Origin of the sequence: Mycobacterium sp., from assembly GCF_049608025.1 — a bacterium.
Classification (GTDB): Bacteria; Actinomycetota; Actinomycetes; order Mycobacteriales; family Mycobacteriaceae; genus Mycobacterium.
Genome location: NZ_JBMYXC010000011.1, coordinates 1 through 57,671 on the forward strand (window position 1 = coordinate 1; position 57,671 = coordinate 57,671).

General features: G+C 64.7%; 49 protein-coding genes and 1 tRNA gene (1 of these 50 running past the window's edge). 27 read left to right on the forward strand and 23 right to left on the reverse strand.

The features are described from left to right. The first annotated feature begins 18 nt into the window (after nt 1-18). From nuoH to nuoN, 7 genes are all read left to right on the forward strand, one after another. Nucleotides 19-1,251: an NADH-quinone oxidoreductase subunit NuoH gene (gene nuoH, locus ACPGXI_RS05855; RefSeq protein ID WP_526650916.1), complete on the forward strand. Its 1,233-nt coding sequence runs from the start codon at nt 19-21 to the stop codon at nt 1,249-1,251. Then, nucleotides 1,244-1,765: an NADH-quinone oxidoreductase subunit NuoI gene (nuoI, locus tag ACPGXI_RS05860; RefSeq protein ID WP_526650774.1), complete on the forward strand. Its 522-nt coding sequence runs from the start codon at nt 1,244-1,246 to the stop codon at nt 1,763-1,765. Before nuoH ends, nuoI begins: the two co-directional genes overlap by 8 nt. Continuing rightward, nucleotides 1,762-2,547 carry an NADH-quinone oxidoreductase subunit J gene (locus tag ACPGXI_RS05865; RefSeq protein ID WP_526650776.1) on the forward strand — a complete coding sequence of 262 codons (786 nt, stop codon included), beginning with the start codon at nt 1,762-1,764 and terminating at the stop codon, nt 2,545-2,547. Before nuoI ends, ACPGXI_RS05865 begins: the two co-directional genes overlap by 4 nt. Then, nucleotides 2,544-2,843 carry an NADH-quinone oxidoreductase subunit NuoK gene (nuoK, locus tag ACPGXI_RS05870; protein WP_526650778.1) on the forward strand — a complete coding sequence of 100 codons (300 nt, stop codon included), beginning with the start codon at nt 2,544-2,546 and terminating at the stop codon, nt 2,841-2,843. Before ACPGXI_RS05865 ends, nuoK begins: the two co-directional genes overlap by 4 nt. A gap of 97 nt (nt 2,844-2,940) precedes the next feature. Then, complete coding sequence (gene nuoL, locus ACPGXI_RS05875) at nt 2,941-4,851, forward strand: NADH-quinone oxidoreductase subunit L (RefSeq protein ID WP_526650780.1); 1,911 nt, start codon at nt 2,941-2,943, stop codon at nt 4,849-4,851. After that, nucleotides 4,848-6,425 (forward strand): NADH-quinone oxidoreductase subunit M, encoded by a 1,578-nt coding sequence (locus ACPGXI_RS05880; protein WP_526650782.1) that lies wholly within the window; start codon nt 4,848-4,850, stop codon nt 6,423-6,425. The genes nuoL and ACPGXI_RS05880 overlap by 4 nt, the downstream gene beginning before the upstream one ends. 38 nt (nt 6,426-6,463) lie before the next feature. Further along, on the forward strand, nt 6,464-8,056 hold the full coding sequence (gene nuoN / locus ACPGXI_RS05885; protein ID WP_526650918.1) for an NADH-quinone oxidoreductase subunit NuoN: 1,593 nt from the start codon (nt 6,464-6,466) through the stop codon (nt 8,054-8,056). Between the two features lie 125 nt (nt 8,057-8,181). Here the strand turns inward: nuoN and ACPGXI_RS05890 are convergent, their stop codons facing one another. Then, nucleotides 8,182-8,784 (reverse strand): TetR/AcrR family transcriptional regulator C-terminal ligand-binding domain-containing protein, encoded by a 603-nt coding sequence (locus tag ACPGXI_RS05890; protein WP_526650920.1) that lies wholly within the window; start codon nt 8,782-8,784, stop codon nt 8,182-8,184. 46 nt (nt 8,785-8,830) lie between these two features. On the opposite strand from ACPGXI_RS05890, the gene ACPGXI_RS05895 reads away from it, so the two are divergent. Both ACPGXI_RS05895 and ACPGXI_RS05900 read left to right on the forward strand, forming a co-directional pair. Then, complete coding sequence (locus ACPGXI_RS05895) at nt 8,831-9,970, forward strand: phosphotransferase family protein (protein WP_526650784.1); 1,140 nt, start codon at nt 8,831-8,833, stop codon at nt 9,968-9,970. Beyond that, nucleotides 9,970-11,112, forward strand: a complete 1,143-nt coding sequence (locus tag ACPGXI_RS05900; protein ID WP_526650786.1) for an Rv3169 family protein — start codon at nt 9,970-9,972, stop codon at nt 11,110-11,112. The genes ACPGXI_RS05895 and ACPGXI_RS05900 overlap by 1 nt, the downstream gene beginning before the upstream one ends. A gap of 148 nt (nt 11,113-11,260) precedes the next feature. Here ACPGXI_RS05900 and ACPGXI_RS05905 read toward each other — a convergent pair whose 3' ends face one another. Together ACPGXI_RS05905 and ACPGXI_RS05910 are read right to left on the reverse strand one after the other, a co-directional pair. Beyond that, entirely contained in the window at nt 11,261-12,742 is a 1,482-nt protein-coding gene (locus ACPGXI_RS05905) for a flavin-containing monooxygenase (RefSeq protein WP_526650788.1), read from the reverse strand. Between the two features lie 40 nt (nt 12,743-12,782). Further along, a complete protein-coding gene (locus ACPGXI_RS05910) occupies nt 12,783-13,760 on the reverse strand; it encodes a TIGR03617 family F420-dependent LLM class oxidoreductase (RefSeq protein WP_526650790.1) in 978 nt (325 codons plus the stop codon). A gap of 123 nt (nt 13,761-13,883) precedes the next feature. Between ACPGXI_RS05910 and ACPGXI_RS05915 the strand changes: the two genes are divergently transcribed. After that, on the forward strand, nt 13,884-15,227 hold the full coding sequence (locus ACPGXI_RS05915; protein ID WP_526650792.1) for a flavin monoamine oxidase family protein: 1,344 nt from the start codon (nt 13,884-13,886) through the stop codon (nt 15,225-15,227). On the opposite strand, the gene ACPGXI_RS05920 is transcribed toward ACPGXI_RS05915, so the two are convergent. Beyond that, a complete protein-coding gene (locus ACPGXI_RS05920; RefSeq protein ID WP_526650794.1) occupies nt 15,203-16,219 on the reverse strand; it encodes an alpha/beta fold hydrolase in 1,017 nt (338 codons plus the stop codon). The two genes, ACPGXI_RS05915 and ACPGXI_RS05920, sit on opposite strands and share 25 nt — an antisense overlap. A gap of 130 nt (nt 16,220-16,349) precedes the next feature. Here ACPGXI_RS05920 and ACPGXI_RS05925 point away from each other — a divergent pair, with 130 nt between their 5' ends. Further along, on the forward strand, nt 16,350-17,333 hold the full coding sequence (locus ACPGXI_RS05925; RefSeq protein ID WP_526650796.1) for an NADPH:quinone oxidoreductase family protein: 984 nt from the start codon (nt 16,350-16,352) through the stop codon (nt 17,331-17,333). Nucleotides 17,334-17,369: 36 nt separating this feature from the next. Here the strand turns inward: ACPGXI_RS05925 and ACPGXI_RS05930 are convergent, their stop codons facing one another. Beyond that, nucleotides 17,370-18,152, reverse strand: coding sequence for a glucose 1-dehydrogenase (locus ACPGXI_RS05930; protein ID WP_526650922.1), 783 nt, complete (start codon nt 18,150-18,152; stop codon nt 17,370-17,372). 14 nt (nt 18,153-18,166) lie between these two features. Then, nucleotides 18,167-20,152: a flavin-containing monooxygenase gene (locus ACPGXI_RS05935; RefSeq protein ID WP_526650798.1), complete on the reverse strand. Its 1,986-nt coding sequence runs from the start codon at nt 20,150-20,152 to the stop codon at nt 18,167-18,169. Nucleotides 20,153-20,310: 158 nt separating this feature from the next. Between ACPGXI_RS05935 and ACPGXI_RS05940 the strand changes: the two genes are divergently transcribed. Then, the gene (locus tag ACPGXI_RS05940) at nt 20,311-21,108 is read left to right on the forward strand and encodes an SDR family NAD(P)-dependent oxidoreductase (RefSeq protein WP_526650800.1); all 798 of its coding nucleotides are present in this window, start codon (nt 20,311-20,313) and stop codon (nt 21,106-21,108) included. 10 nt (nt 21,109-21,118) lie between these two features. On the opposite strand, the gene ACPGXI_RS05945 is transcribed toward ACPGXI_RS05940, so the two are convergent. The 3 genes from ACPGXI_RS05945 to ACPGXI_RS05955 all read right to left on the reverse strand — a co-directional run bounded on the left by ACPGXI_RS05945 (nt 21,119) and on the right by ACPGXI_RS05955 (nt 23,405). Further along, entirely contained in the window at nt 21,119-21,472 is a 354-nt protein-coding gene (locus ACPGXI_RS05945; RefSeq protein WP_526650802.1) for a Fe-S protein, read from the reverse strand. Between the two features lie 145 nt (nt 21,473-21,617). Then, complete coding sequence (gene hpnE, locus ACPGXI_RS05950) at nt 21,618-22,991, reverse strand: hydroxysqualene dehydroxylase HpnE (RefSeq protein ID WP_526650804.1); 1,374 nt, start codon at nt 22,989-22,991, stop codon at nt 21,618-21,620. Between the two features lie 33 nt (nt 22,992-23,024). Continuing rightward, nucleotides 23,025-23,405, reverse strand: a complete 381-nt coding sequence (locus ACPGXI_RS05955; RefSeq protein ID WP_526650924.1) for a DUF4345 family protein — start codon at nt 23,403-23,405, stop codon at nt 23,025-23,027. Between the two features lie 152 nt (nt 23,406-23,557). Between ACPGXI_RS05955 and ACPGXI_RS05960 the strand changes: the two genes are divergently transcribed. Beyond that, on the forward strand, nt 23,558-25,129 hold the full coding sequence (locus tag ACPGXI_RS05960) for a wax ester/triacylglycerol synthase family O-acyltransferase (RefSeq protein ID WP_526650805.1): 1,572 nt from the start codon (nt 23,558-23,560) through the stop codon (nt 25,127-25,129). A gap of 36 nt (nt 25,130-25,165) precedes the next feature. On the opposite strand, the gene ACPGXI_RS05965 is transcribed toward ACPGXI_RS05960, so the two are convergent. The 5 genes from ACPGXI_RS05965 to ACPGXI_RS05985 all read right to left on the reverse strand — a co-directional run bounded on the left by ACPGXI_RS05965 (nt 25,166) and on the right by ACPGXI_RS05985 (nt 32,123). Further along, nucleotides 25,166-26,329: a Wadjet anti-phage system protein JetD domain-containing protein gene (locus tag ACPGXI_RS05965; RefSeq protein ID WP_526650807.1), complete on the reverse strand. Its 1,164-nt coding sequence runs from the start codon at nt 26,327-26,329 to the stop codon at nt 25,166-25,168. Next, the gene (locus ACPGXI_RS05970; protein ID WP_526650809.1) at nt 26,326-29,691 is read right to left on the reverse strand and encodes an ATP-binding protein; all 3,366 of its coding nucleotides are present in this window, start codon (nt 29,689-29,691) and stop codon (nt 26,326-26,328) included. Before ACPGXI_RS05970 ends, ACPGXI_RS05965 begins: the two co-directional genes overlap by 4 nt. Then, nucleotides 29,684-30,262, reverse strand: a complete 579-nt coding sequence (locus tag ACPGXI_RS05975; protein WP_526650811.1) for a DUF4194 domain-containing protein — start codon at nt 30,260-30,262, stop codon at nt 29,684-29,686. The genes ACPGXI_RS05970 and ACPGXI_RS05975 overlap by 8 nt, the downstream gene beginning before the upstream one ends. Further along, a complete protein-coding gene (locus ACPGXI_RS05980; protein WP_526650813.1) occupies nt 30,259-31,701 on the reverse strand; it encodes a DUF3375 family protein in 1,443 nt (480 codons plus the stop codon). The genes ACPGXI_RS05975 and ACPGXI_RS05980 overlap by 4 nt, the downstream gene beginning before the upstream one ends. Before the next feature lie 92 nt (nt 31,702-31,793). Beyond that, nucleotides 31,794-32,123, reverse strand: a complete 330-nt coding sequence (locus ACPGXI_RS05985) for a hypothetical protein (RefSeq protein WP_526650815.1) — start codon at nt 32,121-32,123, stop codon at nt 31,794-31,796. 423 nt (nt 32,124-32,546) lie between these two features. On the opposite strand from ACPGXI_RS05985, the gene ACPGXI_RS05990 reads away from it, so the two are divergent. The 9 genes from ACPGXI_RS05990 (at nt 32,547) to ACPGXI_RS06030 (ending at nt 42,983) form a co-directional block, all read left to right on the forward strand. Next, entirely contained in the window at nt 32,547-34,004 is a 1,458-nt protein-coding gene (locus ACPGXI_RS05990) for an HsdM family class I SAM-dependent methyltransferase (protein WP_526650817.1), read from the forward strand. Beyond that, nucleotides 34,001-35,182: a restriction endonuclease subunit S gene (locus ACPGXI_RS05995; RefSeq protein WP_526650819.1), complete on the forward strand. Its 1,182-nt coding sequence runs from the start codon at nt 34,001-34,003 to the stop codon at nt 35,180-35,182. Before ACPGXI_RS05990 ends, ACPGXI_RS05995 begins: the two co-directional genes overlap by 4 nt. After that, nucleotides 35,183-35,359: a hypothetical protein gene (locus tag ACPGXI_RS06000; RefSeq protein WP_526650821.1), complete on the forward strand. Its 177-nt coding sequence runs from the start codon at nt 35,183-35,185 to the stop codon at nt 35,357-35,359. It abuts the gene before it with no gap. After that, entirely contained in the window at nt 35,344-35,673 is a 330-nt protein-coding gene (locus tag ACPGXI_RS06005; protein ID WP_526650823.1) for a 3'-5' exonuclease, read from the forward strand. The genes ACPGXI_RS06000 and ACPGXI_RS06005 overlap by 16 nt, the downstream gene beginning before the upstream one ends. Nucleotides 35,674-35,953: 280 nt before the next feature. After that, nucleotides 35,954-36,412, forward strand: coding sequence for a hypothetical protein (locus tag ACPGXI_RS06010; RefSeq protein ID WP_526650825.1), 459 nt, complete (start codon nt 35,954-35,956; stop codon nt 36,410-36,412). Nucleotides 36,413-36,554: 142 nt separating this feature from the next. Continuing rightward, nucleotides 36,555-37,760, forward strand: a complete 1,206-nt coding sequence (locus tag ACPGXI_RS06015; RefSeq protein ID WP_526650827.1) for a Fic family protein — start codon at nt 36,555-36,557, stop codon at nt 37,758-37,760. Between the two features lie 57 nt (nt 37,761-37,817). Beyond that, nucleotides 37,818-38,981 (forward strand): AAA family ATPase, encoded by a 1,164-nt coding sequence (locus ACPGXI_RS06020; protein ID WP_526650829.1) that lies wholly within the window; start codon nt 37,818-37,820, stop codon nt 38,979-38,981. Beyond that, on the forward strand, nt 38,978-39,568 hold the full coding sequence (locus ACPGXI_RS06025; protein ID WP_526650831.1) for a hypothetical protein: 591 nt from the start codon (nt 38,978-38,980) through the stop codon (nt 39,566-39,568). The genes ACPGXI_RS06020 and ACPGXI_RS06025 overlap by 4 nt, the downstream gene beginning before the upstream one ends. Beyond that, entirely contained in the window at nt 39,561-42,983 is a 3,423-nt protein-coding gene (locus ACPGXI_RS06030; RefSeq protein ID WP_526650833.1) for a type I restriction endonuclease subunit R, read from the forward strand. The genes ACPGXI_RS06025 and ACPGXI_RS06030 overlap by 8 nt, the downstream gene beginning before the upstream one ends. A gap of 75 nt (nt 42,984-43,058) precedes the next feature. On the opposite strand, the gene ACPGXI_RS06035 is transcribed toward ACPGXI_RS06030, so the two are convergent. The 3 genes from ACPGXI_RS06035 to ACPGXI_RS06045 form a co-directional block, all read right to left on the reverse strand. Continuing rightward, nucleotides 43,059-43,132, reverse strand: a tRNA-Met gene (locus ACPGXI_RS06035). 165 nt (nt 43,133-43,297) lie between these two features. After that, nucleotides 43,298-46,315, reverse strand: coding sequence for a UPF0182 family membrane protein (locus ACPGXI_RS06040; protein WP_526650835.1), 3,018 nt, complete (start codon nt 46,313-46,315; stop codon nt 43,298-43,300). A 107-nt stretch (nt 46,316-46,422) separates the two neighbouring features. Then, nucleotides 46,423-47,445, reverse strand: coding sequence for a YlbL family protein (locus ACPGXI_RS06045; protein WP_526650837.1), 1,023 nt, complete (start codon nt 47,443-47,445; stop codon nt 46,423-46,425). Between the two features lie 92 nt (nt 47,446-47,537). Here ACPGXI_RS06045 and ACPGXI_RS06050 point away from each other — a divergent pair, with 92 nt between their 5' ends. From ACPGXI_RS06050 to ACPGXI_RS06060, 3 genes are all read left to right on the forward strand, one after another. Continuing rightward, nucleotides 47,538-48,911 carry a zinc-dependent metalloprotease gene (locus ACPGXI_RS06050; protein ID WP_526650839.1) on the forward strand — a complete coding sequence of 458 codons (1,374 nt, stop codon included), beginning with the start codon at nt 47,538-47,540 and terminating at the stop codon, nt 48,909-48,911. 68 nt (nt 48,912-48,979) lie between these two features. Continuing rightward, entirely contained in the window at nt 48,980-49,894 is a 915-nt protein-coding gene (locus ACPGXI_RS06055; protein ID WP_526650841.1) for a cyclodehydratase, read from the forward strand. Nucleotides 49,895-49,936: 42 nt separating this feature from the next. Beyond that, nucleotides 49,937-51,274 (forward strand): macrolide-binding ATPase MABP-1, encoded by a 1,338-nt coding sequence (locus ACPGXI_RS06060; RefSeq protein WP_526650926.1) that lies wholly within the window; start codon nt 49,937-49,939, stop codon nt 51,272-51,274. Nucleotides 51,275-51,295: 21 nt separating this feature from the next. On the opposite strand, the gene ACPGXI_RS06065 is transcribed toward ACPGXI_RS06060, so the two are convergent. The 3 genes from ACPGXI_RS06065 to ACPGXI_RS06075 form a co-directional block, all read right to left on the reverse strand. Further along, nucleotides 51,296-51,592 carry a WhiB family transcriptional regulator gene (locus ACPGXI_RS06065; RefSeq protein WP_526650843.1) on the reverse strand — a complete coding sequence of 99 codons (297 nt, stop codon included), beginning with the start codon at nt 51,590-51,592 and terminating at the stop codon, nt 51,296-51,298. A 180-nt stretch (nt 51,593-51,772) separates the two neighbouring features. After that, nucleotides 51,773-51,952 carry a hypothetical protein gene (locus ACPGXI_RS06070; protein ID WP_526650845.1) on the reverse strand — a complete coding sequence of 60 codons (180 nt, stop codon included), beginning with the start codon at nt 51,950-51,952 and terminating at the stop codon, nt 51,773-51,775. Between the two features lie 155 nt (nt 51,953-52,107). Continuing rightward, nucleotides 52,108-54,231, reverse strand: a complete 2,124-nt coding sequence (locus tag ACPGXI_RS06075) for a UvrD-helicase domain-containing protein (RefSeq protein ID WP_526650847.1) — start codon at nt 54,229-54,231, stop codon at nt 52,108-52,110. Between the two features lie 108 nt (nt 54,232-54,339). On the opposite strand from ACPGXI_RS06075, the gene ACPGXI_RS06080 reads away from it, so the two are divergent. Next, on the forward strand, nt 54,340-54,594 hold the full coding sequence (locus ACPGXI_RS06080; RefSeq protein ID WP_526650849.1) for a mycoredoxin: 255 nt from the start codon (nt 54,340-54,342) through the stop codon (nt 54,592-54,594). A gap of 38 nt (nt 54,595-54,632) precedes the next feature. On the opposite strand, the gene nudC is transcribed toward ACPGXI_RS06080, so the two are convergent. Both nudC and ACPGXI_RS06090 read right to left on the reverse strand, forming a co-directional pair. Continuing rightward, a complete protein-coding gene (gene nudC / locus ACPGXI_RS06085; RefSeq protein ID WP_526650851.1) occupies nt 54,633-55,565 on the reverse strand; it encodes an NAD(+) diphosphatase in 933 nt (310 codons plus the stop codon). Nucleotides 55,566-55,675: 110 nt separating this feature from the next. Next, the gene (locus ACPGXI_RS06090) at nt 55,676-56,755 is read right to left on the reverse strand and encodes a potassium channel family protein (protein WP_526650853.1); all 1,080 of its coding nucleotides are present in this window, start codon (nt 56,753-56,755) and stop codon (nt 55,676-55,678) included. Between the two features lie 46 nt (nt 56,756-56,801). On the opposite strand from ACPGXI_RS06090, the gene ACPGXI_RS06095 reads away from it, so the two are divergent. After that, nucleotides 56,802-57,206, forward strand: coding sequence for a DoxX-related protein (locus tag ACPGXI_RS06095; protein WP_526650855.1), 405 nt, complete (start codon nt 56,802-56,804; stop codon nt 57,204-57,206). A 49-nt stretch (nt 57,207-57,255) separates the two neighbouring features. Here ACPGXI_RS06095 and ACPGXI_RS06100 read toward each other — a convergent pair whose 3' ends face one another. Next, nucleotides 57,256-57,671 carry the 3' end of an ATP-dependent helicase gene (locus tag ACPGXI_RS06100; protein WP_526650857.1) on the reverse strand. 2,842 nt of this gene lie beyond the right edge of the window, so 416 of the gene's 3,258 nt are visible here — the last part of the coding sequence; the start codon falls outside the window, past its right edge; the stop codon is at nt 57,256-57,258.

A 57,671-nucleotide genomic window follows, 5' to 3' on the forward strand; every position in this document is an offset into this window, starting at 1 on the left:
GATCGGACGGGGCAACCCGTGAGCCACCCCGATCCGACATTGTTCGGCCATGATCCGTGGTGGCTGATGCTCGCCAAGGCTCTCGGCGTCTTCGTGTTCCTGCTGCTGACGGTGCTCACGGCGATCCTGTTCGAGCGAAAAATATTGGGCCGCATGCAGTTGCGGCTCGGGCCCAACCGGGTCGGTCCGCGCGGGCTGCTGCAATCGCTGGCCGACGGCATCAAGCTCGCACTCAAGGAGGGGCTGATCCCGGCCGGGGTGGACAAGTGGATCTATCTTGCCGCACCGGTGATCGCGGTGATACCGGCGTTCATGGCGTTCGCTGTCATTCCGATGGGCGGCGAAGTCTCGGTGTTCGGCCACCGAACTCCGCTGCAGCTGACCGACCTGCCCGTGGCGGTGCTCTACATTCTCGCGGTCACCTCGATCGGTGTGTACGGGATCGTGCTGGCCGGCTGGGCATCAGGGTCGGTCTACCCTCTGCTCGGCGGGTTGCGGTCCTCGGCACAGGTGGTCTCTTACGAGATCGCGATGGCGCTGTCGTTCGTCGCGGTGTTCATCTACTCGGGGACGATGTCGACGTCGGGAATCGTCGCCGCCCAGAACCACACCTGGTTTGTCTTCCTGCTATTGCCGTCCTTTCTGGTGTACGTGACCTCGATGGTCGGCGAAACCAATCGTGCGCCTTTTGATCTGCCCGAGGCCGAGGGCGAACTGGTCGGCGGTTTCCACACCGAGTACTCGTCGCTGAAGTTTGCGATGTTCATGCTCGCCGAGTACGTCAACATGACCACGGTGTCGGCGCTGGCGGCGACGCTGTTCCTGGGAGGTTGGCAGGCGCCGTGGCCGATCAGCATCATCGACGGCGCCAACGCCGGTTGGTGGCCGCTGCTGTGGTTCACCGCCAAGGTGTGGTTGTTCCTGTTTCTGTTCATGTGGCTGCGGGCCACGCTGCCCAGACTGCGCTACGACCAGTTCATGAGGCTGGGATGGAAGGTCCTCATCCCGGTGTCGTTGGGCTGGACGATGATCGTCGCGGCCACCCGCATCCTGCGCGACTACGGCTACCAGGGGTGGGCCACCGCGCTGATCGCCGCGGGCATTGCCGTAGCACTGGCGACGGTGGCGCTCCTGTGGCGAACGCTGCGCACCCGGAACCCGAGCAGGACCCCCGAACAACCCGTCGATCCGGTAGGAGCCGGCGCCTTCCCAGTGCCTCCGATGCCGGACAAGGAGCCAGCAGATGCCTAAATTCCTCGATGCCATCGCCGGTTTCGGTGTCACCTTCGGATCCATGTTCAAGAAGCCCGTCACCGAGGAGTATCCCGAGAAGCCCGGACCCGTCGCCCCGCGCTACCACGGCCGTCACCAACTCAACCGTTATCCAGACGGCCTGGAAAAGTGCATCGGCTGCGAATTGTGCGCGTGGGCCTGCCCCGCCGACGCGATCTTCGTCGAAGGTGCCGACAACACCGAGGCTGAACGGTATTCGCCCGGCGAACGCTACGGCCGCGTCTACCAGATCAATTACCTGCGCTGCATCGGATGCGGGCTGTGCATCGAGGCGTGCCCGACTCGGGCACTGACGATGACCACCGATTACGAGATGGCCGACGACAATCGTGCCGATCTCATCCTGGGCAAGGACAACCTGCTGGCACCAATGCAGCCGGGTATGGAGCAACCTCCGCACCCGATGGCGCCGGGCAGCACCGATGAGGACTACTACCGCGGCAACATCACTGCGCCCGGGGAGGCCCAGTGAGCACCGCGTTCGTCGCCGCGCTCGCGGCGTCTACCGGTTCGGCCGGATACACCAGCACCAACGAAGCCGTCCTGTTCTGGATACTGGCGGTGGCGTCGGTGGCCGGTGCCATCGGCGTGGTCGCCGCGCCGAAGGCGGTCTATTCGGCGATTTCGCTCGCCCTCACGATGATCGCACTGGCGGTGCTCTACATAGCCCAGGATGCGCCATTTCTCGGGGTCGCCCAAGTCGTGGTGTACACCGGCGCGGTGATGATGCTCTTCCTCTTCGTGCTGATGCTGATCGGTGTCGACTCCTCGGAGTCCCTCAAGGAATCTCTTCGCGGACAACGTTTTGCGGCGATCGGTGCGGGATTGGCATTCGGCATCCTGTTGATCGCCGGTATCGGCAACGTCGCGGCGACCGGGTTCGTCGGATTGACCGAGGCGAATGCGAACGGCAACGTCGAAGGGCTGGCCGCGCTGATCTTCACCAAGTACCTGTGGGCCTTCGAGCTGACCGGAGCGCTGTTGATCACCGCCACACTGGGTGCGATGCTGCTGGCCCACCGGGAGCGCCTCGAGCGCCGCAAGAGTCAGCGCGAACTGGCCGCCGAGCGTTTCGCCCCGGGGGGGCACCCGACCACCCTGCCCAATCCTGGCGTCTACGCACGACACAACGCCGTCGACGTGCCGGCCCGGCTACCCGACGGCTCGGCCTCCGAACTGTCGGTCAGCGCGATCCTGCAGCTGCGTGCGATGCCCGAAGACCAAGACGGGGAAGCAGACGGTGAGGGCCGGTGAACCCCGACAATTACCTGTATCTCTCCGCTCTGCTGTTCACCATCGGCGCTGCCGGAGTGTTGCTGCGCCGCAACGCACTCGTCATGTTCATGTGCGTCGAGCTGATGCTGAACGCCGCGAACCTGGCCTTCGTCGCGTTCTCCCGCATGCACGGGCATCTCGACGGCCAGGTGGTGGCGTTCTTCACCATGGTCGTCGCCGCGTGCGAGGTGGTGATCGGTCTGGCCATCATCATGACCATCTTCCGGAGTCGCCGCTCTGCCAGCGTCGACGATGCCAGTCTGTTGAAGCACTGATGAGCGCCTGCGCGAAGAACCTGCGCGAAGAACCTGCGCGAAGAAGAGGAAACACCAGTGAGCGCTTGGCCGATGACGAGACGGACCTGAGGCGCCGATGACACTACCTGTGTGGCTGGTGATTGCGCTCCCGCTGGCGAGCGCGGTGGTCCTGCTGTTGGCGGGCCGGCGCTCCGACCCGTGGGGGCACCTACTGGGTACGCTGGCCGCGATCGCGTCGTTCGCCTGCGGCGCGGTGCTGTTCGTCGACATGCTCGGCCGGGACGCCGGCAGCAGGTCAACCCACGAGACGCTGTTCTCCTGGGTTCCGGTCGGCGAACTACGCGTGGACTTCGGCCTGCAACTCGACCAACTTTCGATGTGCTTTGTGCTGCTCATCACCGGTGTCGGATCGTTGATCCACGTCTACTCGATCGGCTACATGAAAGAGGACGAAGGCCGAAGACGTTTTTTTGGCTACCTCAACCTTTTTCTCGCTGCGATGCTGCTGCTCGTCCTCGCCGACAACTACCTCGGCCTGTACATGGGTTGGGAAGGCGTCGGCCTGGCTTCGTATCTGCTCATCGGATTCTGGTCACACAAGCCGTCAGCCGCGACGGCGGCCAAGAAGGCGTTCGTTGTCAACCGGGTCGGTGACGTCGGTCTGGCGATTGCGCTGATGATCATGTTCGCCGCCGTCGGATCGGTCTCATTCGCCACGGTTTTCGGCGCCGCACCGGCGCTCACCGAGGCAACCTTGACCGCGATCGGGTTGATGCTGCTGCTGGCTGCCTGCGGCAAGTCCGCTCAGGTTCCGCTGCAATCTTGGCTGGGCGACGCGATGGAAGGCCCGACACCGGTCTCGGCACTGATCCACGCGGCCACCATGGTCACCGCGGGTGTGTATCTGATCGTGCGTTCGGGACCGGTGTTCGACCTGGCCCCGCACGCACAGACTGCCGTCGTGGTCGTGGGCGCGGTCACGCTGCTGTTCGGTGCTGTCATAGGCTGCGCGAAGGACGACATCAAGAAGGCGCTGGCCGCCTCGACGATGAGCCAGATCGGTTACATGGTGCTCGCTGCCGGGCTGGGGCCCGCCGGCTACGCGTTCGCGATCATGCACCTGCTGACGCACGGATTCTTCAAGGCCGGCCTTTTCCTGGGAGCCGGTTCGGTGATGCACGCAATGGACGACGAGGTGGACATGCGCCGCTACGGCGGGCTGCGCAAGGCGCTGCCAGTGACCTTCGCGACGTTCGGTCTGGGCTATCTGGCGATCATCGGCGTGCCGCCACTGGCCGGCTTCTTCTCCAAGGACGGGATCATCGAAGCGGCTCTGGGTGCAGGCGGTATCAAGGGCGTGATCCTGGGCGGGGCAACGATTCTGGGCGCAGGTATCACCGCGTTCTATATGACGCGGGTGATGCTCATGACGTTCTTCGGGCCGAAGCGCTGGGCCGATGGAGCGAGCGAAGCGACGGGAGGACGACCCAGGGCAAACCCCCATGAGTCGCCGGCGGTGATGACTTGGCCGATGATCCTGCTCGCCGTGGGCTCGGTGACCGCCGGTGGCGCCCTGGCGATCGGCGGCACGCTCGAGCACTGGCTGGAACCGGTGGTCGGCTCGCATGAGATCCACCACGTGCTGCCGGTTTGGGTGGTGACGGTGATCGTGCTGTCCGTCGTCGCGGTCGGCATCGTTGTGGCCTACCGCATGTACGGGGTTCGGCCGGTTCCCGAACAGGTGCCCGCCGGGTCGGTGCTGACCGTGGCGGCTCGCCACGACCTCTATGGCGACGCGTTCAACGAAAAGGTGCTGATGCAGCCCGGAATGCTCATCACCCAGGGGCTGGTGGAGATCGACGACGAAGCGGTAGACGGTGCGGGAAGCGGGCTGGCAGCCCTCGTCGGGCGCTTTTCCGGCAGGTTGGCGCGGCTGCAAACCGGTTTCGCGCGGTCCTACGCCCTGGCGATGCTGGTCGGCACGGTCCTCCTCGTCGCGCTGATCCTGGCGGTGAACCAGTGGTGACCTCGTTTCCTTGGCTGACCGTGCTGTGGGCAGTGCCCATGGTCGGCGCAGTGCTGGTGATGCTGCTGCCTGCCACCATGCGCACCCTGGCGAAGTGGGTGGCGCTGGCCGTGGCATTGGCGGTCCTGGCCGTCACAGCCGTGCTGGCCGTCGGCTTCGACCCCTCCGGTGAGCAGTTCCAGTTCGTCGAGTCCCACACGTGGATCCCGTCTTTCGGTACCGGCTACATCCTCGGCATCGACGGCATCGCGTTAGCCCTGATCGTTCTCACCGCGGTCCTGGTGCCCCTGTTGATCGTCGCCGGCTGGAACGATGCGCGCGATCGCCTCAGCTGGGGTGGCCGTTCGGTGCACATCTACTTCGCGCTGACGCTGGCGGTCGAGGGCATGGTGCTCATCTCGCTGGTTTCGCTGGACATCCTGCTGTTCTACGTCTTCTTCGAGGCCATGCTGATCCCGATGTACTTCCTGATCGGTGGGTTCGGCGGCGCACAGCGAAGCGCCGCGGCGGTGAAGTTCCTGCTGTACAACCTCTTCGGCGGCTTGATCATGCTCGCCGCAGTCGTCGGTCTGTACGTGGTGACCGCACAGAGCGACGCCTTCGCGGCGGGGACGTTCGACTTCCGCGAGATCGTCGCCGCGGTGGCATCCGGCGAGTTCGTGGTGAACCCGATGGTGATGCATCTGATCTTCGGCGGGTTCATGTTCGCCTTCGCCGTCAAGGCGCCACTGTGGCCGCTGCACCGTTGGCTGCCCGACTCGGCTGTCGAAGCGACGCCGGCCAGTGCGGTGCTGATGATGGCGGTCGTGGACAAGGTCGGTACCTTCGCCATGCTCCGATACTGCCTGCAGCTATTCCCCGACTCCGCTGCCTACTTCAGCCCGTTGATCATCACGCTGGCGGTAATCGGGATCGTCTACGGTGCCGTAGTCGCGATCGGCCAGACAGACGTCATGCGGCTGATTGCCTACACCTCCATCTCGCACTTCGGCTTCATCATCCTGGGCATCTTCGTGATGACCAGCCAGGGTCAGTCCGGGTCGACGCTGTATATGGTCAACCACGGCATCTCGACGGCGGCGCTATTCCTGATCGCCGGGTTCCTGGTGTCCCGGCGAGGATCTCGCCTCATCAGCGCCTACGGTGGCGTGCAGAAGGTGGCCCCGGTGCTGGCAGGAACTTTCCTGGTGGCTGGACTGGCGACGCTGTCGCTGCCCGGACTCGCGCCGTTCATCAGTGAATTCCTTGTCCTCATCGGCACATTCACCCGCTACCCGGCCTTTGCCGTGCTCGCTGCCAGTGCCCTGGTGCTCTCCGCGATCTACATCTTGTGGACCTACCAACGGATGATGACGGGCCCCGTGCCGGATGAGTTGGCCGAGGGTGAGGGCAAGATATTGGACCTGGTGCCACGCGAGATCGCCGTCGTCGCTCCGCTCATCGCGCTGCTGCTGGTGCTCGGGGTGTATCCCAAGCCCGCACTCGACGTGATCAACCCCGCGGTCGACCACACGCTCACGACGATCAACCAGACCGACCCGGCACCCCGGATGGCGGAAGGCCCGGCGCGATGAATCCCGGCACGATGATTCCCGGCACGATGAATATGGCCATGCCCCTGCCAACGCCATCTGTCGAGTACGGACTGATATCACCCATGCTCATCGTGCTCGGCGCGGCCGTTCTCGGGGTCCTCGTCGAGGCGTTCCTCCCCCGTCGGCAGCGCTACGTCACCCAAGTGGCGCTCAGCCTCACCGCGCTGGTCGGGGCATTCGCGGCCGTCGTGATCATCGCTCGAGATCTGCACGGCAGCAACGGTTCCAGCGCCATGATGGGAGCGGTGGCCATCGACAGGCCGGCGCTCTTCCTGCAGGGCACCATCCTGCTCGTCGCGGTGCTTGGAATCCTGCTCATCGGCGAGCGCCGGATCACGATATCGGGCCGGGGCTCATCGGCCGACGGAGACTCCGAGGAGAGGGCCGGCCTGGACGCCTTCACCGCGCAGGCCTCAGCGGTAGTCGGAAGTGTCGACGAGCGATTGGCCACCAAGTCGGGCGTCGTCCAGACCGAGGTCTTCCCGCTGACGTTGTTCGCGGTGGGCGGCATGCTGATTTTCCCCGCGGCCAACGACCTGCTGACGATGTTCATCGCACTGGAGGTGCTGTCGCTCCCGTTGTACCTGCTGTGCGGGCTCGCACGACGGCGGCGATTGCTCTCGCAGGAGTCAGCGCTGAAGTACTTTCTGCTGGGCGCGTTCTCATCGGCATTCTTCCTCTATGGCGCGGCCATGCTGTACGGCTATGCGGGCACCCTCACGCTGGACGGCATCGCCGAGGCGGTGGCGGCGGATGCCGGCAAGCCGTCGCTGGCCCTCATCGGGACCGGCCTGCTGCTGGCCGGTGTGCTGTTCAAAGTCGGCGCCGTGCCGTTCCATTCGTGGATTCCCGACGTCTATCAGGGGGCCCCGACCCCGATCACGGCATTCATGTCCGCGGCCACCAAGATCGCCGCATTCGGCGCGATGCTGCGTCTCTTCTACGTCGCACTGCCCGAACTGCATGCGGATTGGCGCCCCGTGCTGTGGGCGATCGCGATCCTGACGATGGTGGTCGGCACGATCACCGCGGTCACCCAGACCGACGTCAAGCGCATGCTGGGATATTCGGCGGTGGCCCATACCGGTTTCATCCTGATCGGTGTGATCGCCGGGAACGAAGCCGGCCTGTCATCGACGCTGTTCTATCTGTTCGCTTACGGCTTCTCCACGGTGGGCGCGTTCGCGGTGGTGAGTCTGGTCCGCGACGCCGCCGGTGGCGAAGCGACCGCGATAGCGCAATGGGCTGGCCTGGGTAAGCGTTATCCTGTTGTCGGCACAGTCTTTTCGCTCTTTCTGCTGGCATTCGCAGGCATCCCGTTGACCAGCGGCTTCGTCGGCAAGTTCGCGGTCTTCAAAGCCGCCGGCGAAGGGGGTGCGATTCCACTGGTCGTGGTCGGTGTGATCGCCAGCGCGATCGCGGCGTACTTCTACGTCCGGGTGATCGTGTTGATGTTCTTCACCGAACGTCCCGATGATGCCCCGGTCGTGGTGGTCCCCAGCGCGCTGACGACTGCGGTCGTCACCGTCACCGCCGCCGTCACCTTCGCGCTCGGAGCGCTTCCGCAACCCTTGCTGGACCTGGTCAACTCAGCAGCCCGGTTCCTCTGATACCGCCAGTTCAGCATCCTCGAGCAGTTCAGCACCCTCAAGTCTGGCCGAGCGTGCCCAAAATGCCACCGCTAGCGGCGCGGCGGTGTGCAGACACGCGCGCTCGCGGTGCAGAGGGCGGGCAGCTAGGTCGCTATGCCGTGCAGCAGTATTGCCGCGGTACTGTCCACCCACGCCGATTTCGCGAGGTCGTCGGGCGCTTGCAGGAGCGCCAGCAACGTGGCACCGCCGATCAGGTCGACGAGCCGATCGGGGTCAACGCCCGCCCGCACTTCTCCCCGATCGATCGCGCCCCACAGCCGATCGCGCACCGCACCGAACAGGTCGCCGAAGCGGGCGGTGACCCGCTCGCGGAGGTCGCTGTCCGCCGACATATCGGCCAGCAGCCCCGGCAGCGCCGCCCGAACCACAGAACTGGTGAAGATGTCGCGCGTCGCCTCGATCATCGCCCGCAGGTCGGCTGCGATATCCCCTGGCGGTGCCTGGATGGCCGTCGGCGTATTCGGGAACGCTGCTTCGTGAACGAGCTCGGCCTTGCTCGACCATCGGCGATACAGCGCGGTCTTGGTGGTTCCGGCGCGCTCGGCGACCGCTGACATCGTGACATTCGAATACCCAGTTTCGACGAGCAGGTCCGCGGTCGCTCGCAGAATGGCGGCGTCGATGCGCGGGTCCCTCGGCCGTCCGGCACTAGGGGCCTTGTCAACGGGAAACACTTCTGTTTTCATAACGCTACTCATGGTAGCGTAACTGTGAGCCGGAAAGGATCAGTTCGTGACCAATGAACCAGCCGTCGGCGACGTGGGACGGCTGCAGCGCTCCAGTCGTGACATGGCGAATGTTCCTGAACGCCTGTCGAACTGGCTGTCTGCGCTTCTGGTCGACGGGAGCACACCCGAGATCGCCGTGGAAAACGGGGTCGACTCCAACGGCATGTCCTCAGAGACGATCCTGCTGTCCGGGCGCTGGCTGCGCGGCGAAAATCCGGTCGAACAACACTGGGTGGCCCGGGTGGCTCCCACCGAGGCCGACGTGCCGGTGTTCGAGCACTACCGCCTCGACCACCAACACGAGCTGATACGCCTGGTCGCCGAGTTGTCCGACGTCGCCGTGCCGCGCGTTCGCTGGCTTGAGTCCACCGGCGAGGTGCTGGGTCGGCCCTTCTTTCTGATGGATCGCGTCGATGGACGGGTCCCGCCCGACGTGATGCCCTACACCTTCGGCGACAACTGGCTCTACGACGCCCCGGTCGAACAGCAGCGCCAGTTACAGGACAGCACCATCGAAGTACTCGCCAAGCTGCACTCGATTCCCGACGCGCAGCAGACCTTCGGATTCCTTCAGGATGTCGATCCCCCCGGCGAGACCGCATTGCACCGCCACTTCGGCTGGCTGAAGAGCTGGTATGAGTTCAGCGTCCCCGACATCGGCCGCTCACCGCTGGTCGAAGCAGCCCTGGCCTGGCTGGAGCACCGCTTCCCGGCCGACATCGCCGCCGCCGAACCCGTCCTGGTGTGGGGTGACGCTCGCATCGGCAACGTCATTTACCAAGGATTCACGCCGGCCGCCGTGCTGGACTGGGAGATGGCCACCGTCGGGCCCCGGGAATTCGATGTGGCGTGGATCATATTCGCGCACATGGTCTTCCAGGAGTTGACCAACTTGGCTGGGCTGCCGGGTATGCCCGACTTCCTGCATGAGGATGACGTGCGAGCCACCTACCGGGAACTGGCCGGCATCGAGGTCGGCGACCTCGAGTGGTTCTACGTGTACTCAGGTGTCATCTGGTGCTGCGTGTTCATGCGCACCGGGGCACGTCGCGTGCGCTTCGGTGAGATCGAGAAGCCGGACGACATCGAAACCCTCTTCTACCATGCCCCACTGCTGAAAAGACTGATCGGAGAGACGAACTGATGCTTGGACCCATAGACGAATATCCGGTCCACCAGATGCCCCAGCCCATCGCCTGGCCCGGCTCCTCGGACCGGAACTTCTACGACCGGTCGTACTACAACGCCCATGACCGCACCGGGGACATCTTCGTCATCACCGGCATGGGCTACTACCCGAACCTCGGGGTGAAAGACGCGTTTCTGCTCGTATCCCGCCGCGGCAACGGCAGATTCGGCCGAAGTGGTGATACGCAGACCGCGGTACACCTGTCCGGAGCGATCGACCAGGACAGGCTCAATCAGCATGTCGGCGCATACCGCATCGAAGTCGTCGAACCGCTACGCAAACTCCGCATTGTGCTCGACGAAACCGACGGAATCGCAGCAGATCTCACGTTTGAAGGGCTCTTTGACGTCGTCCAGGAGCAGCCCCACGTCATGCGCAGGGGAAACCGGGTCACCCTGGACGCGCAACGGTTCGCGCAGGTGGGCAGTTGGAGCGGCCAACTGTCGATCGACGGCGAAGACGTGGCGGTCGACCCCACCCGCTGGATCGGCACCCGCGACCGGTCCTGGGGCATCCGGCCGGTCGGCGAGGCCGAACCCGCGGGCCGGCCCGACGACCCTCCCTTCGAAGGCATGTGGTGGCTCTATGTGCCCATGGCATTCGACGATTTCGGGATCGTGGTGATCATCCAGGAGGACGCGAGTGGATTCCGGTCGCTCAACGACTGCACCCGGATCTGGAAAGACGGTCGTGTCGAGCAACTGGGATGGCCGCGGATCAAGATCCACTACCGGTCCGGTACCCGTATCCCCACCGGAGCGACGATCGATGCAACCGCATTCGACGGCAGCCCATTACATATTGATGTGGAGTCCAAGCTGGCGGTACCCATCCACGTGGGCGGCGGATACGGCGGCGACCCCGACTGGCTGCACGGAATGTGGAAGGGCGACAACTTCACCGAACGACTGACCTACGACATGAACGACCCGGCGATCGTCGGGCGCTCCGGATTCGGCGTTATCGACCACGTCGGTCGCGCGGTGTGTCGCGACGCCGACGGGACCGAGCGCGAGGGCTGGGGACTGTTCGAGCATGGCGCCCTCGGGCGGCACGACCCGTCGGGCTTCGCCGACTGGCTCACCGTCGCACCCTGACTCACGGCTTCCCGGCCCAAGGGCGCTATGGCGCTCCCGCGCAACGGCACCCCGCGCAATGGCGCTCCCGCGCAACGGGCTAACCCGACACCGACACCGACACCGACACCGACACCGACACCGACACCGACACCGAAGAAAATGTCGGTCAGGCCGAGCGTGACTCCCCTACCGGGGCGCTGCCGAACACCATCGACTCCTCGATCCGGTCGAACCGGTGGTCGATGATGTCGAGTACATAATTGTGCCGCACGTTCCACGGCCGATGAGTACCCGACTTCGGCAGCGCATTCGGCGACCGCTTGATGTAGCCCGCCTGCAAATCAAAGGCCGGCTTTTCGTCGATCGGCCCCTCGCCCCGATGCGGGTAGGCGTGGGTATAGCCACGAGCGTCCATGTACGCCAACAGCTTCGCGAACGCCTTGGCCGTCATATCCGCGCGCAACGTCCAGGACGCGTTCGTGTACCCGATGCACCACGCCATGTTCGGCACGTCCTCGATCAGGAACTCTTTGTACGCGAAGCGGTCAGTGGGCGTGATCTCGGTGCCGTCGACGACGATGCGGATGCCGCCGAGGGCCTGGAGTTGCAACCCCGTCGCGGTGACGATCACGTCGGCGTCCACCCGGGCGCCCGACGCCAGTGCGATGCCCGTCGCGTCGACGTGGTCGATGGTGTCGGTCACCACGTCGGCCCGCCCCGCACTGATCTGGTTGAACAGGTCGTGATCGAGGATGAGGCACATCCGCTGGTCCCACGGATCGTACTTCGGCTTGAAATGCAGGTCGACGTCATAGCCCTCGGGTAACGCGGCGATCGTCCGGCTGCGGATGAGCTTGCGGCCGAACCGCGGCGCCTTGCGGAACATGAAGTAGGTCAACACGTGGAACGCCGCGTTGCGGAAGCGCACCACCGAATGGGACAACCGGCGCGGCAGAATCTTGCGGATGAAGTCGACCATCGGGTCGATTCGCGCCATCGACATCATGTAGGTCGGCGACCGCTGCAGCATCGTCACGTGAGAGGCCTTCTCGGCCAATGCCGGGATGAGGCTGATGGCAGTGGCCCCGCTGCCGATCACCACCACCCGCTTGCCCGAGTAGTCCAGGTCCTCAGGCCAGAACTGCGGGTGCACCACCTCGCCGCCGAACCGTTCGATACCGGGGAAATCCGGCTGGTAAGGATCGTCATAGCTGTAGTAACCGGTGCCGAAGAACAGGAATCTGGCCCGGTAGGTGCGCGCTGAGCCGTCCTGCTCGGCCTGCAATGTCCAGGTATCCGTCGCCGAATCCCACTCCGCGGATTTCACGTAGGTGTCGAACCGCATGTGCTCGTCGATACCGTGCTTGTGTGCCGTAGTGGCCAGGTACTCGCGGATGTGGTCACCATCGGCGATGTTCTCGGGGCGCTGCCAGGGCTCCCACGGGAACGACAGCGTGAAGATGTCGCTGTCAGACCGGATGCCCGGATAGCGGAACAGGTCCCAGGTGCCACCGATCCGGGAACGGCGCTCAAGAATCCGGTAGCTGAGCTGGGGATTGCGCTCCTGGATGCGATAGGCGGCTCCGATTCCGGAGATTCCCGCACCGATGATCAGAACGTCGGAGTACTCCGGCTGGTTCTCCTGCATACGCAACCTCCTGTAGCCGGCTCAGCTACCACGATAGGGTTCAGCCGCTCAGCGCGTCGATGATCTCGCTCAACGAATCCACCGCGATCGGCCCCGGCTGGTACAGACAGACCCGGTCGCTGATGCCGTCCACCCGATCGCGGATGTGGGCGGCCACCTCCTTCGGCGTGCCGCACGCAGCGATGGTGTGCAGCACGTCGTCGTCGATGAGGCGCGCCATGTCCTGCCAGCGGCCCTGCTTGGACATCGCGTTGAGTTCTGGCTGCAGATCGCCCCAGCCGTGCAGCTCAAGCACCGGCCGATAGGCGGGGGTGGAACCGTAGAACGACAGCAGGCGCCGGGCGGACAGGTGGCCAGGGTCCTGGTCGGCCACCGAGACGATGATCTCAGGCACCACCGCGAACCCGTCCCGGCTGCGGCCGGACGCCACCAGCCCCGAGTCCACATTGGGCATCGTCACCTCACGCAGGAACCGCTTCGACCCGAACGGCATCACCAGCAGCCCGTCGGCGACCTCGGCTGTCATCCGGGTCAGTCGCGGACCCAGCGCGCCCACGAAAATCGGCGGGGGCGTGAACTCAGCCCGGGGGATGAACGTCGGCGTCATCAGCGTGTGCCGGTAGAACTCCCCGTGAAAGTCCAGCCGCTCCCCGGTGGTCCAGGTGGCGAAGATCGCCCGCAGCGCGCCGACCATTTCGGCCATCCGCGCCACCGGTTTGTCGAATTCGGCGCCGTAGCGCTTCTCGATCTGCGTTCGGATCTGGGTGCCCAGCCCCAGCGTGAACCGGCCACCACTGAGCAGTTGGTGATCGACGGCCTGGTGCGCGAGGTGAATTGGGTTACGTGGAAACGCAATCGCGACGTTGGTCATCAGATCCAGCCCGCCGACGCCTGCCGCCAGCGTCAGCGGGGTGAACACGTCGTGTGGGCCCTCGAAGGTGAAGACGCCGCTCGCCCCGGCATCACGCAGCGCCCGCGCTCGCTCCACCGCATCTATCGGCCCGAAGAGTGCCGTCATCACCCGCACAACCTGCGAGCCTAATGTGGATTCGGCGCGCAATGCGAGGCTGGGTACGCGTAATGCGAAGCTAGGTGTCTGTGTGTGCCGAGGACGCGACCGAACTTTAGAGGAGATCAAGCCATGGCCGACGTCGTTGTCGTGGGAGCGGGATTCGCCGGACTCGCGGCGGCGCGCGAGTTGGTCCGGCTCGGGCACGACGTCGTCGTCGTCGAAGGCCGCGACCGGGTCGGTGGCCGGTCTCACACCGGAACCCTGGCCGGAGTTCCGGTCGATCTCGGCGGGACGTTCGTCGGCCCGACGCAGGATGCGGTGCTTGCGCTGGCCGCCGAGCTGGGGTGCGAAACAGTGCCGACCTACGGCCGCGGCAAGAATCTGATCCGCTGGCGTGGCCGGGTGCGCTCCTACCGCAGCACGATCCCGCGGCTGTCGATCCTGGAGTTGGTCGACGTGTCACGGGTCCAGTGGCGATTCGATCGCATCAGCAGGAAGGTCCCCGTCGCGCAACCGTGGACCTCCCCGATCGCCGCCGACCTCGACAGCATCTCGCTCGACAAGTGGCTGCGGTCGATGCACGCGGGCGCCTCTACGCGCGACCTGATGGCAATCATGGCCCGGGTGACATGGGGATGCGAACCCGACGCGGTCTCGATGCTGCACGCGGTGCGCTACGTCAAAGCCGCCGGCGGTCTGAGCCGGATGCTCGATACCGAAGGCGGCGCCCAGCAGGACCGCTTTCCCGCGGGAACGCAGCAGATCGCGCAGCGAATGGCCGACGAACTCGGTGACCGGGTAGTGCTGGACGCGCCGGCGACACGCATCCACCGGCAGCAGGACGGAACCACGACCGTCGCCGCAGGGCACAACGAGTTCACCGCACTGGCGGTCGTCGTCGCGATCCCACCCGAACACCGCTCCGGGATTCAGTTCGATCCCCCACTGCCGCCTGAGCACCAGGAATTGGTAGCGCACTGGCCACAGGGCCACCTGAGCAAGGCCTACGCGGCGTATGAGAGGCCCTTCTGGCGAGACAACGGATGTTCGGGTGCGGCGCTGTCCGACGAGGGGCCGGTGTTCATCACCTTCGACGTCAGCCCCGGCGACGCGGGCCCCGGCATCCTGCTCGGGTTCACCGATGCGCGCATGTTCGATCCGCTGACAAGCCAGCAACGACGCGACGTCGCGCTGGCCGGTTTCGTCGCCCTATTCGGCGACGCCGCGTCGAAGCCCATCGACTATCTCGATCATTGTTGGGGCACAGAGGAATTCGCCCCCGGTGGGCCGACGGCCGCAGTGCCGCCCGGCTCCTGGACGGGGTACGGGAAGTCGCTGCGCGCGCCCGTCGACACCATCTTCTGGGCGGGCACCGAGACCGCCGACGAGTGGACGGGCTTCCTGGACGGGGCGGTTCGCTCCGGCGTTCGGGCAGCCGGCGAGGTGCATCAGGAGCTGATGCGACTCTCCTGATCACCTTCGGTCGGCTCACCGTATTGTCCGGTCGCTGCGCTGGCCCCGCCGGTCACCGCATCAACCAACCATCGCAGTTGCGAGTTGACGTCGGCAGGCCGCTCGAGAATCGCGCAGTGCCCACCGGGGAGCTCGACCAACTTGGCGAGGTTCGGCGCGGCGGTCGCGATGTGGCGGGACGAGGCCATCGGTAGCAGACGATCTTTGTGGCTACCGATCACCAGAGTCGGGACGCTGAGATTCTGCAAGCCGATGTGCTGCGGACCCAGGTGGTCGACGAGAACCCGGATCCAGCCCCCCCGCCCGACCGACGGGGTGCCGTTGAACAAATCGAAAATGAAATCCCTGATGGCGGGGTCGGCCTCGCGGCCCACCGCAAGGCTCGACACGAAGCGATGCGTCAGAATATCGGCGGCCCGCACCGGCGGCGCCGACCCGAAGATCCTCAGCAGCGACCCCGCCGCCTGGACCCGCGCGCCGGACACCCGTGCCGGAACCGGCAGCAGGTTGATGTTGCGTAGCAGGTCACCGGTGGTGGTGTTGATCAGCGCGACCGCGTCAGCACGCTGCGCGACGCGCTGTGGACACCGCTCGGACCACGACGTGATCGCGATGCCGCCCATCGAGTGCCCCGCGATGACGGCGCGTTCGTCGGGTTTCAGCGTCGCCTCGAGCACGGCGTCGAGGTCGGCGGCCAGGTAGTCCAGGCTGTAGTCGCTGGGGCGCGGCGGCACGGAGCTGCGGCCGTGACCACGGTGGTCGTAGGCGATCACCCGGTAATGCTCGGCGAGGTCGGCGATTTGATAGGCCCAGACCCGCAGCGCGCAGGTGATGCCGTGGGCAAGGACGATCGGGTATCCGTCCGGCGGTCCGAACACCTCGGCATGCAGGCGCACGCCGTCCTTGGAGCGCACATCGACCGCACGCCCCTCGGGCAGAGCGTGGGCCGGGGCGAATAGGTCCTTCCCTCGGCCCCTACCACCTCGTGCCATGCGCTCCCCCTGTGCACTCGTTAGTTCCGGCGACTTTGCCGCGTAGCAGACTGTACCGCCGCGTACCACTCGCGCGGGCCGACTACGGTGCAGTGAGATCTATTCGCGACAACACTTTAGGGAGGCTGTGATGCGCGCAATTCAGCTAGCGGTACTCGAGGGACCGCAGGCTGCAGCGGTCGTGGAGATCGACGAACCGCGCGAGGACGCTGCCGGGGAGAACACAATTCTGGTCGACGTACACGCCGCGGGAGTGGCGTTTCCCGATGCGTTGCAGTCCCGCGGGCTCTATCAGTACAAGCCGGCCCTGCCCTACACCCCGGGCGCGGAGATCGCCGGGGTGGTCCGCAGCGCACCCGAGGCAGCAGGTGTTCGGCCGGGCGACCGGGTCGCCGGACTGACGATGCTGTGTGGGGCGATGGCCGAAGTCGTCGCGCTGCCACCGGAGAGACTGTTCAAGCTGCCGGATTCGGTGTCGTTCGAGGCCGGTGCCGGGCTGTTGTTCAACGATCTGACGGTGCACTTCGCGCTTCGGAACCGGGGCCGACTTCGCGACGGCGAGACCGTGCTCGTCCATGGCGCCGCAGGCGGTATCGGCACCTCGACGCTTCGGTTGGCGTCCGCGTTCGGCGCGTCCCGGGTGATTGCGGTGGTCAGCAGCGAGGACAAGGTCGAGGTCGCCCGGGCTGCCGGGGCGACCGAGGTGGTGCTGGCCGAGGGGTTCAAGGACGCGGTGAAAGCACTGACCGACGGCCGGGGTGTGGACATCGTCGTCGACCCCGTCGGTGGCGACAGATTCACCGATTCGCTGCGTTCGCTGGCCCCGGCCGGCCGGTTGCTCGTCATCGGGTTCACCGGCGGTGAGATTCCCACGATCAAGGTGAACCGGCTGCTACTCAACAACGTCGACGCCGTCGGCGTCGGCTGGGGGTCCTGGACCCTGAGCCATCCCGGCTACCTGCAGGAGCAGTGGGCCGAGTTGGAACCGCTGCTGGCATCAGGGGCAGTGTCAGCGCCCCAACCTGTCGTGTTCCCCCTCGAGCGGGCGGCCGAAGCGATCGCCTCACTGGAAGACCGGACCGCGAAAGGCAAAGTCGTCGTCGCGATACGGTGACGCGCCACTGGCTGACCCGCCGGCCGAACCGCTGGGTCAGGTGATCCAATCAGGCTGCTGATCCACGGCGACCGCGGAGAAGTCCTTGTGCGCCAGGCCCGCCAGCGTGCCGCCGTCGACGACGAATTCCGATCCGGTCGAGAAGCTCGACTCATCGCTGGCCAGGTACACCACCAGGTTGCTGACCTCCTTGGGCTGGGCGATGCGCCCCAGCGCGCTCTGGAAGATATCCTCGGGCACCCAGTCGGCCATCGGCGTCTTGACCAGGCCGGGATGCACGGAGTTCACCCGAATCCCGAACTGCCCCAATTCCACAGCGGTGGACTTGGTCAGCCCGCGGACCGCGAATTTCGTCGCGGTATAGCCGTGGCTGGCGACGGTGCCGGCCATCCCTTCGATCGAGGAGATGTTGATGATCGACCCGTGACCGGCTCTCTTCATCGCCGGCACGACGGCTCGGATACCCAGGAAGACGCCGGTGAGGTTGATGTCGAGGATGCGGTGCCATTCTGCGAGCTCGAAATCCTCCACCGTGCCGATGTTCAAGATGCCGGCGTTGTTGACCAGCACGTCTACTCCGCCGAACTCGGCAACGGCGGCGGCCACCGCAGCATCCCAGTCTTCGCGGCGGGTGACGTCGAGATGAACGTAGCGCGCTCGGTCACCGAGTTCCTCGGCCACCAATTCGCCTTCGGCATCGAGAATGTCGCCGCACACCACTTTCGCGCCGTGAGCGACCATCTCGCGGGCGTGCGATGCGCCCATGCCCCGGGCTCCGCCACTGATCAAGACGACCTTGCCGTCCAACCGTCCAGCCATGAATTCCCCTGTCATCACATCATTTTCAGCTCGTAGTCACCCGGGTTCGGGCGATGTGTCCACTTCCAGTAGTCGACGATGCGCCACGCGAACAGCGTAGGCAGTTCACCGGCTGAGTTCTTGTAGTAGCTGCTCGTGACGGCGGGGTGCGCGTAGACCATGGTCTTGAGGCGAGCCTGGCTGCGCCGGTCATAGTCGGTGCACACGTCGGCCCTTGGGGTGGCCGCAGCGGCTCCGGAGGTGAGTACCAGGTCGATACACCCTAGGACATAACGCATCTGGCACTCGGAGTTGTAGATCAGGCTGGTGCCGTTGACTGCGTTGGTGCCCGGCCCGAACAAGCAGTAGAAATTCGGGAAGTCAGTCACCGTCACCCCCAGGTAGGCGTAAGCGGCATCGCCCCATGCCTCGTTCAACCCAATGCCGTTCAGCCCGCGGACGTCGATCGGCCCGAGCTGGTGATTGACGTCGAAGCCGGTGGCCCACAACACCACATCGGCCGGCCTGTGCCGGCCGCTGACATCGGTGACGCCATGTGCGCCGATCTCGGCGATGCATTCGGTGACCAACTCGACGTCGTCGCGCTGCAGCGTTGTCAGCCACGTTCCGTCATCCTGCAGGGTGCGCTTGCCCATCGGCGGATAGTCCGGCGTGACCTTGGCCAGTAAATCCGCGTCGGCGGTGAAGGCCTGCATCCACGCGACGAACACCTCACGGATCGTGTGATTGCCTGCACTGACCGATAACCCGCCATTGTCCCAGTCGGGGTCGATCGTGATCTGCTCGTTGAGCGCGTCGGCGATCGGCCACCAGGTCACGAATCGCAGCCACCGCCCGTAGTAGGGCAGATGCCGGGTGGCCCACCGTGCACCCTGGCCGACCGGCGCGTGATAGTTGACGTTGGGCGCCATCCACTGCGGGGTGCGCTGATAGACGTCGACGTGTGCGGCAGTATCCGCAATCGCCGGGACGAGCTGGAAACCGCTGGCGCCCGCCCCGATGACGGCCACGCTCTTGCCCGCCAGGTCGATGGAGTCGTCCCAGTCCGCGGTGTGAAACGACGGCCCTTCGAAATCCTTGGCACCCTTGATATCTGGGATCACCGGGTTGCTGAACTGGCCGACCGCGCAGATCAGTCCGCGGGCGCTCAGCGTCTCAGGAGCACGGGGGGAATCGGCCGTATCGTGGGTGGGACGGATCTTTATCTGCCAGGTCGACGTCGCTTGGTCCCATTCGGCGCCGATGACCTCGGTGTCGAACCGGACATGATCGGCAATCTCGTAGCGCGCCATCACATCGTTGAGATACTTCAGGATCTCGGGCTGGGTCGCGTAGTGATGTTCCCAGTGGTCGGTGGGCTCGAACGAATACGTGTAGTACTGGCTGGCGATATCGACGCGGCACCCCGGATAGCGGTTGGCCTGCCAGGTGCCGCCCGCCCCGGATTGCCTCTCCACGATCGTGAACGGGATGCCGGCTTGTTTGAGCTTGATGCCCGCCAGTAACCCGGATTCGCCGCACCCGATGACGACCACCGGAAACCCGGCGCGCTGTTCAGCGGTGGAGGCCAGCACCGGGCCGTTCTGATCGACATCGGTGAGGCGCAGGTCGGCGGCGATGTAGTCGATGAACTCCTCGGTCACCTGACCGGCGGTCATCACATTCAGCATGCTCCGAAGCTGGTGCGCATCGGGGAGGAACGGCGGCGGGCACCCCTTGTCGCGGTAGTCGCGGACGGCCTCGAAGGCCCGCTCGCGCACGGCTTGCTTGTCCGGCTCGCTCATCGCGCCCTGCAGATCCATCGCGATGAGCTGGTACGGTCCGGGCAGCTCGTCGAGGATGCCGAGATCGCCGGTCATGTGCACCATCGACATCAGCAGGGCAGGCACGCTGGCCTCGTCGATCGCCGCGCGGATCACCTCGTCGGCATCGTCGAATGGCAGGCCCGTCAGCCGAGCGAATTCTGGGTCGCGCACCGCGGAGGCGGTGACCTCTGGCATGTAACACACCATACAGATGTCCGTGCATGGATGATCAGTCTGGGCGCGCCTCCCCCCGTCCCCCCTCCGGCCGAGCGTGCGTGTCTGCACGCCTCCGCGCGGCGCGTCGCGTACAACGGCGCGCGCTCAGCGCCCGCGAGGTACGCAATACTGTGACGATGAGCAGTCTTGCCGGCAAGGGCATTCTGGTGACCGGGGCAGCTTCAGGTATCGGGGCGGCCACCGTGGAGAAGCTGCTGGCCGACGGTGCATCGGTGATCGGCGTCGACCTCGCTTCCGAAGCACCGCAAAACCTTTCGACTGAACTTGAGTATTACCGCGCCGATGTGCTCGACAGCAATGCCGTCGAACGCGCGGTGGCCGCGGTTGTCGACAAGGCCGGCCGGATCGACGGCGTGGTCCATTCGGCCGGGGTGGGGGGCGGAGGCCCGATCCACCTGCTACCCGATGAGGAATGGGACCGGGTGCTCGACGTCAATCTCAAGGGCACCTTCGTGGTGATGCGGGCCGCGCTGAACCAGATGATGACCCAGGATCGAGTCGACGGCGAGCGGGGCTCGATCGTGACGTTGTCCAGTATCGAAGGGCTCGAGGGAACGGCGGGCGGCAGCGCGTACAACGCTTCCAAGGGAGGGGTGGTGCTACTCACCAAGAACGCCGCAATCGACTACGGGCCCAGCGGAATCCGCGCCAATGCGATTTGCCCGGGTTTCATCCAGACCCCGCTGTTCGATTCAGTCATGGAGCTTCCCGGCATGGACACGCCACGCGAGGGCTTACGCCATGAGCACAAGCTTCGGCGGTTCGGTCGGCCCGATGAGGTCGCCGCTGTGGCGGCTTTCCTGGTCTCGAGTGAGGCCAGTTTCGTCAGCGGCCAGGCCATCGCCGTGGACGGCGGCTACACCGCTGGGCGCGACCACCACGTGACCGAGTTGTTGGGCCTCGGCGAGCAGTAGCCAGACTGGGTCACCAAAGCACCGCGACCGCGGCGGCCGCAAATGCCAGCACGCCGACGGCTGCGAACAACGGACGCGGCACCGCGTCCCCGGTCCGCTTCTGCCGGGCAGCGCCCATACCCAACAGTCCGCCGAGGACCACCACGATCACCAACTTGATCACGATCTTCGGGTAGTTGAGTTCGATACCGGCCGGCCACGGTGCGGCAAGTGCGAGGCCGGTGACCAGTGCCAGCAGCAGACCGTAGTCCATGACGCGGGTCATACGGAACCGGCCCGCCGCCGCCTCAGCCACCCACGCCCCGAAGGTGATGGCGAAGGCGACGATGTGGAACAGAACAACTACAGACCGTAGTACTTCCATGGCGTGAGGCTACCGCAAAGGCGATCGTTCAGTTCTCACGGACGAACTGACGTATTCGGACAACCGATGTATCCCGACAAGTAAGGACAAGTCCGTGGCGGACATCGCCCGCCGGGATAAGGAGGGACATCGGTGATCCGAAGCCTCATCTGGTCACCGGCGACCGCCCAAGAGCTTCGTGGAGGAGATCGACAGCACGTGCGGCACTCTGCGCGGCGCCCTCCATGGTGGTCGGCCAATCATTGTGGGTCCAGTCGCCGGCCAGGGCGAGGTTGGGCAGAGCCGTGCGATTGCCCGGCCGTATCGTGGACATGCCCACCCGCGAGGAGAACGTGGCCTTCGGCCACGGCACGAGGGTGACGTCGAGCACTTCGGCATCCCGGGCGTTGGGATAGCCGGCACGCAGTGCGGCAACGAGACGGTGTGCGACCTCTGCGTTCCTGAGGCCCATCAGATCGTAGGCAGCGCACGTGGTGAGTGCGTACAGGTGATTGCCGTCGTCACGCGGGCCGTGCATCCGGTCACGGTCGAAAACCCAGCCGATATCGCTGTCCAACAACGATTCCCACGGTGTCATGGTGCCGAGCGGACGGTCCAACAACACATAGGCGTTCATGATCGGAACCGGTTCGAGCTTCTTGGCGGCCAGCCGGATGTCCTCCGAACTCGGGACATCATCCAGCAGCGACCGCAGGTTCCAGGACGGAACCGCGAGCACCACAGCATCGGCTTCCGCCACCGAACCGTCAGCCAGCTTCACGCCGGCCGCACGACCGTCGACTACCCGGACCGATACCGCCCGGGTCCGCAGTCGCACATCAACCCCGCGGTCGGCCATCACCCGGCGCGCCCCGTCGAGGTAGAGCTGCTCCAGATCGACCGTCGGGTAGCCGATGCGAGCAGCGCTACTGCCCGTCCGGCGCACCCGGTCGGCGCCGGTCCGCAATAGGGCGGCGAACGCATGTGCCGAGGCAAGGCGCGGCAGCTCGTTGAGCAGACCGAGCACCATGGGGTCGAGCATGATTCGGCGAACCTCAGCGGGAAAACGGAGCCGGTCCAACCACTGGTCGACGGTGACGTCGTCAAGTGCGTCGTCGAACTCGATCACGTCGCGGGCCAAGCGAACCCATGCCGGCACGGCCTTGATCAAGGTCGGGATGCTCAACCCCCTGACCTGACCCAGGACCAGGTTTCGGATGCTGCTGAAACGCATGCCGAACTTCTCCACGTGCCCACCCGGATACCGCACGCCGAACTCATCGGGGAACTCCACCAGACCGGCGGTGCCAATCGAAGCCAGGTACCGGAAGACATTCTGGTAGGAACCCGCCAGCACGTGCTGCCCGTTTTCTATTGCATCACCGTGCTCGGAGGTCAGGCCGATGGTGCGCCCGCCGAGTGACCCGTTGCTCTCCAGCAGTGTCACGCGGTAGCCCAGTTCGGCCAGCCACACGGTGGAGGCCAGGCCGGCCAGGCCGGCACCCACGACGATGACGTGCTGGTCCCGCGAGGAGGTCATGTTTCGATCGTAGGAGGCACTCGATCGCGACTGTCAGGCGACCAAGAACAGAGCCGCCGCGGCCACAGACTCGACAAGGAAGTAGAACCAGTTGGGGTAGAAGCTCGTTCGGCCATCCGGAGCTGACGCCAGGCGACCGAATGCCATCCCGGCCAGCGCGGCGGCGACCGTCATCAGGATGCCGGAACGCAGTTCGGGGGCGGTGAGGGAAACGACGAGCATCGCGGCGATCGCGAGACCGAATCCGCCGTAAACGCCGCGAACCTCGGCGCGAGATGCAGCGCTGCCCAGGCTGATGTCGAACGGGGCGAGCAAGCGAGCTGGGGTCGCGAGGGCGTACACACCCATTCCGGCGAAGAACACCGCGACGATGATTGTGACGACTTGACCTGTGACGACCACGCTTGCCTCCATTTCCGCGAAGTAGGAGTACACCACGGGCCGCCAGTTGATATCGAACCCGCCAGTCGGATGTGACTGTGTTGGGAATGTGCTGTCGATCCGCCTGTGGCGTGTTATCGCGCGTCTAATTGTGGAGTAGTCAGTTGAGCGGACGGAGCCCCAAGATGAATCGTTTGACCGGATTGGACGGTATATCCCTACACGGCGAGACAGCCGTGATGCCCACTCACGTTCTCGCGGTCGTATTCTTCGACCCGGCAGCGCGCGGTGAGTTGACCGCGCGGGCGCTCTTGAGACAGCTGGCTGAGCGAGCGACGGCGATACCGAGTTTCCGGCAGCGCCTACTCACCAGACCCTTCGGACTAGGCCAGCCGGCATGGATTGAGGACCCCGCCTTCGATATTCGGGACCACCTGCATCATGTGCGGTTGCCCGAGCCCGGGACCATGGCAGAGCTGAGCGCTCTTATCAGCGACTTCCACGCGCAACCTCTGGACCGCCGGCGGCCGCTGTGGGATGCGTGGGTGTTGCAGGGTCTCGCCGACGGCAGGCTGGTCGGGGTGATCAAGTTCTCCCACGCGATGGCTGATGGGGTGGGCGCGGTCACCTCCTTGCTGCCGGAGCTGATGACTGCCCATCCAAATGCTGAATTCGCCCCGGCGCCGCCTCGGCCCCGGGCCACGACGCCCGGCGTGGCAGCACGGGTGTGGGACGCGATCGACGAGATCACCGCCAACACCGCGGCAGGCCTTCATGTCACTGCCAGATTGGCTCCCGCAGCGGTGAAGTCGGCGGTGGAAAGCGCGTTGGGATCGGCGCGCCAGCTACTCGCGGGCACCGACCTGCAACCCGCCGACGTCCCTAAGTCACAGCAGGAGCAGAGCTCGCCGAGAACCGTGCTGAACGCCCCACTTACTGCCCGACGCAGCGTGGCGTTCGCGGAGGTGTCGATGGAGGATCTGCGCGCGATCTCGACAGCATTCGGTGTCACCATCAACGATGCCTTCCTCACCGTGACGACATCGGCGCTGCGGCGGTGGCTGGACACCCATGACGCGGTGCCCAGTTCGCCGCTGCGCGCCATGATGCCGATCTCGACGCGCAGCGCTGACGACGATGCCGGCAATAGTTGGTCTCCGGTTGTGGTCTCGTTGCCGGTGCAACTCGCCGACGCGACCGATCAGATGGCCGGAATTCATGCCGCGACATCACGTATCAAGAATGGACGACGCTCGGCGCCCCCGGTCAACCTCGCCGATGTCATCGACCTGGTGCCGCCAGGGGTGATCGGGTTGGCGTCGGGTCTGTACAGCAGCCTGAAGCTGTCTCGGCTCCATTCCCCGGTGGCTCACCTGATCACTTCCAACGTTCCGGGGCCACGGGACACCGTGTACTGCGCCGGGGCGCAAGTCGTTGGCATACACGCGATGGCCCCACTGGTCGAGGGCACCAATCTGAATGTCACCGCCGTGTCCTATGGCCGAAGCTTCGCAGTGGGCATCGTCGCCTGCCCCGACAACGTGGAGGACGTCGCAGGGGTCGCGCGCGGCATCGAGGATGTCGTTGGTGAGCTGAAAGTTGCCGCCGACGAAAAGGCCGGTCGCGGCGCAGACGTGGCTTTCGCCAGCCAACTCGACAGAGCCGTGGCACTCACCACCACAGCGCAATTCGCCGCTCACGCTATGAATGGTCGCAGCGAGCAGACCGGAACCCCCGGTACTAAACAGCCGGCCTAGCTGGGGTGGTGGCGCGACAACATTTCATGCCCCCGCTCACCTCCGCGCGCTGTCGGCCTCTGGCAGCCGCTGCTCGACCCACTGCCAGTCGATTCGCTCCTGCTCGAGACGCACCCCTTGACCCAACCCGTCCCCGACGAGTTCGGAATAGAGGTCCTGCTCGTCAGGCGTCAATCGGGTGAGTGCCGACTGGGCCGGACGGCCTTCGGTCACCCAACGGTCGCGATGGGCGAGCAGCGTCTCGCGGTCCATCAGCACCGAGCGTGCTCGGGGGAGCCACGCCCGCAACCGGTCGAGGATGGCGAATCCGTGGGTGTCGATGTCTCCCCAGTAGACAACGTCGGATTCAGCCAACCATCGCAGCCGGCCTACGCTGTCGACGTCGAAGCCCTTCCCCCAGATCACTACACCGCCTTCGGGGACCTCGACGCACAGGTAGCTGATCTCGTTCTCCACGATGACTGCCACTCGTGGTTCGACCGAGAGCTGCGCCAACTCCTCTGCACGCACCGCCAACTCGGTGAGCGGAGCCGGGAAGCCCAGCGAGGGCGCGGGCCGCAGCCGAACCAATGCGGGCTTCGATCGCAGGCCAAGGCCGGCCAGAAATCCTGAGCCCGTCGACGAAACTCCAAGCATCGCCGCCAGGACCCCTCGGTGCCGCTCAGCGAACTTGGTGTCAACACCGGGTGCACTGATCTGGCGCAGATACCGATGCGATTGCCGATGATTGTCGAGCCAAACGTAGGCGGCAATCAGCTGCGACATCTCGGGTGCCAGTTCGAGCGCGCGATGCGGATGGGCGATGAGCCAGTCGCGAACCTGTGGATGTTGATGTGCGAGAGCCAGGATCTCATCGAAGCGACGGACCGAAACCGTCACGCCCAGCAGCGCCCACGCCTGCTCGATCGTGGACACCACCGCGCGGATGGGCAGCCGGTTGCGACCGATCTGTCTGCCGCCGATCGGCTGCCACTGCAGGGCGTATCGGCTGTCGTTGCGACGGCCGGCGTCCAGAGCCGCAACCCACTCGCGGGCGGCGGTAATATCGTCTCCGACCTGCGACGGTTTGGGGCCACGAAGTGGGACCTCGATCGAACAGAATGGATCACCGTTGGCGTAGGCCCGCAACAGTGATCCGTCGGCCCACCGGCGTTTGACCTTGGCGGCAATGTCAGCTGAGGTGGTCCAACCGGCACTCACGGCCGCGGTCCGTCACGCCGAGTCCGGTACTCCTCAATCGTCATCGTCTGGATGCGGGAACACGTTCCGGTCGGATTGTCGACGAATCCGATCGCTTTCACATACGGCTCGATGACATGAACCTTCTGCAATGGCGTGACGATGAGGAGTTGCAACCCGAGCGTCGCGAAGAGTTCCAGCGCGTAGCGCGTCGAGACATCCGAGCCGCGTCCAAATGCCTCATCGATGACCGCGAACCGGAAGTCTCGGGATCGCTCAACACCCCACTCGAGCCCGAACTGGTACGCCAGCGATGCCGCGAGAATCGTGTAGGCGAGCTTCTCTTTCTGACCACCTGACTTGCCGTCTGAATCGCTGTAATGCTCCCACTCAGCATCGGTTTCGACGTCACGCTCGGAGGCGGAGAACATGAACCAGTTGCGCACGTCGGTGACCCGTCGAGTCCAGGTCTTGTCGGATTCGGCGTAGCCGTCACGGCCGCGGAAGCGTTCGATGATCCGCTTGACGTCGAGGAAGCGTTGCTCGGAGTACTGGTCGCCATCGACGGCCAGACTGTCATTGGTCAGGTTGCGCAGATCTGAACGGAACTGCGCAACATCCTGATTGGTGGTTTGCTCCTTCTCCAGTCGGATGAAGCGACCCGGGTTGTAGGGCACCGCACCCAGCGCTTCGTTGATGCGATCGACGCGCTCGTCGATGGCAGAGGCCTGCCGGTTGAGCCAGTTGTTGAACCCTGCCAACTCTTGGATGGCGTTCTTGTTGAGCTGATCCTTGAACTCGCTCTCGAAACGCGGGAGGTCGTCAGTGGCCACGCGGTCCCGGAACGCCAGGAAGTCGCGGCGGGCCTCGACGCTGGCATCCATGTCCGCACGAAGCTCGGGCCACTGCCGCAGGACCTCCAGCATGTACTGGCCCAGGCGCTGCCCATAGCCGCCGAGTTCCCTGGTCAGGCGCTCGATACGCCGATGAAGTTCGGCCGCCAGCGCCGTCTCGGTCTCGGCGCAGTCGACTGCTCGCACCGGACGCTTCACCCCAAGGCGCTCGTCGAGGGCCGGGTAGGACTTGCGGGCGGCGGTCAGCTGGTGTTCCGGCTGCGCTGCGACGAACTCGTCGTCTCGCTGTTTGTCCTGCTCTGCGCGCTTCGCCGCCGCGGCCGTGGTGGCCAGCTTGCCGGTGAGTTTCTCGATCAATTCCGCCACCGAAGTACCGCGCTCGGCGTTGTGGGCGAGGGCCAGCGCGATCTCCTCCAGGCGCGATGAGCCCGCCAGTAGCCGAACACGTTCGGCGTCATGGTTGTTGGCGCGCGATTCGGCCTCGTCACCATCGAGTTCGATCCAGGATTGGAATCCGTCCAGCCGAGCAAGCGCTTCCAGGTGAGCCTGCAGCGCATCCCGATTCGCCATAAGCGTCGCCAGCTCGGCGGCAACCGTCTCCAGCTCTGCCTCAAGCTCGGCGAGCTCCGTGCGGAGCGCGGCAAGCTTTCGTTCGTTGGCCCAGCCGAGGACCCAACGGCGGGGGTCGTCGATCCGATGCCGGTCGTCCTTCTCGTGGCGTTCGCCGGAACGCACCTGACCCTGGCGGGTGACGGCCCGCCGCTGGCTGCGGAACTCCTCAAGGGTTGACGCGCATCGGTGGTCGGCCCGCTTCGTGAGCTCGTCGAGGAGGTACTCGCGGAACGCCCCGTCCTTGATTTCGAGGCAGTCAGCGAGCAAAAGCCCTTCATACCCAGGCGATTGGAGCCGGACGCGTTGTCGGGAAACCCGCTCGTAGACCAGCTTGGCTCCGATCGTCCGGCCACCGCGACCATGGAAGGTGAGGCGTCGGCTGTTCACCCATCCGGCGACGGCGTCGTAGTGCTGCTGCGGCACTAGTAACGAGAGGGCGAACCCACGCAGGACCCGTTCTGAGGCGCCCCGCCAATCGGAGTGCTCATCGCTGACGTCAAGGAGTTCGCCGGCATAGGGCAGGGTTTCGGGCGTCAGCTCAAGGGCCGCACACAACTCTGCGCGCACCTCGACCTGTTCGACGGGCAGGTTGCTGGTGCGTTGCTCCAGGCTCGCGAGCTCTTCAGTGATGTTGTCGCACTTGCGTTGCAACTCTTTCTCGCGTCCGATCGCGTCAGCGCTGGCTGCATCGAGGGCTCGCTTCTCGGTGGCGAGCCGCGGGCGCTCGGCGGCGGCCAGCGCGGACAGTGCGGCGAAGTCCGCTCCACCGGTAACCGGCTCCAGGCCGGCGTCGCAGACGGCCGCGTCGAACAACGTCCGGGTATGACGGCGCTTTTCGGCCTGCGCTCGGGCCTCGCGGGCGAGTCGTTCCAACTCACCAATACGATCCCCGCCCGCCTTGGCACGCTCCTCGATGAGAGATTCGCGTTCGTTGTTGAGTTCCTGCTGCGCGGCTTTGGCGGTGTCCTGTTCCTTCCAATAGCCCAAGCCCTCGGCCTCAAGCGCAGCGAGCTCATCGGCAAGCAGCCGGGAGCGAAGCTCGGCGATGAAGAGCCGGACGGCTGATCGCTCGTGCTCCAGGGTGTCGCGCTCAGCGAGCGCGGTGTCGTACTTCGCCGCGGTAGCCACGATGGGTTCAAGTGCTTCGAGCTGCTCGCGGGCCCGCTTGACGGCATCGTGGGCCTTGGTCAGGTCGTCGAAATGGGCAATGATGTCCCGCACGCGCGCGGTCGAATCGCTCGGTTCGAGCATATGGTCGCGCACGAAGTCGTTGAGGTTGCCGACCGACTTCATAGAGACGGTCTGGTGGAACAGCTCGAGGGCCTGCTCTGATCGGATGCCGAGCAGCCGGCGCAGCGAGGTTGCGTACTTAGGGAACTCATCGAAAAGCTCTGCCCCGGCGCCGCGCAGCCGCTTGCGCAGATCGCGCAGGTCAGTGCCGAAGTCGGCAAAGTCTGTCGCTATCGTCAACGCTTTGGTTGCGGTGACGAAGAAGCGGTAGGGCTGGCCGCTGCTCTCGCGCTGCTGGAAGACCTGGGCCAGGGTGACCGTCTCGTTGTAGCCGTGGTTGGTGAAGACCCCAAGCACGACGGAATATGTCTTTCGTTTCTCGCGCAGTCCTTTGGGTCGGGACTTTCCGGTGGCCTCAACTCGCTCGGACTTGTAGTGGCCCTCAACGTAGGAGCGCAGGGTGCGTTCCCTGGCCTCGGCACCGGCGGCCTTGTTGTAGGCGGCTTTGTGCGATGGCATCAGCAACGTGGTGAGCGCATCTACGACGGTCGACTTGCCCGAGCCGATGTCGCCGGTCAGCAACGCGGTCTCGGTGTCGGGAGTGAAGCGCCAAACCTGGGTGTCGAACGTGCCCCAGTTCAAGACCTCCGCATATTGCAGCCGGTAGCCAGCCCCTTCTTCACTCATCGCCGGCCGCCGTTCCCGCGTAATCCCGCAACTTCCCCGCAAAGTCGGACAGCGTCTGGGCGTCAACGTAAGCCTTGAGAATTCGCCGTACTTCCCAATGCTCACTTTGACCGCGTAGCTGCCGCAGGAAGCCGAGTTCTGCCACCTTCTTGATCGTCGCCTCCGCCTGGTCCACGACTCGCGCGTCATTGGTGGACTCGGCCTGAAAGAGCCTCAGTAGCTCAACGATCTGGTCGGTGGTGAGGACCAGTCTGCCCTCACCCCCGGTCGTCTCAAACTCGACGAGCCGCTTGCGCAGTAACACCAGCAGCAGGCTGACGTTGTAGGTCAGCGCCCGCCGGCGCACCAGACGCGGGAGAGCCTCATCACCATCTTCGGATGGCCGGGACCGGAGGTAGGCGTAGCCCTCCGCATCGTCGACGACCACGTCGACACCGATGGTGGCGAAGTGGTCTCGGACACCGGCGCCCAAGCGTTCCAGCGTCAGCCAGGCGTCCTCATCGGACTCGCGGTAGACGACACCTTGCATCAACCGGATGATGGTGCTGGCGACGGCGTGTTCGTTGCTCATCGTCGTCGCACCGTTACTTTCGGCAGCCTCGCCCGCTTGGTGATGTCCGGGTCGGCAGGGTCGGTGTATTCCAGCAGAGTCTCATCGGTTTCGTCCATGTCGACCGTCACGTCTTCGTCGTTCAGGGCGAGGTAGCCGACGATCTCTGCCGCACCATGCTCGATGGGGTACATCGTGATGACGTCGGACAAGAGCGCCAAGGAGCGCTCAGGCAGAACGGTGCGGATGATCTCGACCAGGCGTGCTTGATCGACGAAGGTCTGAGTGAAGAGCAGGTCACTGTCGACCTCCTCGGTCGCCGCGACAATCTGGCTCTCGACCGCTACTGCCACCGGCGGTTGGTATAGCGGACGCTCGAACGGGAGCGTGATCTCGATCCCCGGCTGATCGACGTTGAGCCCCACGGCCGGTGGGTTGTCGCGCAGCTCAATCGCGGCGCTCTCCACTGCCCGGACCAGGTCGAGAACGCGCCGGTTCTCCAGCCAGACCTGATCGTCGAGGAAAAGGCGCAGTTGTTCGGATATCTGCCGGACGGTGCGCTGCGCACGATCGGCGGCTTCAGACCAGTCGTGGTGGATGCCCCGAATCCGATGATCGGCTTCGATTGTGTCAAGGGTTGACACCTTGGCGAGCAGTTCGGTGAGCTCGTCCTGGCGCGACTCCGAGAGCAGGAAGTCGTAGAACGACTGGAAGCTGCGACCTTGGTCCGAGCCGGCGATCTCGGAGCGGCTGCCGACCAACTCGGCAAGCAGTTCGCCTTTGGATCCATCCCAGGCTGCAATTTTCTCTCGCGCCGCACGGTCGAGGAGCCGGAAGTTCTCTTCAACCTCGCGAAAGTCCGAGAGCAGTTCCCGCGCGGTCGTGGAGAGCTGCTGGTAACGGTCGCGGACTCCGGTCGCGTCCAGGACGGCAACGACGCCGGCCTCGACGGCCACGATCTCGGCATCGAGTTCGTCGCGGCGGCGGTGCAGCTCGGCCAGCCGGACGGTGGGTTCGACTTCGGTTCCGTGCACGATCTGGCGTAGCAGCTCCACCACGGTGTGCAGCCTGGACTCGGTTCCCACAAAGGACCTGCCTTTGAGGGTCATCACCCACGCATAAGCCTTCTCGAACGCCGGCGTGACCTCGTAGTGCACTTCGTCGTCGCCAGCGGGGTAGAACCGCCGCAGATACGCGGTGCTGTTGGCCGCCCAGTCTTCCAAATAGGATCGCGGATCCTTCGGGAACCGTGGCTCCCCGCCCTCGGTGGGGGTCTCGATGTTCAAGGCATACAGGTGGTCGTCCAACGCAGCCGCAAGCTCACTGGCTGAGCACGCGCCTCGGTTGCCCTCGACGAAGAACGCCCCGAGGAACGAGAGGATCAGCGTGGCGTTACCGGCACGCAGCAGTCGCCAAGCGGGATGCTTCTCCCGCAGCGCGTTGATCGCCAAATAATCCACAAGCAGAGCGTAGGCAAGCCCACCGACATCGCATCCGGCGCTCCCGGAAAGGCCCCTGGAAAGTGGGTGCAGCCGCTCGGCGAGTGTGGGCCTCAATCCGCCCGAACGGTGCGCCGGATGTCTTTCGTCAGCAGCACGAAGTGAAGGTCGAAGGTGGGGCTCGGCTCGAACTCGGGTACGAGATGCAGGTGGAAGTTGCGTGCGTCAGTGGACTCGGCGTGGACGAGCAGGCCGCGACAGCCGATGTCATCAGAGAGCTCACCGAGTCGCACGAAGACGTCGTGAAGCATCCCGGCTCCAAGACCCGCACGTCCGTGGTCGATAGCTACGCCGAGTCGAGCCAGGAGAGCTACCGGTTGGGGATCGCGGCCAGCGCCGTTGCGTACGCGGCGGGGGATTGCGTCGGCGTGGAGCTGGGCCATGCACCAGGCGTAATAGGCGGCGACACGGCTGCTTTGGCCCTCGGTAACCGAAAATACTCGCGTGGTACCGACCGCGCCTGCTTGACGCGCGTAACGGCGCAGCTACTCGGTCTGCTCCGATGAGCGGCACCGGAAGTCGGCTAGGTCGTGATGATCAGCAAGCAACTCGGGCGATCGGTACGTGCTGCTCACTCGCTGAACGGCGACGGACGTTTCATCAGAGCCCGCAGTCCCGGCAGATCGCGGGCCGGTCGCGCGTTGAGGGCTTCCCACTGCCCCGTAGCCGGACCCAAAATTCACAGCTGTCACGAAGGCAAGCGACCCTGGCCGAAAGGAACATGATGTCGCGGCTATCCCCCATTGTCGGTCGCCTCCTATATACAGTTCGGTTCAGTTCCGCACGCGCAGAGATGAGGCAGCACCGTGATCACCGGCGAGTTGAAGAGCAAGGTCGACCGGGTCTGGGATGCGTTCTGGTCCGGCGGCATCTCCAATCCGATCGAGGTGATCGAGCAGATCACCTACCTGCTGTTCATTCGCCGCCTCGATGACCTGAACACGCTGGCCGAGAAGAAGGCCCGCGTCACCGGCAAGGCTGAGGGCATTCTGTTCGGCCCGGACCAGCAGAATCTGCGCTGGAGGACCCTCAAGGACGACGAGCCGGGCGTCATGTTCGAAGCCATCGGGCAGCAGGTGTTCCCGTATCTGCGCGCGCTGGGCGGTGACGGCTCAACCTATTCCGAACACATGAAGGATGCCCGGTTCACCATCCCCAGCCCCGCGCTGCTATCGCGGGTGGTCGACATGATCGACGACATCCCGATGGCCGACCGGGATACCAACGGCGACCTGTACGAATACCTACTCTCCAAGATCGCCAGCGCCGGAGTCAACGGACAGTTCCGCACACCACGGCACATCATCGCCGCGATGGTTTCGATGATGGATCCGCAACCCGCCGATGAGATCTGCGATCCAGCCTGCGGTACCGCCGGGTTCCTGGTCGCCGCCTCTGAGCACGTGCGTGAGCACCATCCGTCGGTGCTGACGGACGCGGCGCAGCGAAAGCATTTCCACAACAGCATGTTCCATGGATTCGACTTCGACTCCACGATGTTGCGCATCGGCAGCATGAACATGCTGATGCACGGTATCGAGTCACCCGATATCCGCTATCGGGACTCACTGTCGGAGGGCGCCAGCGAGGATGCCGAGGGGTACACGCTGATCCTGGCGAACCCGCCATTCGCCGGCTCGCTGGATTATGAGTCCACGGCCAAGGACCTGCAGCGAATGGTCAAGACCAAGAAGACCGAACTACTCTTCGTGGCACTGTTTTTGAGGCTGCTCAAGCCAGGTGGGCGGGCGGCGGTGATCGTGCCCGACGGCGTGCTGTTCGGATCATCCAAAGCGCACAAAGAACTTCGGCGCACGCTTGTCGAAGATCAGAAGCTCGACGGTGTGGTCAAGCTACCGTCGGGGGTGTTCAAGCCATATGCGGGGGTGTCCACAGCGATCCTGTTCTTCACCAAAACCAACTCCGGCGGCACCGATCAGGTGTGGTTCTACGACGTTGGTGCCGACGGCTTCTCGTTGGATGACAAGCGCAATCCCATTGAGACAAATGATCTTCCGGATGTGCTGACGCGGTGGACTCAACGCGACTCTACCGAGCTGGAACGGGCCCGCACCGAGCAATCTTTCTGCGTGCCGATAGCTGACATCGTCGCCCAAGGCTATGACCTGTCGCTGAACCGGTACAAAGAGATCGTGCACGACGAGATCGAGCATCGGCCACCGCTGGAGATCATCGCTGACATCGAGAAATTGGAGGGCGAGATCGCCGACGGGCTGGCGGAGCTGAAGGCAATGCTGTCGTGAAGTGGCCGACCGCCGCGCTGTCGGAGATCGCCGAGGTACGTCTCGGTCGACAACGCTCACCGAAGAACCATTCGGGACCAAATAATCGAAAGTATCTGCGCGCCGCAAATATTGGTTGGAGCGGACTCAAACTCGACGACGTCAAGATTATGAACTTCACCGACTCCGAGATGGCGATATACAGACTCCAAGCCGGGGATCTCCTGTTGAACGAAGCGTCAGGTTCCCCTTCTGAGGTTGGCAAGCCTGCCATCTGGATGGGAGAAATCGAGGACTGCGCGTTCCAGAACACCCTTCTCAGAGTGCGGCCGGGGACCAAGGTCGATCCGCGCTACCTATTGCAGTATCTCCGACAGCAAGCCTCAAGCGCCGCCTTTGCTCGCGGATCCCGTGGTGTTGGCATTCACCATCTGGGCCGAGAGGCGCTTGCAAAGTGGCCGGTTCCCTTGCCCCCGCTCTCCGAGCAGTGCCGTATCGCCGCGATCCTGGACCACGCCGACGAGTTGCGTACCAAACGTAGAGAGTCAGCGGCAATGTACAACAGCCTTGTCGACGCAATGTTCGTAGATATGTTTGGGGATCCTGATATCGCCGCCGCCTCGGGCACCTCAGTGCGCCTCCGAGACGTTGCCGATCTTCAAGGAGGCAAGAATTTGGTCGCCGACGATGAGACGTCTGCATCGAAGTTCCGGGTTCTCAAGATCAGTGCCGTCACAACGGGGAAATTCAAGATGCATGAATCCAAGCCCCTCCCGGTCGGATACGTACCTCCCGCAGAGCATCTCGTACAGAAGGGTGACCTGCTGATCAGTCGGGCGAATACGGCAAAGCTTGTGGGCGCGGTCGCGTACGTGGATGGGGAATCGCAGTCGCTCGCTCTCCCGGACAAGATCTGGCGTTTCGTCTGGCATGACACTGAATCTGTTCCGCTCTACTACCGGTCGCTATTCCATTCCGCACCACTCCGCCGTCGAATGTCCATGCTTGCGACCGGCACCGGTGGATCAATGAAGAACATCTCGAAGGCCAAACTCTTGGACCTTCGAGTGCCATTGGTGGCAACGGCCGAGCAACGCGAGTTCGCGCGCCGGCTCTCCGCGATCCCTCGGCCGTCACCCATGGAGTTCGACGAACTCTTCGCTTCCCTCCAATCCCGCGCCTTCCGAGGCGAACTCTGAATGTCCTTCGCTGTGATCGATTTCGAGACAACGGGTTTGGCCCCCGAGCGCGCGGCCCGGGTGGTTGAAGTCGGCGTCGCCTTGACCGACAGCGACGGGCACGTCGAGCGTGAGTGGACCACTTTGCTCAAGACCCCTGCCGCGATGTCGGAGCATCGCGAATGCACGGAATCATAGCGGGTGACGTACTTGATGCTCCCCACTTCGCCCACATCAGCGACTACCTGCTGTCACTGTTGTGCGGGCGCGTCGCGGTCGCGCACGACGCCTCCTTCGGTATGCCTTTTCTGCACCGCGAGCCGGAACTGCCTCATTACGACGTCGCCGACCGCCCAAAGGCTCTGTGCTGCATGAAATGGGCGCGCCGCACCATCGGTGCCGCGAAACTCGCACATTGCTGCGAAGCCTTCGGCATTTCACTCAACGACGCCCACTCGGCACTGGATGACGCTCGCGCTACCGCGGCACTGTCGCCGCACCTCATCAGCTGATGCTGCGCCGCCCCTGAGCGGAAGGAAGACCTGCGGTGCAGCGCCCGCTTCTCATGGCTGACACCCGTCGGGCAATCATCGAAGGCCGTGGCGGTACATCGGGGACAGGCGCCGCCTGATCCGTATGGATTGCTGCGGTCGGTGCTTCAAGCTGCGTGGGTCCCTGGTGTCACCGAGGACGAAGCCGCCTATCTGCTGGTGTTGGACAACGCGCTGCTGGACCGGTCGATCTCCCGGCCCGAGGGCAGACAACTCGTCGTCGCCGCCGAAGCCGCCGGACTTGCCCGAGCCACCGTCGGCCCGCCTGCACCACGACTATCTGCGCGCAGTAGCGGTGGAGGCGCTGTCCGACGGCGTTGTCACCGACGACGAGCGCGAGGACCTCATAGGCATCGCGAACGGGTTCGGCCTGGGCATTCCCTACGTCGAGGAATCCCTCGCGTGGGCATCCGCCAACGCCGTCAACGCCAAAGGCCAAGCGGGTCGCCTCGCACTGCAACCCGGGGACCGAGTCGTATTCGCCGAGGCGACCAGACGCAGCCGCGACAAGTGGGGCGCCGCCATCTGTGCGGCCGGGTTGGTCTCCGGCGGAATCACCAAATCCACCCGACTGCTGGTGGCGGCCGACTCGCTGAGCGGCAAGGCCGCCAAAGCTCGACAGCTTGCTGTCCCGATTGTCGGAGAAGAGGCGTTCGAGCGCATGTTCAGCCAGTACCAGAACTCCCGGAGTGGAGGATGACTCACCCGGCTGTTCACGCTCGTGCGCACCGAGAAATCGATCAATTCAATTCGATGACACGCGGGTGATCAAGAAGGCGACATGTTCTATCGATGCAATGCATACTCGATCAATGTCATACAAGTGCTTATAGAGTGACATTGTGGACCTGTCCATGTTCGTAAACCGCACTTCCGGCTCGCTGGTCGCGATCACCGGCAGTGACCCGAACACGGGAGATTGGCGCTATTCGGCGTTCGTTCCAGCTCCACTACCTGCGACGATGCCCGACCTGACGAATCGCACCTTCCTTGCGGTGGCGGCTGCCCGTGCGGCACTGGCAGCCCTGGACAGCACCGCCCGGCAACTTCCGAATCCGACCATGCTGCGAATGCCCGCACTCCGCCGGGAGGCGCAAAGCACCTCCGCGCTGGAAGGAACCTATGCCCCGCTAGCGTCTGTGTTCACTGCCGACGAGGACGAACCCAACAGCACCGAACTGACCGAAATTCTGAACTACGTCCGGATGGCTGACTACGGTTTCGGTTGGCTCGCCGAGGGTCGGCCAATTACCATTTCTCTGCTCGAGGACCTGCAGGGCCGGCTCATGCGCGGTACAGCTTGGGAGACACAGTCCGGTTCGGTGCGAACCACGCAGGTGGTAATCGGACGACGTCGGGAGGCCCAACCCAATCTGGCCGCAGTGCATGCGGCCCGCTTCATTCCTCCGCCCCCGGGTGACCATCTCATGACTGGCATCCGCGAACTGGTGCAGTGGATTCAGGCAGACCATTCGCATGCGGTTGATCCCGTCGTGGCCGCCGCGATGGCGCACTACCAGTTCGAGACGCTGCATCCCTTCCACGATGGCAACGGTCGGATCGGTCGACTGCTGGTCGTGATGCACCTGCTCCAAACCGGGGTACTCACCGAACCGACGCTCACCGTCTCCCCGTGGTTCGAGGCTCGTCGCACCGAATACTACGAGCACCTGCTGACTGTGAGCACAGCGGGTGACTGGGACTCCCTCATCAGATTCTTTGCCGCAGGGTTGCGGGATGCGGCCGACAGCACCCGCGAGCAGATGCTCAAACTCGTTGCAGTGCAGAATGAACTGAAAGACATCGTCCGGTCCTCACCCCTTCGGGCGGACAGCGCGCACACGCTGGTCGACTTCGCCGTCGCCAACCCGTCGTTCTCCGTTCGAGGGGTCGAGTCTGGATTGGCCATCTCCTACGGCAGGGCCAATAAGCTGGTGAGCCAGCTCGTCGAGCTTGGGGTCCTCGATGTTATCGATCCCCATGCCTACAAACGCCGATTTTTTGCACCGCGGGTGCTCGGCGTGCTCACAGGGGACACACATGGGTAACTTCGACTTCTGCACAGTGCCGACACTGCAAGATGGAACATCGAATGGAGGGACTCCATGCGGATTACCCACGTAAGTGCCAGCAATTGGCGAAATTTCAAGTCGCTTGATTTTCCGATTCGCGACCGCCTCTTCATCGTCGGCCCGAACGCCGCGGGCAAATCTAATCTTCTCGACCTGTTCCGCTTCCTGTCGGACATTGCCGCTCCGGGTGGCGGCCTTGCTTCCGCGATGGAAAGCCGCGGTGGAATCAGCAGAGTTCGCAGCCTCTTTGCGCGTAACTGGCGCAAGGGCAAGCTCATCATCGACATTCGCATGACCGACGGGGACGACAGCTGGAGCTACCGCCTTTCGATCAAAGGTGAGGGGAAAGGCCGCAATCGTCCCCTCGTGGATGAGGAAATTGTCGAGCTGAACGGCGAAGTACTCGTCAACCGCCCTACCCAACAGGACCGGGATGACACCGAGCGCCTCACGCAAACCCAGCTTGAACAGATATCCGCCAACCGAGAATTCAGATCAATCGCAGAGTATTTCAACAAGATTCGCTATTTCCACCTCGTCCCGCAGGTGATCCGTGATCCTTCGCGCGCAGGTCTTTCCGCCGGCGACCCCTTCGGCGGCGATTTCATTGCCCAAATCAACGGCGTGCCACCACGTACCCGGACGGCGTGGCTTCGGCGGATGGAAACCGCGCTCCGGGCCGCTATCCCCGAGTTCGAATCCCTCGCGATCGACATCGACGATGCAGGACGTCCACACCTGACCGCTGGATATCGCAACTGGCGACAAGCATCGACCCGCCAGGACGAGTCGGCATTCTCGGACGGGACGCTACGCCTCATCGGACTGCTGTGGGCGATCGTCAGCACTCCGGCCAACGGCGGGATACTGCTCTTGGAGGAGCCCGAGCTGTCACTGAACTCAGCGATCGTGCGGACCTTGCCGACAGTGCTTGCGATGGCTCAACGAGACAAAGAGCTCCAGGTGCTGCTCTCAACCCACGCTCCAGATCTGCTCGACGATGAAGGCGTGCTCGCCGATGAAGTATTGGTCCTGCGGGTTACTGGTGACGGTACCGAAGCAAACCTGCTCAGCCAGATTCCCAACGTGTTCGGTGAGATCGAGGCCAGATTGCCGACATCAGACATCGTGCAAAGCCTGGTTTCACCACCCGACCTTGCCGGCCTTCGTAGTGTCGGAGCAACCCGCTCGAAATGATCAACGCGGTAGTTGAAGGCCAGTCAGATACCGGCGTCGCCGATGCTCTTATCCGCGCTGCGAATCGTGAAGTTGGCCGAATCATCGTCAAGGGCGGCAAGTCGAAGCTTGATCCGCTTATTGTGAATTTTCACGCTGCGTCCGCTCAAGGAACCTGGCTGGTAATACGAGACTCTGACGCCGAATGTCCGTTGATCCTGCATGCGCGACTGACTGCTGGGATCATTAACACCCACCGATCATTTCTGCTGCGCATCGCTCACCCGATGGCCGAGGGGTGGTTGCTTGCCGACACAGCCGGATTCGCAGGGTACTTCGGAGTGAAATTGGCACAGGTGCCCCGCGATCCCGAATCCCTCACCAATGCGAAGGATACCGTCTTGCGGCTTTGTTCATCATCGCGATCACGTGACATCCGCCGGGATATGGTTGTGGGCAGCAAGACCGGTCCACTCTACGTGCACCACGTTAACGAATTCGCGGCGAAACACTGGAACGTAGAGACGGCTGCACAGAACAGCGACAGCCTTCGTCGGGCCCTCGGACGGATCCGTCAACTGCCGCTCACGGGAGACACACGTGGGTAACTTCGACTTCCTCAAAGCCGTTGACTGGCAGCACAGTTACGCCGATTGCGCGCGCGCGGAGAGCTATGCCCTCAGTGACCCCCGCTCGGCCTGCTTCCACAGCCGCCGCGCCGTCGAGCAGCTCGTCGACTTCCTCTATGACGTTCTGGCGCTGCCGATCCCGTACAAGACCGACCTTGCCGCCAAGATCAACGACACCGAGTTCCAATCCAAGGTCGGTTTGGGAATCGTCAACAAGCTCAACCTGATTCGCAAACTGGGCAACACGGCAGTCCACCACACGAAGCGGATCCCGCCGCGGGTGGCGCTGGATGCGCTACGGGAACTACACCACGTGACGCTCTGGGCGGCATTCCGCTACTCGACGCATCCGGAGTCCGTACCGATGAAGTCGGTATTCGACCCGGCGCTGGCGGCCAAGGCCGCGCCGCTGTCCCGCGATGAAATCGGCAAACTCGCAGCGAAGTTCAAGGCCCAGGACGACGCGCGCGCTAGGGCCCTGAGCGAGAAGGATGAGCTGGCCGCGGCCAAGGACGCCGAGATCGCGGCGCTGCGCAAAAAGATCAAGGCCGTCCAGGCCGCCAACTCCGCCATCGATGACCGCGACTACTCCGAGGCCGACACCCGCGACCACTACATCGACGTACTACTGGGCGAGGCCGGCTGGCCGCTGGTCGAGGCCAAGGATCGCGAGTACGAGGTCACCGGCATGCCGAACGCCAGCGGGATCGGCTACGTCGACTATGTCCTGTGGGGCGAGGACGGCCTGCCGCTGGCCGTCGTCGAGGCCAAGCGCACCACCGTCAACCCGCATCAAGGTCAACAGCAGGCGAAGCTGTACGCCGACGCGCTGGAGACGATGACGGGCCGGCGCCCAATCATCCTCTACACCAATGGCTATGAGCACTGGCTCTGGGATGACACCGCGGGCTACCCGCCGCGGCAGGTGCAGGGCTTCTTCACCGCCGACGAGCTGGAACTGATGATCGCACGCCGCGACAGCCGCAAGCCACTGGCCGACGCGCCCATCGACTCGGCGATCGTCGAGCGGCACTACCAGATCCACGCGATCCGCCGCATCGGCGAGGAGTTCACCGGCAAGAAGCGCGAGGCCCTGCTGGTCATGGCGACCGGTTCCGGGAAGACTCGCACCGTCATCGCGCTGGTCAAACAACTCATGGAAGCCGGCTGGGTTAAGCGGGTGCTGTTCCTGGCTGACCGCACAGCGCTGGTCACCCAGGCCGCCAACGCCTTCAAGGCACACCTGCCCAATGCCACCACGGTGAACCTGGTCACCGAAAAGGTCAGCGACGGAAGAGTATACGTCAGCACCTACCCGACGATGATGAACCTGATCAACAGCACCGACGACGTCCGGCGCGTCTTCGGGCCGGGCTACTTCGACCTGGTGGTGATCGACGAAGCGCACCGCTCGGTATACCAGAAATACCGGGCCATCTTCGAATGGTTCGACTCGCTGCTGGTCGGGCTCACCGCCACCCCGAAGGACGAGGTGGACCACAACACATACCGGTTGTTCCACCTCGAAGACGGGGTACCCACCGACGCCTATGGCCTCGACGACGCTGTCAACGAGGGCTTTCTCGTGCCCGCCGTGGGTATTTCGGTGGGCACCAAGTTCCTGCACCAAGGAATCCGTTACGACGACCTGTCCGAACAGGAGAAGGACGACTGGGACACCCTGGACTGGGGCGAGGATGCCGACACCCCCGATGCGGTGTCGGCCGAGGCGGTCAACCGGTTCCTGTTCAACGCCGACACCGTCGACAAGGTGCTCGCCGAACTGATGGCCCAGGGCCACAAGGTTGCCGGCGGGGACCGGCTGGGCAAGACCATCATCTTCGCGAAGAACCGAGATCACGCCCAGTTCATCGCACAGCGATTCGATCTTCAATACCCCGAGCATGCCGGGCAATTCGCGCGCGTCATCACCCACGGTATGAGTTACGCGCAAAGCCTGATCGACGACTTCACTGTCCCCGGCAAGGCGCCACATATCGCGATATCGGTGGACATGCTCGACACCGGCATCGACGTCCCCGACGTCGTCAACCTAGTGTTCTTCAAACTGGTGCGCTCCAAGAGCAAGTTCTGGCAGATGATCGGCCGCGGCACCCGACTGCGCCCCGACCTGTTCGGCCCCGGCCAGGATAAGAAGAACTTCTACGTCTTCGACTTCTGCGATAACTTCGCCTACTTCAGCCAGAATCTGCCTGGATCCGAAGGCTCCGTGCAGAAATCGCTGAACCAAAGACTCTTTGAAACACGGCTGGGCTTGATCACCACCCTGGACTCCGCAGCCCCGCCGAAGGACGCCGACCCGCTGAAAGGGCATGGCACCGAATCCGAACGGGGCCTGCGCGTCGACGTCGCCTGGAGCCTGCACAAGATCGTCGTCGGCATGAACCGAGATAACTTCCTGGTCCGTCCACACCGTCGCCTCGTCGAGCAGTATGCCCAATGGCCCGCCTGGTCAACGCTGACTATCGAGGCTGCCGGTAACGTCGCGCAGAACCTCGCCGCGCTGCCATCCACCCAACTCGACAACGACGAACACGCCAAACGGTTCGATCTGCTGATCCTTCGACGCCAGCTCGCCCAGCTCGAAGGCGACGCGGTGGCCGCCGAACGCCTTCGCGAGACGGTGCAGAACATCGCGTCGGGACTCTTGACCAAGACCACCATTCCGTCGGTGGCCGCGGCGCAGGGATTGCTCGACGATGTCGCCGACGACCAATGGTGGGCCGAGGTCACCCTACCCATGCTTGAGCTGGCGCGGCTACGACTACGGGCGCTGCTGCAATTTCTGGACACCCCAGACAAGGTGGCCGTCTACACCGACTTCGAGGACGAGCTCTCCCAGTCCACCCTGGTCGAACTGCCCAGCATCACCCCCGGCACCAACTGGGAACGCTTCCGCGCCAAGGCCACCGCGTACCTCAAGCAGCACGGGGACCACATCGCACTGCAGCGACTGCGACGCAACAAACCGCTTACTGCCGCTGACCTCGCCTCGTTGGAACAGATGTTGGTCGACAGTGGAATCGGTGCGGCCGCTGATATCGCGCTGGCCACGGAGCAGTCACATGGGCTGGGGTTGTTCGTACGGTCGTTGATTGGGCTGGACCGCGAGGCTGCCGTGGAAGCCTTCGGCGCCTATCTGGATGACACGCGGTTCTCGGCGGATCAGATTCGATTCATCGGGCTGATCGTCAACGAACTGACCGTCAACGGAAACGTCGAGCCCGCGCGGTTGTACGAGTCGCCGTATGTCGACCACGCACTTGCAGGCCCCGATACGGTCTTTCCGGAGCCCGACGTCGACAACATCGTCACCATTCTCAATACCGTGCGGACCAATGCGGCACCGGATGACGAGTCGGCGCTGGCCTGACCGGTGTCGACAAGCCCGTTCACACCTCGCACGAAAACAGCCCCCGGCGAATCGACCGGGGGCTGTTTTACCTAGTAGCGGGGACAGGATTCGAACCTGCGACCTCTGGGTTATGAGCCCAGCGAGCTACCGAGCTGCTCCACCCCGCGATGGTGAACCCTAGGTTACCGGGGCCATCGCGGAGCCGCCAAATCGCCTGTTCAGGCGCGCTCGCGGCCCGCGAGCGCGCACATTTGCACGCGATATACGGCGTGCCGACGTACAGACACGCGCGCTCGCCGAGAAGGTGAGCACGCTCGCCGAGAAGGGGTGAGCTACTCGGCCGACTTGTACTTGCTTATCGAGTCGTCGAGGCGTTGCAGCGCTTCGCCGTACTCGGCGAAGTCACCACTGCTCTGGGCCTGTTGCAGCGCATCGAGTGCCGCGTTGACATCCTGCAGCGCAGCGGCTTTCGCCCCCGACAGCTGCGTCGGGCCCGCGGGCGGAACCGCCGCAGGCACCTCGGGCTTCGCCTCCGGGTTCTCGCCGGGCCGGCTCGCCGGTGGCGCCGCAGCAGACTGCGGGGCGGCAGGCGGTCGCGCCGCCGGCTGCTGACCTTCGGGGGCGTCGGTCGGCGCAGGCCCGGTGGCGGTGGCGTCGGCTCCAGCACCGAACAGGTCCGTCAATGCGTCCCGCACGGTAGGTCCATAGCCGATCTTGTCTCTGTACTGCATGGCGACCCGGATCAGTCGTGGGTACGTCGATGCTGCGTCGCTGGTGCCCGGCGAGGCGTAGACGGGGGCCACATAGAGCAAACCCCCCTCGGCGATCGGCAGCGTGAGCAGGTTGCCCCACGTGATCCGGTTCTGGCCGTCCCGGCCGATCACGCCGAGGTCCTGGCTGACCGCGGTGTCGGTGCTGATCGCGTTGAATGCAAGCTTGGGGCCGTTGACCTGACCTGGAATCGTCAGAACCGTCAACTTGCCATAGGTTTCGGGGTCAGAGCTCGCGCTGATGAAGGCTGCCAAGAAATCACGCTTGAACCGGTTCATCGCACTGGTCAGCTGGAACGACGCCGCACCGTTTTGCTTGGCGAGGTCCTTGGCGACGATGTAGTACGGCGGCTGATAGCTGCTGGCCGTCGGGTTCGGGTCTTGTGGGACGTCCCAGAAATCCGACGTGGAGAAGAACGTCACCGGATCGTCCACGTGGTACTTGGCCAGCAACGCGCGCTGCACCTTGAACAAATCCTCCGGGTAACGCAAATGGTCCTGCAACTCAGGGGTGATGTCGCTCTTGGGCTGCACGGTGCCGGGGAATACCTTCATCCACGCCTGCAGAACTGGATCCTGCTCATCCTGTGCGTAGAGCGTGACGGTGCCGTCGTAGGCATCGACGGTGGCCTTGACCGAGTTACGGATGTAGGACACCTGCTTGTCGGGCTGTAGTCGGTTCAGCGCCACCTCGTTGGAGTCGGTGGTCGCCGCCGACAGCGACGTCAGCTGTGAGTACGGGTATCTGTCCAGCGTGGTGTAACCGTCGACGATCCACACCATCTTCTCGTTGACGATCGCCGGATACACGGCGGCGTCGGTGGTCAGCCACGGCGCCACCGCCTTCACCCGATCGGCCGGGTCTCGGTTGATCAGGATCTTGCTGTTCTCACCGATCACGTTGGAGAACAGGAAGTTCCGTTCGGCGAAGTTGGCAGCGAACAGGCTGCGGGCAAACCAGCTCCCGACGGACACGCCACCGCTGCCGGTGTAGGTGTAGTTGCTGGTGTCGACGTTGTTCTCGTAGTCATATTCGCGCGGCGGCCCGTTTTCGCCGACGATCGCGTAGTCGGCCGGCGTGTTGGCGATCACCGGGCCGAAATAGATGCGCGGCTGGGCCAAGGGTGCCGGTCCCGGTGAGTCCACTTCGCCATTGGGGCCCACCACGCTGGCCAGGAACTCCGGATATCCGCCGTTCTGGTTGGGGTCGTTGGCCACCCCGCGCACCGTGTTGGCCGGCGAGGCGATGAAACCGTTGCCGTGGGTGAAGACGGTGTGACGGTTGATCCAGTCCCGCTGGTTGTCGATCAACCGGTCGGGGTTGAGCTCACGCGCTGCCACCACGTAGTCCCGCAGTTCACCGTCCTTGTCGCGATATCGGTCCATGTTCAGCCGGTCGGGGAAGTAATAGAAGTTCTTGCCCTGCTGGAACTGGGTGAACGCGGGGCTGACGATGTTCGGGTCGAGAACCCGGATGTTGGACGTGGTCGCCCGGTCCGCGGCAACCTGCTGCGCGGTCGCAGGAGCGTCACCCGGGTAATCGCGGTAGGTCACGATGTCGTCGGTGAGCCCGTACGCCTGCCGGGTCGCGGTGATACTCCGGCTGATGTACTCACTTTCCTTCTGTGCGGCGTTGGGTCGGACGCTGATCTGCTCGACCACCAGCGGCCAACCCGCCCCGACGACCAGCGAAGACAGCAGCAGCAGCACCACGCCGATGGCGGGAATTCGCAAGTCGCGCAGGAAAATCGCGGAGAAGACCGCAGCCGCGCAGATGAGCGCGATGGCCAGCAGAATGAGCTTCGCGGGCAGCACGGCGTTGATGTCGGTATAGCCGGCACCGGTGAACGGCTTGCCGCCCCGGGTGTGGCTGAGCAGCTCGTAGCGGTCCAGCCAGTAGGCGACCGCCTTCAGCAATATCAGGGTCCCCAGCAGGCTGATCAGCTGGATCCGCGCCGCGCGGCTCAACGCGCCGGTGCGCCCGGCCAGCCGGATTCCGCCGAACAGATAGTGGCTCAACAGGTTCGCGACAAAGGCCAAGAAGGTGGCGACGAAGAGATAAGAGAGCACCATCCGGTAGAACGGCAGGTCGAAGGCGTAGAAGCCGAGGTCGATACCGAACTGTGGATCGACAATGCCAAAGCTGCCGCCGTGCAGGAACAGCTGTACGGTCGCCCAGTAGCTTTGCCCCACGAAGCCGGCCAGAACACCGATGAACGCCGGCACCCCGATACCCACCAGTCGCAGCCGGGACATCACCGCGGTGCGGTAGCGAGCGACCGGATCGTCAGGTCCGGCGGTGGGCACGAACACCGGACGAGTGCGGTACGCGAGCGCCAACGCGGCGAAGACGATGCCACCTATCAGGATCGCCACGACGAAGAAGAGGACGACTCGCGTCACCAACTGCGTGGTGAAGACCGAGCGATAGCCCAGTTCGCCGAACCACAGCCAATCGACGTAGGTGTCGATGAAGCGGGGACCGAGCAACAACACGAACACCGCGGCCAGAGATAGCCCTATGAAAACCCGGTTTCGTCGCGTCAGCTTCGGCATCTTCGCCGCGGGCCGCATTCCCACTCGATCACTCCAGTCTAGAACGTTCTCAACAGATATTTCCGGCGCAGACTACCGCGCTACCGCGATGGCTCAGCACTCACTGTACGCACCCGCCCGACGGCCCCTGCTCAGCAGCGGGGAGGTTCGCCACCAGCAGAAAGCGTGCGCAGCGAGTCGATCGTCTGTTCCAGGGTTTCCGCCTTGAGCAAATCGACGCCCTCCACGTCGGCGGCCCTGGCCTCGTCGCAGTTCTCGGCCGGGACCAGAAAGACCGTGGCCCCCGCGTCGCCGGCAGCCGCGATCTTGTGGGTGATGCCGCCGATCGAGCCGACCTCGCCGTCGCCGGTGATGGTGCCGCTCCCGGCGACGAACTTCGACCCGTTGAGGTCGCCGGTGGTCAGTTTGTCCACGACGGCCAGGCTGAACATCAGACCCGCAGACGGGCCGCCAACGTTGGCCAGGTTGAAGTCGATGGTGAACGGCGCCCACGGCGCGTCGAGCACACCGACCCCCATGAGCCCGCGGTCGCCGTCAGGGTGTTCGCCAAGAGTGATGTCGACGGTTCCATCCGGGCCGTTCTTGCGCCGGTAGCCGACGGCGATGGTGTCGCCGGGTTTGGTGTCCTTGAGGATCTCCTGGAATTCCTCGAGGTCGGCCACTTTCACGCCATTCACCGCGGCGATGGCGTCGCCGGGCTGCAGCTTGTCGTTGGACGGCCCGTCCTCGTCGACGGTTTCCGCGGTGACGGCCATCGGGTACTTCATGTAGTAGAGCGCGGCGTACTCGGCACTGAACTCCGACTGCCGGAAGTCTTTGGTGTTCGCCTCGTCGATCTCTTCTTTCGACCTGTCCGGCGGGTACACCAGATCGCGCGGGACCAACTGGTCACGACCCGAGGCCCAGAACACCAGCGCCTGCCCGAGACTGAGGCCGTCGCGCTGCGACACCGTCGTCATGTTGAGGTGCCCGCTGGTGGGGTGGAGTTCTGCGCCCTCGATATCGACGACCTGCTTGCCGTCGATCTCACCGAGTGTGTCGAATGTCGGGCCGGGCCCCAGCGCTACGTAGGGCACCGTCACCGTCGTCAACAGCATTCCAAAGATCAGGATCGGCACCAACGCGACGATGAGAGTGGATATCCGCCTGTTCACGCCGCCAACAGTAGAGGTTCGCGCGACGAGGTTCACTGACAGCGTGACCCGCATCGCCGCACGAAGGCGGCGCGTTGAGTACGGTTGGGGACATGGCTGACCCGCCCTTCGGCTTCTCCGCCGGGGATGACCCCGAGCGTGACAAGCACAAGAAGGACCCCGGCTCTGGTGGTGATCCCTTCGGGGGAGCGTTCCCAGGCGGCGGCGATTTCGACATGTCGCAACTGGGTCAGATCTTCAGCAAGCTCGGCGAGATGTTCAGCGGCGCGGGCAGCGGGATGCCCGGGGGCGCGGGGTCCGGACCGGTCAACTACGACCTGGCCCGCCAACTTGCGTCGAAATCCATCGGTTTCGTGGCGCCGGTGCCGGAGCAGACGAGCACCGCCATCTCCGACGCGGTCCGGCTGGCCGAGACGTGGCTGGACGGGGCGACACCACTGCCGGCCGGTACCACCAGGGCGGTGGCGTGGACACCGACCGATTGGATCGACAACACGCTGGACACCTGGAAGCGGCTCTGCGACCCGGTCGCCCAGCAGATCGCGTCGGTATGGGCCTCGGCGCTGCCCGAGGAAGCCAAGTCCATGGCAGGCCCGCTGCTGACGATGATGTCTCAAATGGGCGGCATGGCGTTCGGCTCACAGCTGGGCCAGGCGCTGGGCAAGCTGTCTCAAGAAGTGTTGACCTCCACCGACATCGGGCTGCCACTGGGACCCAAGGGTGTCGCGGCGTTGATGCCTGACGCGGTCGAGGCGCTCGCTGAGGGCCTCGAACAGCCACGCAGCGAGATCGTCACGTTCCTGGCCGCCCGAGAAGCTGCCCACCATCGCCTGTTCAGCCACGTGCCCTGGCTTTCCACCCAGGTGCTCGCGACCGTCGAGGCGTTCGCCCAGGGCACCAAGATCGATATGAGCGGAATCGAGGAGTTCGCACGCGGATTCAACCCCGCCTCCCTGACCGACCCGTCCGAGATGGAGCAGCTGCTCAACCAGGGCATCTTCGAACCGAAGGCCACCCCGGAGCAGACCGCCGCGCTCGACCGGCTGGAAACCCTGCTGGCCCTCATCGAGGGCTGGGTGCAAACCGTGGTCGCCGACGCTCTCGGGGACCGGATTCCCGGCACCCAGGCACTCAGCGAGACTCTGCGCCGGCGGCGAGGCACCGGCGGACCCGCCGAGCAGACGTTCGCCACGTTGGTGGGGCTGGAACTGCGGCCGCGCAAGATGAGGGAGGCCGCGGCACTGTGGGAGAAACTGACCCAGGCCGTCGGTGCTGATGCCCGCGATGCCGTCTGGCAGCACCCGGACCTGCTGCCCAGCGCGTCGGATCTGGACGAGCCCGCCGGATTCATCGACCGGATGGTCGGCGGAGATACCAGTGGCATGGACAGCGCCATCGAGCAGGCGCTGAACGAGGCGCGCGACCTCGAGCACGGCGACGACGGGACCGACGCCCCTCAACAGTGACCGGCACGCCGGCCCAACCCCTGTGGATAACTCGTCTCGGGGTAGTTGTCACGTGACACTGTCGTCTCATGACGCGTTACGCGCTCAACCCGAGGACGCCGGTGCTGTCCCGGCCCGACAACACCGTCCAGGTCGGCTGGGATCCGCGCCGGGCGGTCGTCGTGCAGCCGCCGCCCGGGCTCTCCACGCCCGTCCTGGCTGAGTTGTTACGCGCGCTGCAGTCTGCTGCGACGATCGCCGAGCTGGAGTCGCTGGCCGCCGATCACGGTGCCGACACGTCCGTGGTCGCGGCGTTGGTCACCCACCTGGCCGAGGCCGGTGTCGTCACGGTGACCGCACCCCGCCGCACCCGCTCCGCCGCAATCCGCGTGCACGGCAGCGGCCCGCTATCGGACCTGCTCATCGCCTCGCTGCGCTGCTCAGGCGTGCGCATCAGTCAGAGCAGCAGAAGCGACGCGGGCACCGGCGGTGCGGACCTCGCGGTGCTGACCGACTATCTGGTCGCCGACCCGCGGGTGGTGCGCGATCTGCACGACGCCGCAGTGCCACATCTACCGGTGCGGGTTCGGGACGGCACCGGCCTGGTCGGTCCGCTGGTGATCCCCGGCGTTACGAGTTGTCTGCGCTGCGCAGACCTGCATCGCAGCGATCGTGACGCCGCCTGGCCGGCGGTTGCGGCGCAGCTGTGCCGGACTGTGGGCACTGCCGACCGGGCGACCGTTCTGGCAACCGCCGCACTGGCGCTCAACGAGGTCGACCAAGTCATCCGCGCGGTTAGCGGTGGCGCAGGCCCCCGAGTCGACCCCGGCCCTGCCGCAACCCCCGGGCTCAGCGCCGGCGAAACCCCCGGCCCTGCCGCAACCCCCGGCTGGAAGACGGCAATGGCGCCGCCTGCCACCCTCGACACGACGCTGGAATTCGACGTCACCCGGGGCGCGATCGCGGCCCGCAGATGGTCGCGGCATCCAAGATGTATGTGTTGACATCGCACGTTTGCAACTACCGGGTAGAAGTCCGCGTCGGTGGTGGATGATGGAGACGTGAGTGAGATCAAGCGGGGACGTGCCGCGCGCAATGCAAAGCTGGCGTCGCTGCCCGTGGGCATGGCCGGGCGTGCCGCGCTCGGCTTCGGGAAGCGTCTTACCGGGAAGCCCAAAGACGAGGTCAACGCCGAGCTGATGGACCGGGCGGCCCAGCAGCTGTTCACCGTGCTGGGCGAGCTCAAAGGCGGCGCGATGAAGGTCGGCCAGGCTCTCTCGGTCATGGAGGCCGCCATCCCCGAGCAGTACGGCAAGCCTTACCGGGAGGCGCTGACCAAGCTGCAGCGCGAGGCCCCTCCGCTTCCCGCGGCCAAGGTGCACCGCGTGCTCGACGGGCAATTGGGCACTAGGTGGCGCGAGCGTTTCCAATCGTTCGACGACACCTCGATCGCCTCGGCAAGCATCGGACAGGTCCACAAGGCGGTCTGGGGCGACGGCCGCGCGGTCGCGGTGAAGATTCAGTATCCCGGCGCCGACGAGGCATTGCGCGCGGACCTCAAGACCATGCAGCGGATGGTCGGTGTGCTCAAGCAGATCTCCCCGGGCGCTGACGTGCAGGGTGTCGTCGACGAGTTGATCGAGCGCACCGAGATGGAACTCGACTACCGTCTCGAAGCCGACAATCAGCGCGCCTTCGCCAAGGCGTACGACGGTGACCCTGATTTCGTGGTGCCCCACGTGGTGGCCAGCGCCCCCAAGGTCGTCATCCAAGAGTGGATCGACGGCGTTCCGCTGTCGCACATCATCCGCGACGGCACCCAGGAACAGCGCGACTTGATGGCCACCCGTCTGTTCGAGTTCTGCAACAACTCACCCCAGCGGCTGGAAATGGTCCACGGCGACGCCCATCCCGGCAACTTCATGCTGCTGCCCGGAGACCGAATGGGGATCATCGATTTCGGCGCGGTGGCGCCGATGCCCGGCGGTTGGCCCGTCGAGCTGGGCCAGATGCTGCGCTATGGAGTCGACAAGAACTACGACAAGCTACTGCCCACCATGGAAAAAATGGGTTTCATCCAGAAGGGTCAGCAGGTCTCCACCGACGACATCGACGACATGCTCAAGCAGTACGTCGACCCTCTGCAGGTTCCGGTGTTCCACTACACGCGTTCGTGGCTGCAGAAGATGACCACCCTGGAACTCGACAAGGCGGCCGGCCAGATCAAAGCCGCCCGGCAGATGGACATCCCGCCGAGACTGGCGATCCCGATGCGAGTGATCGCTTCGATCGTCGCGATTTCCTGCCAGCTCGACGCGAATGTCCCGACTCGCCGCATCGCCGACGAGATGGTGCCTGGGTTCGCCGACCCCGACGGGGCCTGACACGTCGGGGCCGACCGAAATTCATGCGGCCACAGTCTCTTTCGCTCCTTGGGCACCATCACCGTCTTCGCGCACGGCATCTTTGCGCGGCCGGCCCCGCGGGCGTTTGCGGGCGACGACGGCCCCTCGGACAAGGATCTCGCCGCCCCACACCCCCCATGGCTCCTGACGTTCCAGCGCGGCATTGAGGCACTCGCGCCGGATCGGGCAGTACCCACACATCGCCTTGGCCTGTTCGAGAGCACCCGGATCCTCGGCAAACCACAGATCCGGATCCTCGACATGACAGGGCACCGCCAGTGTCGTTCTCTCTGTCATCACCGGAGACATGTCCAGTCCTCAGCTTCCTGGTCGTTGTTGTCGGCGGGCATCTGTCGTGTGATGGATCTGCGACCAGGTCTTCGCAGTTCAACAGGCTTGCACTAAGCCCTGAAAAGAATCTGGCCACGGATCCGGCTGATTGCGGGTCCGTGGCCTTCAGGCTCTCGTGGGCTCGAGCTAGATCGATCCCCGATTCACGGACGCGGCAGCGGTGCCGGCTGCGGCGCGGCGCTTGCGCGGCGCCGCGGTTGCGGCGGTAGCGGAGGCTGCGGCGGTTGCGGCGGCAAAGTCGGGAGCATGGAAGGTCCGCGACATGCTGGCAACGCGTATGCCGGTGAACGCATGGTTGCTCGTCATGATCGTGGCACCCTCCTTTCGTACACGGCCCTGGTCAGGGTTTTGCTCGCGTTTCTGTTTGATCTTGATCGAGGCTAGACGGTACCAGCCGAAACCCACAAGCAATTTTCTGACCTGCAGATTCAGGTGAAATACCTACATCAATCCTGGCGATGTCAATCCTGGCGAGCCTTCACCATGGCGAGCACATCGGGCCCGAACTGTTCGAGCTTGCGGGCGCCGATGCCCGGGATGGTGACCAGCGCGGCATCGTCGGTCGGCAGAGACTCCGCGATAGCGATCAAGGTGTTGTCGGTGAACACCACGTAGGCCGGCACGCTCATCTCCTTGGATATCCGCAATCGCCAGTCCTTGAGCTCAGCGAGGAGTTGGTCGTCGAGGTCTGATGGGCAGCTCTCGCACCGCCGCAGCACGATGGCCGCGGGCGAGGTGAGCGCGGAATTGCACACCCGGCAGCGCGGCGCGGGGCCGCGGGGCTTGCGCGCCCGACGGGGCCCGGCGTCACGCTGTGAATGTGGCGTGATGCCATTGAGGAATCGCGACGGACGCCGGCCCTGCCGTCCACCCGGCGTACGCGCCAGCGCCCAGCTGAGCGCCAAATGCATTCGCGCCCTGGTTACTCCGACGTAGAGCAGGCGCCTCTCCTCCTGCACCGGCTCGCCGTCGGGGCCATGGGACAACGCATGCGAGATCGGCAGCGTGCCGTCAGCGAGCCCGACCAGGAACACCGCATCCCACTCCAAACCCTTGGCAGCGTGCAGCGAGGCCAGCGTGACTCCCTGCACCACCGGTGGATGGCGAGCGTCAGCTCGCTGACGCAGCTCGCTGACCAGGCCACGAAGGTCGAGTTGCGGGCGCTGTGCCACTTCCTCGTCGACCAGTTCGGCCAGCGCGACCAGCGCCTCCCAGCGTTCCCGCGCGCGGGTGCCCGGCGGCGGCTCGGCGGTCAGCCCGAGGGGTTCCAGAGTCGCCCGGACCACGTCGGAGAGCGCCCCCTCGACCTCCCCCGTGTACCGTTCGGCAGCGCGCTGCAGGGCCACCAGCGACTGCCGAATCTCCTGTCGACTGAAGAACCCCTCACCGCCGCGAACCTGGAACGGCACGCCGGCCTCGGTGAGCGCCTCTTCGTAGACCTCCGACTGCGCGTTGATGCGGTAGAGCACCGCGACTTCTGCAGCGGCAGTGCCAGATTCGAGGAGCTTCTTGATTTTGCCCGCCACCGCCGCCGCCTCGGCGACCTCGTCGGAGTACTCGCTGAACGTGGGCTCGGGTCCGGGTGGACGCTGGCCCACCAAGTGCAGCCGACTACCCGCCATCCGACCTCGCGCATCGGCGATGACCCTGTTCGCCAGCGACACAACCTGCGGGGTGGAGCGATAGTCGCGCTCGAGTCGGACCACCGTCGCTTCGGGGAATCGCCTGGAGAAATCCAGCAGGTAGCGCGGCGAGGCACCGGTGAACGAGTAGATGGTCTGGTTGGCGTCGCCGACCACAGTGAGATCGTCGCGGTTGCCCAGCCAGGCGTCCAGCACCCGCTGTTGCAGCGGGGTGACGTCCTGGTATTCATCGACCACGAAGCAGCGGTAGCGGTCACGGAACTCCTGGGCCACCGCGGCGTCGTTCTCGATGGCAGCGGCGGTGTGCAGCAGTAGGTCGTCGAAGTCCAGGAGCATGAGATCGTTGCCGCGCGCTTTGAGCGCCTCGTAGCCGGCGTAGACCGCGGCGATCTTGGTCGCGTCGAACGGAATGTCACGCCCGGCCTCGGCGACCGTCGATGCGTAGTCCTCAGGACTGATCAAAGAGGCCTTGGCCCACTCGATTTCGCCGGCCAGGTCACGTACGCCATCAGTGCTGGTCGGTAGCCCGCCACGGTTGGCAGCTTGCGCGACGATGGAGAACTTGGTGTCGAGCAGCTGCCAATCGGTGGTTCCCACCACCCGTGGCCAGAAGTACGACAGCTGCCGGCGCGCGGCAGCGTGGAAAGTCATCGCCTGCACCGCGTCAGTGCCGGTACTCGCCTCCTCGCCGCTGAGCGCCCGCAACCTGCCGCGCATCTCCCCAGCCGCGCGTTGGGTGAACGTGACTGCGAGCACCTGAGCAGGGGCGACGTGGCCGGCGGTCACCAGATGGGCAATGCGACGGGTGATGGTACGGGTTTTGCCGGTGCCGGCGCCGGCGAGCACACAGACTGGTCCACGGCCCGCGAGCACGGCTTCGCGCTGCTCTTCGTCGAGGTCGCCCAGCAGCCGGTCGCGCGAGGCCGTTGGGGACGAGGACATGCCCACCATCATGTCAGCGCAGCCCGACAACCGCGGGGCGCGACGCGAGCATGGCGCGAGGCGGGCACGGCTTGAGCATGTTGGGCGATCAGCTACCTTGATTGCCTTATGGGCGCTGACGACACCGCTGCTGTGACCATGTACACCACAAACTGGTGTGGCTTCTGTTTCCGACTCAAAAAGGTCCTCGACAACGAAGGTATCGCCTTCGAAGAGGTCGACATAGAGCGCGACCCAGCCGCAGCCCAGTTCGTGGCGTCGGTCAACGGAGGCAATCAGACCGTGCCGACAGTGAGGTTCGCCGACGGATCGACGATGACGAATCCGAACGGAGCGCAGGTCAAAGCCAAACTCACCGGCTGAATCCGTCCCGCGAGTTCCGCGCCCGGTGGGTACTGCCGCTAATCCAGGGCCGCCCAGGATTCGATGATCTCCCGGGCGATTGAGATGGACCCCGGCAGCAGCAGCGGAGCCTGGCTGGTGGAACTCCAGTCGCCAAGCTCCAAAGCCTCCCGGATCTCGTTGCGGGTGAACCAACCCGCCTGCGCGATCTCGCCGTCGTTGAACGAGAACTCTTGCTCGGGGTCGCCGAGAGCGTGGAAGCCGACCATCAACGATCGTGGGAACGGCCACGGCTGACTACCCAGATACTCGACATCGGTCACCGTCAGGCCGACCTCCTCGGCGATCTCGCGGACCACACAGGATTCGAAGGACTCACCGGCTTCGACGAAGCCGGCAAGAATCGAGAACAGCCGCTCCGGCCAGAGCGTCTGGCGGGCCAGCACAGCGCGGTCATGGCCGTCGTGCACCAGACAGATCACCGCGGGGTCGATCCGGGGAAACTCTTCGCGACCGGTGGCCGGGTTGATTCGCGACCACCCGGCCTTCGCCAACGTGGTCGGCGCCCCGTCGCGGGGGCTGAACCGGGCGCTTTCATGCCAGTTCAACAGCGCGGTGGCGGTCGCCACCAGCTGTGCACTGACGTCATCGAAGCTCCGGCCGGTACGCCGAAGGTCGAGTATCTCGGTCGGCGCCGGCGGATCCTCCAGGGCTTCCAACTCAGCGCGGATTGCCCACGCGTGGCGGCCATCGTCGAGCCGGCCGAGGAACACGGCGTCGGGCGGCGGCGCATCGCCCACCTTGCCTGCCGGACCGAGCACCACGCTGCCCTCGGAAATCAGCACCTGGTTGCGCCCGTCCACCCGCAGCAATAGCGCATCCGACCATCCCGCCACGGCAGCGTCGACGTCGGTGCGCAGGGTATCGGCCCGGTCAGCTCCCACCCGTGAGAGCAGCGGAACGTTGCGCAGCCTGAAATCCGCGGAACTCATCGCTGCCCTCTGCTCTTCGCGCAAGCGCTCATCGCTGCCCTCTGCTCTTCGCGCAAGCGCTCATCGCTGCCCTCTGCTCTTCGCGCAAGCGCTCATCGCCAGCCCTTCGGTCACCGCTCTGCGTCCGTACTGCGGATGTACAGCAGCCTGTCGCCGGGCTCCAGCGAGTCGACCTCAGGTTCGTCGACGCGGACGAGCTTCTTGTCGCGCACGACGCCGAGGACGATATCGCTTTGGTGTCGAGGCGAACTTCCGGCCTCTTTGGGTGTCACCTCACGTTCGGCGATCGCGAAGCCTGCATCGGGAGTCAGCAGGTCTTCCATCATTTCGACGACGCTCGGTGTCTGCACCGCAATACCGAGCAGGCGGCCGGCGGTCTCCGAGGTGACCACAGTGGAGTCCGCACCCGACTGCAGGAGCAGATGCTGGTTCTCGGCCTCGCGCACCGCAGCGATGATCTTGGCGTTCGGTGCCAGTTCACGTGCTGTCAGCGTGACCAGGACGGCGGTGTCGTCACGGTTGGTGGCGACGATGATCGACTTGGCATGTTGGGCGCCGGCCAACCGCAACACCTCGGAGTCAGCGGCACTGCCGCGGACGGTGACCAGCCCGGCGCTCTTGGCTCGCTCGAGAGCGGCGAAGTCTTCGTCGACCACGACGATGTCGCCGGGCGCGACCTCGTCGCCGACCATCGCCGCAGCGGCGGTCCGGCCCTTGGTGCCGTAGCCGACGATGATGATGTGGTTACGCAATCTGCTCCTCCAGCGCTGGATTTGGTAGACCTGCCGCGACTGCGTGGTGAGGGTCTCGACGGTGGTACCGATCAACACCACCAGGAAAGCGACACGCAACGGGGTGATCACCAGGACGTTGATCAGTCGGGCCCCCGGCGTCACCGGCGTGATGTCGCCGTACCCGGTGGTCGACAGCGACACCGTCGCGTAATAAAGGCAGTCGAGGAACGACACATGCTCGTCGTAAGAGTCGCGATACCCGTCGCGATCGATGTAGACGATCAGCACTGCCGCGAACAGCGCGAGCAGGGCGTACACGACACGTCTGGTGATGCGACGCGCCGGGCTGACGAGCGTGGTGGGGATCTGCACTCGGTCGGTGAGCGCGTGAACCGGTAGATCAGTCAACGATTGATCAAACTGACCAATCCGTCGGCGCAGCCTGCCCTCACCCACGAGGGCCCCTCAAAGCGTGAGACTGCCGCACCCGCACAATGTAACCATGGCTTCCCCCGTGCCCGAACTACAGCAGACCAGCAAGTCCTCGCGCGGCACCAGAATGGGCGCATGGCTGATCGGGATGGGGGCCCTGCATTTCGCTGCTCCCAAGCCGTTCGACGCCATCGTCCCGGCTGAACTTCCGGGCAGCCAACGCTTCTACACCCTCGCCTCGGGAGTCGCCGAAGTCGCCGTCGGCGGTCTACTGGTGGTTCCCAAGACCCGTCGTGTCGGAGCGCTGGCCGCCGTTGCATTGTTCATCGGCGTATTCCCGGCCAACGTCAATATGGTCCGGCAATGGTCCAAGGAGCCCGCCAAGCCACTGCCCATGCGGGCAATCGCCGTGGCCCGGCTGCCAGTGCAGATTCCGATGATCATCCAGGCGCTGAAGGTCTACCGCGAGAGCTGAAGGATCAGCACGGAACGGACGGGGCCCGCCGCGAAGTCCGAACTCGAGTTCAGGCCGCCGGCATGTCCATCAACTGGGCGATTTCTTCGGCGTCGAGAAGCACGTCGGGCCTGACGGTGCGCCCCGAACGCACATAGTGGAAGGCCGCGCGCACCGAGGACACCGAACAGCCCTGCAGCCGGGCCCAGGCGATGCGATAGACCGCGAGTTGAATCGCGTTGCTTTGTAGGTTTTCCCGCGTCGACGGCGGTTCCCCGGTCTTCCAATCAACGACGGTAACCCCGCCGTCATCATCGGCAAACACCGCGTCGATGCGCCCTCGCACCACCCGCCCCGCGATGAACATCTCGAAGGGAACCTCCACGTCGAGCGGCGTTCGCGCTGCCCACTTGGACACCGCGAACGCGGCCTGCAACTGCTCGAGTTCTTCGCGAGCCGGCAGGTCGCCATCCACGGCCCCGGGCA

Bases quoted from the DNA above. Each gene is read 5' to 3' on its own strand.
- ACPGXI_RS05920 (WP_526650794.1), bottom strand. From the start codon at position 16,219: ATGGCACGAGGTGGTAGGGGCCGAGGGAAGGACCTATTCGCCCCGGCC.
- ACPGXI_RS06005 (WP_526650823.1), top strand. From the start codon at position 35,344: ATGCACGGAATCATAGCGGGTGACGTACTTGATGCTCCCCACTTCGCC.
- ACPGXI_RS05960 (WP_526650805.1), top strand. From the start codon at position 23,558: ATGAATCGTTTGACCGGATTGGACGGTATATCCCTACACGGCGAGACA.
- ACPGXI_RS05970 (WP_526650809.1), bottom strand. From the start codon at position 29,691: ATGAGTGAAGAAGGGGCTGGCTACCGGCTGCAATATGCGGAGGTCTTG.
- ACPGXI_RS05890 (WP_526650920.1), bottom strand. From the start codon at position 8,784: ATGAAAACAGAAGTGTTTCCCGTTGACAAGGCCCCTAGTGCCGGACGG.
- ACPGXI_RS06020 (WP_526650829.1), top strand. From the start codon at position 37,818: ATGCGGATTACCCACGTAAGTGCCAGCAATTGGCGAAATTTCAAGTCG.
- ACPGXI_RS06050 (WP_526650839.1), top strand. From the start codon at position 47,538: ATGGCTGACCCGCCCTTCGGCTTCTCCGCCGGGGATGACCCCGAGCGT.
- hpnE (WP_526650804.1), bottom strand. From the start codon at position 22,991: ATGACCTCCTCGCGGGACCAGCACGTCATCGTCGTGGGTGCCGGCCTG.
- ACPGXI_RS05935 (WP_526650798.1), bottom strand. From the start codon at position 20,152: ATGCCAGAGGTCACCGCCTCCGCGGTGCGCGACCCAGAATTCGCTCGG.
- ACPGXI_RS05900 (WP_526650786.1), top strand. From the start codon at position 9,970: ATGCTTGGACCCATAGACGAATATCCGGTCCACCAGATGCCCCAGCCC.
- nuoL (WP_526650780.1), top strand. From the start codon at position 2,941: ATGACACTACCTGTGTGGCTGGTGATTGCGCTCCCGCTGGCGAGCGCG.
- ACPGXI_RS05985 (WP_526650815.1), bottom strand. From the start codon at position 32,123: ATGGCCCAGCTCCACGCCGACGCAATCCCCCGCCGCGTACGCAACGGC.
- ACPGXI_RS06075 (WP_526650847.1), bottom strand. From the start codon at position 54,231: ATGTCCTCGTCCCCAACGGCCTCGCGCGACCGGCTGCTGGGCGACCTC.
- ACPGXI_RS06095 (WP_526650855.1), top strand. From the start codon at position 56,802: ATGGCTTCCCCCGTGCCCGAACTACAGCAGACCAGCAAGTCCTCGCGC.
- nudC (WP_526650851.1), bottom strand. From the start codon at position 55,565: ATGAGTTCCGCGGATTTCAGGCTGCGCAACGTTCCGCTGCTCTCACGG.
- ACPGXI_RS05905 (WP_526650788.1), bottom strand. From the start codon at position 12,742: ATGCAGGAGAACCAGCCGGAGTACTCCGACGTTCTGATCATCGGTGCG.
- ACPGXI_RS05925 (WP_526650796.1), top strand. From the start codon at position 16,350: ATGCGCGCAATTCAGCTAGCGGTACTCGAGGGACCGCAGGCTGCAGCG.
- ACPGXI_RS06080 (WP_526650849.1), top strand. From the start codon at position 54,340: ATGGGCGCTGACGACACCGCTGCTGTGACCATGTACACCACAAACTGG.
- ACPGXI_RS06065 (WP_526650843.1), bottom strand. From the start codon at position 51,592: ATGACAGAGAGAACGACACTGGCGGTGCCCTGTCATGTCGAGGATCCG.
- ACPGXI_RS06000 (WP_526650821.1), top strand. From the start codon at position 35,183: ATGTCCTTCGCTGTGATCGATTTCGAGACAACGGGTTTGGCCCCCGAG.
- ACPGXI_RS05975 (WP_526650811.1), bottom strand. From the start codon at position 30,262: ATGAGCAACGAACACGCCGTCGCCAGCACCATCATCCGGTTGATGCAA.
- ACPGXI_RS05945 (WP_526650802.1), bottom strand. From the start codon at position 21,472: ATGGAAGTACTACGGTCTGTAGTTGTTCTGTTCCACATCGTCGCCTTC.
- ACPGXI_RS06025 (WP_526650831.1), top strand. From the start codon at position 38,978: ATGATCAACGCGGTAGTTGAAGGCCAGTCAGATACCGGCGTCGCCGAT.
- ACPGXI_RS05910 (WP_526650790.1), bottom strand. From the start codon at position 13,760: ATGACGGCACTCTTCGGGCCGATAGATGCGGTGGAGCGAGCGCGGGCG.
- nuoI (WP_526650774.1), top strand. From the start codon at position 1,244: ATGCCTAAATTCCTCGATGCCATCGCCGGTTTCGGTGTCACCTTCGGA.
- ACPGXI_RS05930 (WP_526650922.1), bottom strand. From the start codon at position 18,152: ATGGCTGGACGGTTGGACGGCAAGGTCGTCTTGATCAGTGGCGGAGCC.
- ACPGXI_RS05940 (WP_526650800.1), top strand. From the start codon at position 20,311: ATGAGCAGTCTTGCCGGCAAGGGCATTCTGGTGACCGGGGCAGCTTCA.
- nuoN (WP_526650918.1), top strand. From the start codon at position 6,464: ATGCCCCTGCCAACGCCATCTGTCGAGTACGGACTGATATCACCCATG.
- ACPGXI_RS05915 (WP_526650792.1), top strand. From the start codon at position 13,884: ATGGCCGACGTCGTTGTCGTGGGAGCGGGATTCGCCGGACTCGCGGCG.
- ACPGXI_RS05955 (WP_526650924.1), bottom strand. From the start codon at position 23,405: ATGGAGGCAAGCGTGGTCGTCACAGGTCAAGTCGTCACAATCATCGTC.
- ACPGXI_RS06055 (WP_526650841.1), top strand. From the start codon at position 48,980: ATGACGCGTTACGCGCTCAACCCGAGGACGCCGGTGCTGTCCCGGCCC.
- ACPGXI_RS06070 (WP_526650845.1), bottom strand. From the start codon at position 51,952: ATGACGAGCAACCATGCGTTCACCGGCATACGCGTTGCCAGCATGTCG.